General features: G+C 34.7%; 47 protein-coding genes, 2 pseudogenes and 1 riboswitch. Of the genes and pseudogenes, 2 read left to right on the top strand and 47 right to left on the bottom strand.

Features of this window, described 5'->3' with window-relative positions:
* Positions 1 to 247: 247 nt before the first annotated feature.
* The 15 genes from I4N53_RS00310 to I4N53_RS00240 all read right to left on the bottom strand — a co-directional run bounded on the left by I4N53_RS00310 (position 248) and on the right by I4N53_RS00240 (position 13,353).
* Positions 248 to 661 carry a HutP family protein gene (locus tag I4N53_RS00310; RefSeq protein ID WP_003866824.1) on the bottom strand — a complete coding sequence of 138 codons (414 nt, stop codon included), beginning with the start codon at positions 659 to 661 and terminating at the stop codon, positions 248 to 250.
* A gap of 11 nt (positions 662 to 672) precedes the next feature.
* Positions 673 to 1,368, bottom strand: coding sequence for a DUF554 domain-containing protein (locus I4N53_RS00305; RefSeq protein WP_214495307.1), 696 nt, complete (start codon positions 1,366 to 1,368; stop codon positions 673 to 675).
* Positions 1,369 to 2,262, bottom strand: coding sequence for a DNA-3-methyladenine glycosylase (locus I4N53_RS00300; protein ID WP_009051722.1), 894 nt, complete (start codon positions 2,260 to 2,262; stop codon positions 1,369 to 1,371). It abuts the gene before it with no gap.
* 223 nt (positions 2,263 to 2,485) lie between these two features.
* On the bottom strand, positions 2,486 to 4,126 hold the full coding sequence (locus tag I4N53_RS00295) for a glutamate synthase-related protein (protein WP_003866828.1): 1,641 nt from the start codon (positions 4,124 to 4,126) through the stop codon (positions 2,486 to 2,488).
* A 315-nt stretch (positions 4,127 to 4,441) separates the two neighbouring features.
* Positions 4,442 to 5,833 carry an NADPH-dependent glutamate synthase gene (gltA, locus tag I4N53_RS00290; RefSeq protein ID WP_214495306.1) on the bottom strand — a complete coding sequence of 464 codons (1,392 nt, stop codon included), beginning with the start codon at positions 5,831 to 5,833 and terminating at the stop codon, positions 4,442 to 4,444.
* Entirely contained in the window at positions 5,823 to 6,668 is an 846-nt protein-coding gene (locus I4N53_RS00285) for a sulfide/dihydroorotate dehydrogenase-like FAD/NAD-binding protein (protein ID WP_214495305.1), read from the bottom strand. Before I4N53_RS00285 ends, gltA begins: the two co-directional genes overlap by 11 nt.
* Before the next feature lies 1 nt (position 6,669).
* On the bottom strand, positions 6,670 to 7,500 hold the full coding sequence (locus tag I4N53_RS00280) for an Asp23/Gls24 family envelope stress response protein (RefSeq protein ID WP_029688699.1): 831 nt from the start codon (positions 7,498 to 7,500) through the stop codon (positions 6,670 to 6,672).
* Positions 7,501 to 7,891: 391 nt separating this feature from the next.
* Positions 7,892 to 8,023, bottom strand: coding sequence for a cyclic lactone autoinducer peptide (locus tag I4N53_RS00275; protein WP_003866832.1), 132 nt, complete (start codon positions 8,021 to 8,023; stop codon positions 7,892 to 7,894).
* Between the two features lie 252 nt (positions 8,024 to 8,275).
* Positions 8,276 to 8,860: an accessory gene regulator B family protein gene (locus tag I4N53_RS00270; RefSeq protein WP_012269572.1), complete on the bottom strand. Its 585-nt coding sequence runs from the start codon at positions 8,858 to 8,860 to the stop codon at positions 8,276 to 8,278.
* Positions 8,853 to 9,716, bottom strand: a complete 864-nt coding sequence (locus tag I4N53_RS00265; RefSeq protein ID WP_214495304.1) for a sensor histidine kinase — start codon at positions 9,714 to 9,716, stop codon at positions 8,853 to 8,855. The genes I4N53_RS00270 and I4N53_RS00265 overlap by 8 nt, the downstream gene beginning before the upstream one ends.
* A gap of 19 nt (positions 9,717 to 9,735) precedes the next feature.
* Entirely contained in the window at positions 9,736 to 10,446 is a 711-nt protein-coding gene (locus I4N53_RS00260) for a LytTR family DNA-binding domain-containing protein (protein WP_003866835.1), read from the bottom strand.
* Between the two features lie 21 nt (positions 10,447 to 10,467).
* Positions 10,468 to 10,926 carry a hypothetical protein gene (locus I4N53_RS00255; protein ID WP_214495303.1) on the bottom strand — a complete coding sequence of 153 codons (459 nt, stop codon included), beginning with the start codon at positions 10,924 to 10,926 and terminating at the stop codon, positions 10,468 to 10,470.
* A 126-nt stretch (positions 10,927 to 11,052) separates the two neighbouring features.
* Positions 11,053 to 11,727 (bottom strand): redox-sensing transcriptional repressor Rex, encoded by a 675-nt coding sequence (locus I4N53_RS00250; protein WP_003869324.1) that lies wholly within the window; start codon positions 11,725 to 11,727, stop codon positions 11,053 to 11,055.
* 107 nt (positions 11,728 to 11,834) lie between these two features.
* A complete protein-coding gene (locus I4N53_RS00245) occupies positions 11,835 to 12,551 on the bottom strand; it encodes a flagellar motor protein MotB (RefSeq protein WP_003866838.1) in 717 nt (238 codons plus the stop codon).
* Positions 12,529 to 13,353 carry a flagellar motor protein gene (locus tag I4N53_RS00240; protein WP_214495308.1) on the bottom strand — a complete coding sequence of 275 codons (825 nt, stop codon included), beginning with the start codon at positions 13,351 to 13,353 and terminating at the stop codon, positions 12,529 to 12,531. The genes I4N53_RS00245 and I4N53_RS00240 overlap by 23 nt, the downstream gene beginning before the upstream one ends.
* 125 nt (positions 13,354 to 13,478) lie before the next feature.
* Between I4N53_RS00240 and abc-f the strand changes: the two genes are divergently transcribed.
* Positions 13,479 to 15,374, top strand: a complete 1,896-nt coding sequence (gene abc-f, locus I4N53_RS00235) for a ribosomal protection-like ABC-F family protein (RefSeq protein ID WP_214495302.1) — start codon at positions 13,479 to 13,481, stop codon at positions 15,372 to 15,374.
* 9 nt (positions 15,375 to 15,383) lie between these two features.
* On the opposite strand, the gene I4N53_RS00230 is transcribed toward abc-f, so the two are convergent.
* The 31 genes and pseudogenes from I4N53_RS00230 to I4N53_RS00075 form a co-directional block, all read right to left on the bottom strand.
* Complete coding sequence (locus I4N53_RS00230) at positions 15,384 to 16,334, bottom strand: D-2-hydroxyacid dehydrogenase (RefSeq protein ID WP_214495301.1); 951 nt, start codon at positions 16,332 to 16,334, stop codon at positions 15,384 to 15,386.
* 162 nt (positions 16,335 to 16,496) lie between these two features.
* Positions 16,497 to 17,525: a tRNA (adenosine(37)-N6)-threonylcarbamoyltransferase complex transferase subunit TsaD gene (gene tsaD / locus I4N53_RS00225; protein ID WP_214495300.1), complete on the bottom strand. Its 1,029-nt coding sequence runs from the start codon at positions 17,523 to 17,525 to the stop codon at positions 16,497 to 16,499.
* Between the two features lie 13 nt (positions 17,526 to 17,538).
* Entirely contained in the window at positions 17,539 to 17,985 is a 447-nt protein-coding gene (rimI, locus tag I4N53_RS00220; RefSeq protein ID WP_012994663.1) for a ribosomal protein S18-alanine N-acetyltransferase, read from the bottom strand.
* Positions 17,985 to 18,680 carry a tRNA (adenosine(37)-N6)-threonylcarbamoyltransferase complex dimerization subunit type 1 TsaB gene (gene tsaB / locus I4N53_RS00215; RefSeq protein WP_013149926.1) on the bottom strand — a complete coding sequence of 232 codons (696 nt, stop codon included), beginning with the start codon at positions 18,678 to 18,680 and terminating at the stop codon, positions 17,985 to 17,987. Before tsaB ends, rimI begins: the two co-directional genes overlap by 1 nt.
* Entirely contained in the window at positions 18,677 to 19,138 is a 462-nt protein-coding gene (gene tsaE / locus I4N53_RS00210; protein ID WP_214495299.1) for a tRNA (adenosine(37)-N6)-threonylcarbamoyltransferase complex ATPase subunit type 1 TsaE, read from the bottom strand. Before tsaE ends, tsaB begins: the two co-directional genes overlap by 4 nt.
* A gap of 179 nt (positions 19,139 to 19,317) precedes the next feature.
* The gene (locus tag I4N53_RS00205) at positions 19,318 to 19,902 is read right to left on the bottom strand and encodes an ECF transporter S component (protein ID WP_013149924.1); all 585 of its coding nucleotides are present in this window, start codon (positions 19,900 to 19,902) and stop codon (positions 19,318 to 19,320) included.
* Positions 19,903 to 19,993: 91 nt separating this feature from the next.
* Positions 19,994 to 20,112, bottom strand: a riboswitch (FMN riboswitch).
* 127 nt (positions 20,113 to 20,239) lie between these two features.
* Positions 20,240 to 21,181: a carbamate kinase gene (gene arcC, locus I4N53_RS00200; protein WP_214495298.1), complete on the bottom strand. Its 942-nt coding sequence runs from the start codon at positions 21,179 to 21,181 to the stop codon at positions 20,240 to 20,242.
* A gap of 24 nt (positions 21,182 to 21,205) precedes the next feature.
* Positions 21,206 to 22,147: an ornithine carbamoyltransferase gene (argF, locus tag I4N53_RS00195; protein ID WP_012994657.1), complete on the bottom strand. Its 942-nt coding sequence runs from the start codon at positions 22,145 to 22,147 to the stop codon at positions 21,206 to 21,208.
* Between the two features lie 122 nt (positions 22,148 to 22,269).
* Positions 22,270 to 22,380: pseudogene (locus I4N53_RS12580) on the bottom strand (MerR family DNA-binding transcriptional regulator); the annotation flags it as partial.
* A 256-nt stretch (positions 22,381 to 22,636) separates the two neighbouring features.
* Positions 22,637 to 23,782 carry an MFS transporter gene (locus I4N53_RS00185; RefSeq protein ID WP_214495297.1) on the bottom strand — a complete coding sequence of 382 codons (1,146 nt, stop codon included), beginning with the start codon at positions 23,780 to 23,782 and terminating at the stop codon, positions 22,637 to 22,639.
* A 421-nt stretch (positions 23,783 to 24,203) separates the two neighbouring features.
* Positions 24,204 to 25,355: an amidohydrolase gene (locus tag I4N53_RS00175; RefSeq protein ID WP_214495296.1), complete on the bottom strand. Its 1,152-nt coding sequence runs from the start codon at positions 25,353 to 25,355 to the stop codon at positions 24,204 to 24,206.
* Between the two features lie 125 nt (positions 25,356 to 25,480).
* Complete coding sequence (locus tag I4N53_RS00170; RefSeq protein WP_009051734.1) at positions 25,481 to 26,161, bottom strand: TVP38/TMEM64 family protein; 681 nt, start codon at positions 26,159 to 26,161, stop codon at positions 25,481 to 25,483.
* Positions 26,162 to 26,366: 205 nt separating this feature from the next.
* The gene (locus tag I4N53_RS00165; protein WP_003866856.1) at positions 26,367 to 27,098 is read right to left on the bottom strand and encodes a copper amine oxidase N-terminal domain-containing protein; all 732 of its coding nucleotides are present in this window, start codon (positions 27,096 to 27,098) and stop codon (positions 26,367 to 26,369) included.
* 85 nt (positions 27,099 to 27,183) lie between these two features.
* Entirely contained in the window at positions 27,184 to 29,322 is a 2,139-nt protein-coding gene (locus I4N53_RS00160; RefSeq protein WP_012269579.1) for a Tex family protein, read from the bottom strand.
* A 54-nt stretch (positions 29,323 to 29,376) separates the two neighbouring features.
* A protein-coding gene (gene prfB / locus I4N53_RS00155; protein WP_013337636.1) for a peptide chain release factor 2 occupies positions 29,377 to 30,484 on the bottom strand; the annotation gives its coding sequence in 2 pieces (ribosomal slippage) (positions 29,377 to 30,414 and positions 30,416 to 30,484; 1,107 coding nt in all).
* 16 nt (positions 30,485 to 30,500) lie between these two features.
* A complete protein-coding gene (gene secA, locus I4N53_RS00150; protein ID WP_214495295.1) occupies positions 30,501 to 33,194 on the bottom strand; it encodes a preprotein translocase subunit SecA in 2,694 nt (897 codons plus the stop codon).
* 446 nt (positions 33,195 to 33,640) lie between these two features.
* The gene (locus I4N53_RS00145) at positions 33,641 to 34,141 is read right to left on the bottom strand and encodes an ECF transporter S component (protein WP_214495294.1); all 501 of its coding nucleotides are present in this window, start codon (positions 34,139 to 34,141) and stop codon (positions 33,641 to 33,643) included.
* Positions 34,142 to 34,250: 109 nt separating this feature from the next.
* Positions 34,251 to 34,763: a transcription repressor NadR gene (locus I4N53_RS00140; RefSeq protein WP_214495293.1), complete on the bottom strand. Its 513-nt coding sequence runs from the start codon at positions 34,761 to 34,763 to the stop codon at positions 34,251 to 34,253.
* Complete coding sequence (locus I4N53_RS00135; protein WP_214495292.1) at positions 34,738 to 35,313, bottom strand: DUF5317 domain-containing protein; 576 nt, start codon at positions 35,311 to 35,313, stop codon at positions 34,738 to 34,740. The genes I4N53_RS00140 and I4N53_RS00135 overlap by 26 nt, the downstream gene beginning before the upstream one ends.
* Positions 35,303 to 36,577 (bottom strand): HD-GYP domain-containing protein, encoded by a 1,275-nt coding sequence (locus I4N53_RS00130; protein WP_214495291.1) that lies wholly within the window; start codon positions 36,575 to 36,577, stop codon positions 35,303 to 35,305. Before I4N53_RS00130 ends, I4N53_RS00135 begins: the two co-directional genes overlap by 11 nt.
* Positions 36,578 to 36,797: 220 nt before the next feature.
* Positions 36,798 to 37,439 carry a hypothetical protein gene (locus I4N53_RS00125; protein WP_009051739.1) on the bottom strand — a complete coding sequence of 214 codons (642 nt, stop codon included), beginning with the start codon at positions 37,437 to 37,439 and terminating at the stop codon, positions 36,798 to 36,800.
* 129 nt (positions 37,440 to 37,568) lie between these two features.
* A complete protein-coding gene (hpf, locus tag I4N53_RS00120) occupies positions 37,569 to 38,114 on the bottom strand; it encodes a ribosome hibernation-promoting factor, HPF/YfiA family (protein WP_214495290.1) in 546 nt (181 codons plus the stop codon).
* A 103-nt stretch (positions 38,115 to 38,217) separates the two neighbouring features.
* Entirely contained in the window at positions 38,218 to 38,940 is a 723-nt protein-coding gene (locus I4N53_RS00115; protein ID WP_003866866.1) for an amino acid ABC transporter ATP-binding protein, read from the bottom strand.
* The gene (locus I4N53_RS00110; RefSeq protein WP_214495289.1) at positions 38,927 to 39,589 is read right to left on the bottom strand and encodes an amino acid ABC transporter permease; all 663 of its coding nucleotides are present in this window, start codon (positions 39,587 to 39,589) and stop codon (positions 38,927 to 38,929) included. The genes I4N53_RS00115 and I4N53_RS00110 overlap by 14 nt, the downstream gene beginning before the upstream one ends.
* A gap of 67 nt (positions 39,590 to 39,656) precedes the next feature.
* Positions 39,657 to 40,439: a basic amino acid ABC transporter substrate-binding protein gene (locus I4N53_RS00105; RefSeq protein ID WP_009051742.1), complete on the bottom strand. Its 783-nt coding sequence runs from the start codon at positions 40,437 to 40,439 to the stop codon at positions 39,657 to 39,659.
* Between the two features lie 340 nt (positions 40,440 to 40,779).
* Positions 40,780 to 40,977: a zinc-ribbon domain-containing protein gene (locus I4N53_RS00100; RefSeq protein WP_003866869.1), complete on the bottom strand. Its 198-nt coding sequence runs from the start codon at positions 40,975 to 40,977 to the stop codon at positions 40,780 to 40,782.
* A 602-nt stretch (positions 40,978 to 41,579) separates the two neighbouring features.
* Positions 41,580 to 42,068: a flagellar export chaperone FlgN gene (gene flgN / locus I4N53_RS00095; protein WP_009051743.1), complete on the bottom strand. Its 489-nt coding sequence runs from the start codon at positions 42,066 to 42,068 to the stop codon at positions 41,580 to 41,582.
* Entirely contained in the window at positions 42,055 to 42,441 is a 387-nt protein-coding gene (fliS, locus tag I4N53_RS00090) for a flagellar export chaperone FliS (RefSeq protein ID WP_009051744.1), read from the bottom strand. Before fliS ends, flgN begins: the two co-directional genes overlap by 14 nt.
* Positions 42,442 to 42,455: 14 nt before the next feature.
* On the bottom strand, positions 42,456 to 44,015 hold the full coding sequence (fliD, locus tag I4N53_RS00085; protein ID WP_214495288.1) for a flagellar filament capping protein FliD: 1,560 nt from the start codon (positions 44,013 to 44,015) through the stop codon (positions 42,456 to 42,458).
* A gap of 14 nt (positions 44,016 to 44,029) precedes the next feature.
* Positions 44,030 to 44,371: a flagellar protein FlaG gene (locus I4N53_RS00080; protein WP_038016358.1), complete on the bottom strand. Its 342-nt coding sequence runs from the start codon at positions 44,369 to 44,371 to the stop codon at positions 44,030 to 44,032.
* A gap of 139 nt (positions 44,372 to 44,510) precedes the next feature.
* Positions 44,511 to 44,696: a Spo0E family sporulation regulatory protein-aspartic acid phosphatase gene (locus tag I4N53_RS00075; protein WP_012269594.1), complete on the bottom strand. Its 186-nt coding sequence runs from the start codon at positions 44,694 to 44,696 to the stop codon at positions 44,511 to 44,513.
* A 140-nt stretch (positions 44,697 to 44,836) separates the two neighbouring features.
* Here I4N53_RS00075 and asnB point away from each other — a divergent pair, with 140 nt between their 5' ends.
* A complete protein-coding gene (asnB, locus tag I4N53_RS00070; RefSeq protein WP_214495287.1) occupies positions 44,837 to 46,678 on the top strand; it encodes an asparagine synthase (glutamine-hydrolyzing) in 1,842 nt (613 codons plus the stop codon).
* Between the two features lie 40 nt (positions 46,679 to 46,718).
* Here asnB and I4N53_RS12575 read toward each other — a convergent pair.
* Positions 46,719 to 47,021, bottom strand: a pseudogene (locus tag I4N53_RS12575) (DNA methyltransferase); the annotation flags it as partial.
* Positions 47,022 to 47,073: the final 52 nt, after the last annotated feature.

Genomic DNA, 47,073 nt, shown 5'->3' with positions numbered 1-47,073 from the left:
GATATTTTGCATCGTCACTCCGATGTTCCAAAGCGACAAAACTAAACTCGACCTTCGGGTTCCGGCAGGGTACCGGGCACATTCGACATCCTTGTCTTAGTGCCCGCCTCCGCCATCCGTGGCTACGGCCCTGCCTCCACCCTCGGTCTTGCTAAGTTTTGTTGCCGCTTTGTAACAAGTCACTCCTTATGCAAAATATCTCCTTTGCGAAAGTTTGTCAACAGTCTGAGTATGAGAGGTTAACCCCTTATTTTAATGACCTATGTCCTAGTCCAATTGCCACTTCATTTAAGTTTAGCATCCCTACAGCAAAAAACACACAAACACAAAGATGCTCATCAGCATAGGCAATGCCTATTTTTCCACCTACATTAAGTCCCATAGCTTTGTTCATGACTTGTATAGCAGCCTCATGCGCAGCTCCTGCTACAGCTCCTTCTGCAGCGTGTGTGTCTTCTATAATTCCTTCTCTTTTAGCCGCTACTACCGCTCTTTCAATAATTTTAGATATAGAATTTACGTATTCTCCACCATAGTCAACAGCTGCAACTTTTACTCCTTGTTTCCAATATTTGTTTTTTAGTATTTCTTCCTCTTCTCTTGTAGACATGGCCATTTTTACAGCAATTCTGGCTACATCGATGCTTTTTAGTAGTTTCATATCCGCACCGCCTAAAATCCTTTTATAATGTTTAGTAAAATCTGATAAAAAATGGGTATAAAAATAGTCGGTAATAAATTCCCTACTTTTATATTTTTAATCTCTAACATATTCAAAGAAATCGCAAATATCAATACTCCTCCTACAGCTGTCATGTCGTCAATCACTGGTTTTGTCAAAAGCCCTTGCAAAAAAGATGCACCTAATGAAATAGAACCTTGATACAAAAATACCGAAATAGCTGAAAAAACAACACCTAATCCAAAAGTGGAAGCAAAAATTATTGAGGAAATTCCATCTAGAACAGATTTAGCAAATAGTATACTGTGATCTCCAGAAAGTCCATCTTTTAAAGCACCTACAATTGCCATAGCACCAATGCAGTATACCAAACTTGCTGTCACAAAACCTTTGCTAATTGTAGAACTGTTATCTTTACTTAATTTTTTTTGAAATGTATCTCCTAACTTATTTAAATATTCTTCAATATTTAAGGCTTCTCCTATAATACCACCTATTACAAGGCTCACGATCACTACCATTAAATTATTAAATTGAAGGCCACTAGAAATCCCTATTATCATCACACTTAAGGCGACACCCTGCATGACTATATTTTTAAACCTTTCTGGAATTCCTACTTTAAGAAGGGTACCAATAGTACCACCCACAATTATTGCAATTGAATTTACAATAGTTCCTAGCATCTATTTCTTCCTTTCGTTAAAGATTTTTTTCCCCATCTCCCTACCATAATAGAATAAATACTGTTGCGCAAAACCAGACAAATCTCCAAATTTATCTATTGCAAATAGTTGAATCTCCAAAGGGGTTCCCTCTCTTTTTAAATACAAATATTCAACAATTCTTTTTATCCATACATCTGTAGGAAAAGTGTCATATCTCCCTATTGAATACAAAATGACACAATCTGCAACTTTAGGACCCACTCCGTTTATATTCATAAGAATATCTCTTATGTCATTAGTGCTGTATTCAAACAATTTTAAAAGATCTATTTCTCCAGAAAAAACTTTAGAAGCCGCGTCCAGTATATATTTCGCTCTAAAACCGCATTTTGTCTTGGCAATCGTCTCAACATCAAACATAACTAATTCTTCTGCTTTAGGAAAAGTGTAATAGATTTTTCCTTTGTACTCAATTGGCTCTCCAAAGGAACTAGCAAGATTTTCTATAACTTTTTTTATTTGGGGTATTCTATTATTTTGTGAGATTATAAAAGAGACTAGAGTTTCCCATGTATCTTGGCGCAAAATCCTTATACCTTGCCCATATTGAATTGCTTCTTTTAATATGGGATCTCTTGAAAGATTTTCTTTTATTTGCTTATAATCCCTTCCCAAATCAAAATAGTCAAACCAAATGTCATAAAAGTCATTTAAATCTGTATTGTCAATTATCAACATGTCTTCTTCCAATTTCACGTTTATGACTCTATCGTAAGCAACTCCTGTATAGCTCCCATCCTCTTCTTCATTCCATCTAAAACACTGTCCGCATTCAAAAGTCTCCTTAAGATTAAAGTCTTCAATCCCCCTTACAATTACCTTTGTCCCCTTTTCTTCCACACTATATTTCATCTTCCTCACCCACATTGAGTTTATTTACTTACTAACTATCATATTTCTCTATCCTGTTAATTATTATTATATAATTTTTTCTGTACAAAAAAAAGCCGAAAATCGGCTTTTTTTCTCAAATAAGTGTAGAGATATTTACCACTTAGAAAATAATTGTAAGAGTATTGAAGAAAAAAACACCATAAAAAGAATAGAGTCTGCCCCTATAGAGAGACCTATTATTTTAAGAATTTAAAATATCTCTCGCAACATCATTCCTTATATCTGTGATAAATGGTATCCCAGTTTCCCTTTCAGTTTCCCTGTTGGCCGAAGCAATATCTTCTCTTGAAATTGCTTTGAGAGAAAACTTTCTTGCTCCCGCCATCAGCTGTTGCAAACCTGCAGCCAATTTATCCGCTAAAGTCCATACGGCTATAGCTCCATAAGGTATATTTTTCATTTCATTTTCTCCCACTTTCTTTTTCACCTCATAGTAACCTGCGAAAATTTCCTCTGCTTTGAGGCCAAGCTGAGAAACCGTCGGCGGCAAGCTGTCCCAATTTCCATTTACCTTGCCTTTCCTTTCCGGATGCAGTACCCCTTCTATATTCGAACCTACAAAGGCTGGTATCATTAATGCTCTTCCCATGCAAACTAACTTTGTAAATGGTGCTCCCAGCGCAAGGGCTTTAAAAACATGGTCTTCTCTTGCAAAACCACCGGCAAAGGCCATATCAACCACTTTCTGCCCTTTATTTGCGAGGATTGATGCGTACTCATATGCTTTCGAATGCAGAAGTATAGACGGTACACCCCATGTCTGCATCATATTCCACGGACTCATGCCAGTTCCGCCGCCTGAACCATCGATTGTGAGCAAATCAAGTTTTGCTTCGGTAGCAAATTTTATAGCCATAGCTAAACTATCCATACTATAAGAGCCGGTTTTTAATGTGATTTTTTTATACCCGATTTTTCGTAAATACTCTACGGTTTTCATAAATTCTTCCCTCACTTCTTCAGGGGAAGATAGATGAGTATATCCGAGTCTACTGTGCCTTGCAAAAGATTTTACAGCACCGTTTTTAAATCCTTCAACAATTTCAGGCTTTTCTGGATCAGGATCGACAATGTAACCCCTCTTTTTTAAGAAAGTAGCATATTCAATATCCTTAACTTGAATTTCGCCACCAATACTTTTTGCACCCTGTCCCCATTTAAGCTCTATTATTACCTTATCAGCGTACTTTTCAATAACATATTCTGCCACACCGTTCCTTAAGTCTTCTACATTCACCTGGACAATAATAGCACCATATCCATCAAAATAACGAAGATAAGTATTTATTCTTCTGTCTAGTTCCGGTGCCTTTTTAATTCTGCCATTTTCTATTACTGCCTCCTTATCAATACCTGCCACATTTTCGCCTATTACTATCGGAAAGCCTACAAGAGCCGCACCTATAGCTAATGGGTCCCAGTACTTTGCTGCAATAAAAGTCGACCCGAGAGCACCAGTCATAATAGGAATTCTTGATTTTGTTTTTTCTTCACTACCAAATTCAGTTTCAATATTTACATTTGGGAATATGCAGTCATCAGAAGAATTGGAAATATTTTGACCTAACCCATAAGCACCGTAATTATATCCCATTATCCTCAATGAATTGTAAGATACGCCAATGGACGTTGTGTTGCTGCTTCCAGCTGTTACCATACCAAAATCTCTAGGGTACAACATTTTTCTGCCCAGAAGACTAGAAAGCCAGGTTTCGCACTTTCCCTGGCAATCCGCCATGCAAAGTGTGCACAAGCCGGATTCCGCTGGATTTCCTCTGTTTACTGTTCCTAGTACATCATTTGATTTTGACCATATGGTCATTGCAATTACCTCCTGTTCAATATTTTGTGATTAGTTTTAAAATCTAATTTTTTCGCTAAATTAAGTTGTTTTAATGTTATTTCTAAATAAAGGTTCGTATAATAATGCATTTAAATGCATTTTATCACATTTTTTTCTTTTGTGAAAGTTTTTTTATTGTAAGTTTTCTATTTTTTTTAATCATTTTAAAAAATATACCCGTTTATGGGTATATTTTACATAATATTCTAATTGTTATACCATTTCTTATATCATTTGTAAATGTTACAAGATATTTTCTGCATAATAATTCATATTTTTGATACATTATACTAATTACTTTTTATTTCTCAAATATTCATCTATAGATTTTGCCGCCTGTTTACCTGCTCCCATCGCAAGTATTACAGTAGCAGCTCCAGTTACCGCATCTCCTCCAGCAAAAACGCCAGGCTTTGAAGTTTTACCTGTCTCATCGGCTATAATTCCACCCCACCTCTGTACATCAATATCCTTTGTGGTGGAAGGAATCAAATTATTAGGACTTGTGCCTAATGCCATAATCACTGTATCTACTTCTATGGTAAATTCAGACCCCGGTATTTCAATAGGTCTCCTTCTTCCTGAGCTATCAGGCTCACCTAATTCCATTCTTATTACATCCATGCTTTTTACCCATCCATCTTCTGTTCCATTTATCCTTATTGGATTAGCTAAAAACTCAAATTTTATCCCTTCTTCAATGGCATGCTCTATTTCTTCCAGCCTTGCTGGCATCTCTTCCTTTGAACGCCTGTACACTACTATTACCTCTTCTACTCCTTCAAGCCTTAATGCAGAACGAGCAGCATCCATTGCAACGTTTCCTCCACCTATTACAGCTACTCTTTTACCTACTGCAATAGGTGTATCATATTCAGGGAATTTATACGCCTTCATGAGATTTATTCTTGTCAAAAATTCATTAGCAGAATAAACGCCGTTCAAATTCTTGCCCGGAATATCCATTAACTTAGGAAGTCCAGCACCTGTGCCAACAAATACTGCTTCAAAGCCTTCTTCCTCCATTAATTGGTCAATCGTAACTGTCCTTCCTACAACCACGTTTGTCTCAAACTTTGCTCCTAATTTCTTTACTCTTTCTATTTCTGCTTCCACAATTCTCTTTGGCAACCTAAACTCAGGAATACCATAAGTTAAAACTCCTCCCAGAGCATGCAAAGCTTCAAAAATCGTGACATCATAACCCATTTTCAAAAGGTCCCCTGCACAGGTAAGCCCTGCAGGACCGCCACCTATTATAGCTACTTTTTTGTTCTTTTTCTCCGGTTTTACTTCTTCTTCAACATTATTTTCAAGGGCGTAATCAGCTGCAAATCTCTCTAACCTTCCAATAGCGATAGGCTTGCCAATCTTATTTAACACACAATTCTTCTCGCACTGCTCCTCTTGAGGACACACTCTTCCGCAAACAGCAGGTAAACTATTTGTGCTCTTTATTATTTTATAAGCTTCCTCAAATTCTTTTTTTGTAATAGCCTTTATAAACTCTGGTATTCTAACATGGACAGGGCACCCGGCCACACAAGTAGGTTTCGGGCATTGAATACACCTGGAAGCCTCTAGAATTGCTTCCTCCTCTGTATAACCCAGTGCTACTTCATTAAAATTCTTTATCCTTTCTTTTGGATCTTGCTCTTTCATAGGAACTCTATCTTTAACGGCCATGGTGACCACCTCCATGTTCATAAAGTTCTAATGATAGTTTTTCTTGTTGTTTAAACATATTAAGCCTTGTCATGGCTAAGTCAAAATTCACAAGATGACCATCAAAAATTGGACCATCCATACATACAAACTTTGTCTCTCCTCCAACTTCAATCCTACAAGCGCCGCACATACCTGTCCCATCTACCATCAATGGGTTCATACTTACTATAGTTGGTATATTGTATTCTTTAGTCATTTTGCAAACATTCTTCATCATTATAACAGGTCCTACAGTAATCACATAATCTACTTCTTTGTCATTTTCTAAAACCTCTTTTAAAACATCCGTGACAAATCCTTTTTTGCCAAGAGTACCGTCATCTGTAGCATAATGTACTTTATCACACACAGCTTCCATTTCTTTTTTGAAAATTACATATTCCTCACTTCGTCCACCTAAAATTGCCTCTACTTTATAACCTTCTTGATGTAACATTTTTAATTTTGGATAAAGAGCAGGTATACCTACACCACCGCCAACACCTAATATCTTTTTTGCATCTTTGGGAACTTCCATCGTATTACCCAAAGGCCCCACAAAATCTAAAATATAATCTCCTTCATTGAGAGTACCCAATAGCTTCGTCGATTTACCAACCTCTTGAAATACAATTGTAACTGTTCCCTTTTCCGGGTCATAATCTGCAATAGTAAGAGGAATTCTTTCCCCTTTATCATAAATTCTAATAATGACAAACTGGCCAGGCTTTGCACTCTTTGCAACTCTTGGCGCTTCAATATCCATGAGTTTGACTACAGGATTTAATACCTCTCTTCTCACGATTTTGTACATATCACACACCCTTTTCTCTAATATTTGTTTTTTCTATATGCAGATTTTTTACATAAATGTCCATTTGTAGGACATTTATGGCCGTCATATACTCCAATTGTTTTTTTATATTTTTCATAGCTTCTTTTAATACAGGGATAATTTTGTACCCATACCTCATTGTAACGTCTACTTTTAAAATTATACCTTCAGGCCTTTTTTCTGTCAAAACTTTATTAACTTTGTAAACTTCATTAAATAAAATAAGTTCATGAGCCACTATTGAATTTATAACGCTTTCAGAAATGGTATATTTACCTAAATAACTATAATTAGGCCTTACAATGGTTTTTTCAAAATACCCTTTGTTATTCCTCCTAAAAATCCTGAGAGGGTCTAAAAAATAGCCTGAGAACTGCTTTTTAACTTCGAAAGTTGGAACAGGGATAACATGTTTTCCTTCTAACAAGCGTTTTTCACGGGCTATTTCAATCTGTTTAGGTGGGACTACATCTTCAATATATATCCTTACACTCACTGGCGGAAGCCCTAACTTTTCAGCTATAGCATCCACCATTTTATCAGAAGTGCCTATTATAAGGATTTTATCAGGTTTCGCTTCTTCAATAGCTTTTTTTACTTCCTCTACATGCGTAGGATCAGTAAATAATGCTCTTTTTATCGCTCCAATTTTTGTAGCCTCTTTTTTAGCAGAAACCCCAGCAATAATGTTATTACCTTTTATTAAAATTCCATCATCAATGATATACCTAATGCCATACTTGCCAGCAATAAAAGAAGCATGATGGCTTTTACCCGTCCCACTTTCTCCAACTAAAGAATAAACCTTCAACAGAGTAACCCCCTAAAAATGCAATATAAAAACCAACCAATAATCTTTTGAATTGTTTTACAATATTAATTATACGGTTTTATATAAATTTTTCAATCACAAAAAATAGTATTGCTTCAACATGTTATCGAAAAAATTAGCAATATATACCCCCCTATCCTATACCCCTACAAAGCTTATTATAACTTTCTTACTATTTTAAAGTCAAGACTATCCCCTTAAATCTCTTTCATCAATTCTATTATTTAAGCAAAAATTATACCAATAATTTCTTAAAATACTAAAATAAAAAGTGCCGAAAACTCGGCACAAAATCAATTTAAATCTATGTAAAAACTCAGGAAAATGTTGAAACCCACGAGGGAAGGGTAGAAAAGATCTTTGAGATGTATTACTTTTTCAACAAAACATCAGGAACTTGCGGCTTATAAAACCAGCCGATGCAAGCAGAAGTTACAAGTCCCAATGTGCCTATAAATGTAAGCAGCGTTCCTAATAGTGATAGTGGGTTAATTTTTTTCATTCACTTCACCTCCCACTCATCTTTATCTAATTATACAACATTTAAAACGCTTTGTGTGGATTTCGGAACGAAAGTGTCATTTTTGGGAACGAAAATGCATTTTTCACCTAAATATATCCAAATATTTACGCAAAATCCCATTTTTTTATGTAATAAATACAATATATTCCTTTAAAAACCATTAATTTTTTGTATAAAAATATATTCTTTGCTTAGATTTACATAAAAAGGCTGAAAAAAATAAAAAAATTTTTATATCCCTGCTTTTTTAAACAACGTATCTGCAATGTTTACTATAGTTTCTCCTAATGTAGTCCTCATAACAGCTTGTAGTGTAAAACCTATAGATACTAAAAACAATATTTTAATATAGAGTATTGAATTGACGAAAAATAAAAAAATATTTATACCAACTAAACTCAGAATTATAACCCTGTAAAATTTATTATCCTTCACTATCGCTAAAACTATAAAATATAACAATAGGCTTGTAAAAACTTTAAGTGTTAAAGGAAAATGTGTGTCTATCAACTTTGCTAAAGCAGCAAAAGGTATGAAATAAACTGCCGTAAAAGTTACACATCTATTATAAGTTGAACAATGAGCTCCTCCTGTATTTATTCTCAAAAAAAGAGCTGAAAGCATTATTACTACAGTGTAAAAGCCAAACCCCAATATTAAAGAAATAGCATAAACTAAGGTAAATTCAATTATTACCCCTAAAATTAAGCTTATACCATATTGTATTTTTGCCATTTCAATATCCGTCAAATTTTGAGTTTTAAACAGTCTTTGTGTCAACTTCTCAGCTAACTTTTCGATATTAATTTTAATCACCCTCCAAAGAAAATTTGGGAATTTCTACAATAACGTCAAAATAACCTCCATCGGTTTGTACTTCTATTTCACCGCTATACTTTTCTACTATATTTCTGACAATATACAATCCTTCTCCTCTTCCTCTACCCTCTTTTGTAGAAAAGCCTTCTTCAAAATAGGTAGATGGTTCTATATCTTTCTGAAAATTATACCTATTCTTTACATGAAATATGTAATCTATTGGATCTTCTTTCAATTCTATAATTATGTATTTATCTTTTTCCATTTCATCACAAGCCTCTATTGCATTGTCTATTAAATTTCCTAAAACCGAAACTAAATTAAGCACGTGTTTTTTGCTGCACTGGATTTGTGTATCACATTTAAAATCCACTTCAATATCTTTACTCTTAGCATTACTTATTTTCGAATAAAGCAATATATCAATTTCATTTACACCTGTGTTTATTGTCACTAAATTTTTATCAATTTCTTCCATATATGAAGACAAATAATTCTCCAGTTCACTATATCTTTTTTCCTTGACTAATTCAGAAATAATTATCAAGTGATTTTTAATATCATGGTGATTTTGCCTATAGATGCGATTTTGCTCCTCTATGTATTTAAATCTAATACTATTTATCAAAAATTGGCGTTCTTCTTTATTTTTAGCATACAGCTCTCTTAACACAAAAATAGAAAACCCATTCAATATAAAAATTAAAATTCCTATGAAAATCCTAAACAACTCTTGATTTTTGGGCTGAAATACATCAAGACTTTTCATAAAATTGTTGTTTACCAGTATTACTATCAATACCATTTGCACTACATAAATCATCATCGCATTTTTGTAACTATCCTTAAACATAAAACCTCTTCCAATCTAACTATGATTTGTAAATAGCTTTTACTCTCCTCCTAAATTCTTCATACAATTCTTTAGAGAGATAAGCCTTATAATTTGAACCTTTAAGACGTATCTCAAAGGAAGTCCTATTGTTATCTTTCAACAGCTCAACTTTAAAGAGGTTCACTAGAAAAGATCGATTTGTTCTAAAAAACATGCTACTATCTAACAATTCCTCTATTTCTTTTAAAGAATAATCACATATAAATTTTTCTTTTTGGGTATAAACTATGCTCCTTTTTTTACTGGCTTGAACACAATAAATTTCCTTTGGATTGATAAGCTTTACTCCATCTTCCGTCTTAAAAGGGATGACATTTTCTACTTCCAAAAGTTTTTTCTTTATCCTATCCAAAGTTTCTCTCAGCCTCTTCTCATCAAGAGGCTTCTCAATATAATCAGAAGCATAAAGTCTCACAGCATCTTTTATGTATTCCTCAAAGGACGTAATAAAAATTATTTCCAAAAAAGGCATGTATTCTCTAATCTTTTTCGCCACCTCAATGCCCGATATTCCTGGTAATCCTATATCTAAAATAGCAACGTCCGGTTTAATTTTAATTAATGCTTCTAATGCGTCATTTCCGTCTCCTGTAGAATATTCAACACTTACGCCTTCCATTGTTAAAAGAATTTTTATGAGTTCTTTTTTAAAATTTATATCGTCTTCTGCAATAACTATTCTTAACATATAAATTCATCTCCCAATGCATTACTCTGTAAATAAATAAAGTTTATATTTGCGTATAGCAAAAGAAATCAAAATTGCTGTTAATAATTGGGGTAAAAAACACACAAATCGTAAGACATAGTCCTTCAATAAAATTACAGGATCTATATCAAATAAAAATTGAATTGCCGTAACATTTAGATATTCTATTATTAAGTAAATGGAGACGGCTAAAATGACGCTCATCATCCCTTTAAAAAAGTCCATAACTTTAAATACCAAAAACAAAATCATTAATACCCCGATATAAAGTATAACATTTACAATATAACTACTGACCAATGGCCTTATAAAGTACAATATGATTCCAGTAAGTAAGCTTATATACAAAATCTCTTTTGGCTTAAACTTTACTCCCCCTAAACCAAAAGCAATACTTATTATAACTGCTGCCTCTGGCACTGAAAACAAAAATACTTCCCAAATCGCCAACTTATCCATTCTTCTCGCCTTTCTACTTTACATAATCTCAAATATAATTGTAATTTTTATTAGTTAGAATGTCAATTAAAATAAAATCAATCAAAATTCATGCCAAAATTAAAATAGATGGATAGAAAATTTACACTACCCATCTATTTTAGCAGTTTCTCCTTTTAACTTTTTAAAGAGCTCTTCTTCATTTAATCTATATGATACAGTAAATAAACTATCACTTAAATGAACATTTTCTAAAATTACATCATCAGGCACCTTTAAATCTATTGGCGAGAAATTCCAAATCGCCTTAATTCCCGCTCTCACCAGTCTGTCAGCAGTATATTGAGCATTATCCTTGGGAATACATAAAATACCTATGTCGATTTTATTACGGGCTATAAAATCTTCTACTGTTTCTACGTCCATCACTTCAACATCTCTAATTTTAAGCCCAAATAAACGAGGATTAATATCAAAAATCCCCTTTAAATTAAAGCCAGATTTTTCAAAGCTAGTATAATTGGCAATCGCTTGACCAAGATTTCCTGCTCCTATGATGATAGTATTATAAGTTTTATCAAGGCCTAAAATCTTAGTCAAATTATTATAAAGCTCTTCTACATTATAGCCATATCCCTGCTGTCCAAAACCGCCAAAATTATTTAAATCCTGTCTAATTTGAGAAGCAGTAACTCCCATTTTTTCGCTTAATTCCCTTGAAGAAATACGCTTTACATCGTTTTTAAGAAGTTCTTCAAGATATCTATGATATCTTGGGAGCCTTCTTATTACAGCCATTGATACTATAGTCTTTTTGCTCACTGTCCTCACCTCATTCTACTATGTAATTGAATTATATAATATTGTAAATTTTTTGTCAACGTAATAAAAACATAGTAGAATATGAGGAATTCTAAAATTTTTTAATTTTACTGGCTTTTAGGCTCCCATTTATTATATTCTGTATTCATAATGACAATGTCTACTCTTCTATTAAGTCTTCTATTTTCTTCTGAGTTATTTGGAACAACAGGCCTGTATTCCCCATATCCTACTGCAGAAATTCTGGCAGGTTCTATACCTACTTCATTTACTAATATTTTCACTACATTAGTTGCTCTTATAACAGACAGTTCCCAGTTTGAATCAAATTTATTATTGTGTATTGGGAGGTCATCAGTAAAACCTTCCACTCTAATATGATTTGGAAGACTTTTTAACATATCACCTATTTTTATTAAAACCTCTTTCTCTTCAGGACGTACATCAGCAGAACCTAAATCAAACAAAAGAGAATCCTGTAAACTTATTACAAGTCCTCTTTCATCTATATAACTGGTTACTGCACCTTGAAGATTGTTTTCTTTTATAAAACCCTTCAATTGCTTTTCAATTTCTCCCAAACTACTTTTGTCTCCACTGTTACCATCCATAAAACTACTCCCATTATATTGAAATAACACGTAATCGGTCCCTGTAAAAGTTTTGCTTAAAGAACTGGCAATTTGAGCAAATTTGGTAGCATTAACAGTACTTATTGAGTACAGTACAATAAAAAATACTAAAAGCAAACTCATCATATCAGAGTAAGTAAGCACCCATCTATCGTGATTTGGTTTTGATTCATCTTCCTCCAACCTCTTCATTTAATTCTACACCGCCTTTCTGAGGTGTATTTTTAAGCTGTGCCTGCGCGACAAATGTCATTAACTTTCTCTCTAATATCCTTGGATTTTCCCCAGCTTGCAGTGAAAGACTTCCTTCTAATATTAATTCTCTTTCAGTTGTTTTTACTTTAGCCCTATTTTTTAATTTTTGAGCAATAGGAAGGAAAAACACGTTTGCTAAAATGGCACCATACAGTGTAGTTATAAATGCTACCGCTACGGCAGGGCCTAATTTGTCCGGTTCAGTTAAATTACCCAACGCTTGAACAAGTCCCATAACTGTTCCTATAAGACCCATTGTAGGAGCATAACCACCCGCCGACTCAAAAATACCCGCTTCTTTTTTAGCTTCCATATCCTCTACGTATATCTTATTCTCCATAGTCGTTTTAATAAGTTCCATATCAGATCCGTCAACGACTAGCTCTAAGCACTCTTTCAAAATAGGATCAAATTTCTTTATCTCCTCAGATTCTATTTCGGATTCAAGGCTTAAAAGCCCTTCGCTTCTGGCTTTTTGAGCCAAATAAGTAAAATACTTTATTATCTCAAGATAATTATCCTTTTCATTTTTAAAAGCCCTTGCCAAAAGTCTCGGCACTTTTTTAATGTTATCCATAGAATAAGTAATTATAGTAGCCCCTATAGTACCCCCCAAAACTATTATAGCAGAAGGTACATCTATTAAAGAAGCAACAGTACCTCCCCCTAATATAAATCCATAAATTATAGCCCCTACTGCAACAACTATACCTACTACTGTAGCTATATCCAAGTCCATCACCTTCCATTTATAAATACACTCATTAATTTTTATCGACACATATTAAAAAAAAGTTATAGTTTACTACACTTTTACAAAATAAATTTTTTTGATATATTTAATATGAACAGGAGGTTATATTTATGGCAATCATAACAGTAAGCAATGTGACAAAAAGTTACGGTATCGATATAATTCTACAAAATATTTCTTTTATAGTCAATGAAGGAGACAAAATAGGAGTAATTGGCGAAAATGGTGCTGGAAAATCCACTCTTTTTAACCTTTTAGCCGGTTTTACTGAAGCTGACAGTGGAACAATTTCAATTTCTACAAATAAAATTGGATATCTACAACAAAACACTGTAATTGATTCTGAAAAAAGTATATATGAGGAAGTAAAAACAGTTTTTGATGAAATATTCCAATTAGAAAAACAAATTAAATCTCTAGAGGAAAAAATCTCACAAACAAAAGATTCACATCTACTTGATAAACTTTTTTTAGAATATTCCTTTTTAACAGATAAGTATAAGGAATTAGATGGTTATTCTGTAGAAAGTAAAATAAGAGGTGTACTAAATGGATTAGGGTTTGATGTGTCGCAATTTGCTACAACTGTATCAACTTTAAGCGGCGGTCAAAAAACCCGTCTTATGCTGGCAAAAACTTTACTTTTAAGTCCAGATGTCCTATTATTAGACGAACCTACCAATCACTTAGACATAAACTCAATAGAATGGCTAGAGCAATATTTAAAATTTTATAATGGTACAATTTTAATTATATCCCATGATAGGTATTTCTTGGATAAAATTGTCACTCGAATATTTGAAATTGAAAATACTCATTTAAGTGTTTACGAAGGCAATTACACAGAATATTTAAAAAGAAAAAAATTGGAAATGGAAGCAAAGTTAAAAGCTTATGAAGAACAGCAAAAAGAAATAAAAAGAATTAAATCAATTATACAGATTCAAAAAAACCGTAGAACAGAAAAGTCAGTAAAAATGGCAGAAAGCAAGCAAAAACTATTAGAAAAAATGGAAATAATAGAAAAGCCAGTGATAAATAATAAATCTATCAACTTGCGTTTTGATTTCGATTTAGAAAGCGGAAATGATGTATTGACAGTCAAAAATTTGTCTTTACGCTTTGACAGACAAATTTTCTCCAATGTATCTTTTGAAATAAAAAAAGGGGAAAAAATTGCCCTTTTAGGGCCAAACGGAATAGGAAAAAGCTCTCTTTTAAAAATATTAGTGGGGGAAATTGACAATTTTGAAGGGGAAATTAAATTTGGCACAAACGTAATAACAGGTTATTACGAACAAGAATTTAAAAGTTTAAATGCTGAAAAAACAGTCATTGATGAAATATGGGATGAAAATCCATATCTTACTCAAACAGAAGTGAGGACACTATTAGCTTCTTTCCTTTTCAAAGAAGAAGATGTCTTTAAAACTATCTCTACACTAAGTGGTGGTGAAAAGGCAAGGCTTTCATTGCTAAAGCTCATCCTTTCAAAAGCGAATTTTCTACTTATGGATGAACCAACTAACCATTTAGATTTAAAAGCAAAAGAAGTATTAGAAGAAGCTTTGTTAGATTATACTGGAACTTTATTATTTGTCTCCCATGACAGATATTTTATAGACAAAATTGCTACAAAAGTGATGATTTTGACACCTCAAGGTGTAGAAGTATACTTAGGTAATTACAGCTATTATATAGAAAAGAAAAACCAGCTTAACGAAAAAAAAGAAGAAAAAATACTCAAAAAGACGAAAACCCAGATAAAAAACGAAAGGTATAAAGAAAGATTGGCTAAACTTAAGTTAAAGCAGCAAAAAGAATATCTAAAAAACCTTGAAAATTCAATTTATCAAGCTGAAGAAAGAATAAAATATTTGGAAGAAAAAATGTGTGATGCTAAAATTTATAAAACAGGAGAAATTGTAGAAATACAAAAAGAATACAATGCCCTTAAAAGTAAATTAGAAGAAATGTATGAAGAATGGGAAAATTTAAGCGGGTAAAAACCCGCTTTAGTATCCTTTATCTAAATTCACAATATTTCTTAAAGTTCTTCCTTCTTTATAAGCATCCAAATTTTCTCTCAATATTTCCATCGCTCTTTGCATGTATAGAGGCGTAACCCCTGCAATGTGAGGAGTGATTATCACATTTTCCATATCCCACAAAGGGCTGTCTTCCCTTAAAGGCTCTTCTTCAAAAACATCTAATGCAGCCCCTTTTATAACCTTATTCTTAAGGGCATTTATAAGAGCTCTCTCATCCACTACTTTCCCTCTTCCAACATTTATAAAGTAACTGCTATTTTTCATCCTATTAAATACGTTTTCTCCTATCGAGTGATAAGTATCTTTAGTCAATGGAAGTATAGATATCACATAATCGGCAAGCGACAATACATCACAGTCTTCAATAGAAGTATACATTTTTTCAACATATAAAGAAGGCTTGCCCGAATTTCTTATACCATAGACCTTCATGCCAAATTCTTTTAAAAGTCTTGCAATTTCCTCTCCTATGCTTCCTACTCCTATTATCAAAGCCGTCTTACCTGTAAGCTCTGAAACCCTAACAGACCTATCCCACACCTTTTTTATCTGATTTCTTAAAAAAGTATTTAAGCTTCTTTCAAACATAAGCATATAACCTATAACCTGTTGTGAAATTTGATACTTGTGTACGTCTCTAGAATTAGTAACTAATACCTTCATTTTTTTGAGTTTTTCAAAAGGAAGAGTATCTGCACCTGCACTCAAAAGATGAATCCATTTTAAGTTTGAAGCCTTGTCCACAATATTGGAATAAAATTCAAAGTCAAAGCTTATGATAATCTCTGTATCTTTTACATACTTTTCAGCCTCTTCCTCATTTTGAACGTAAAGAACGTCATATCCCTCCATTTGCTCTTTAATTTCTTTTATGTAATTGTCATTTAATTTTGTGAAAAGCAAAATATTTCTCATAATAACCCCCCTAAGCTTTAAAATTTTGATTTATTTTTAATATATTTTCATTCTATTTTATTACAGTAAATACAATGAAATATATTTAAGCACAATATCCACAAAGTTATCCACAGCCACAATAATACAATGCATCTTAAATTTCGACATATTTCCACATTTTCAACAGCAAAATTTTTCCCCAATCTTTAAATAAGGAATGGCATTTAAATCCAACTCAGAAGTTTTCCCTTTTATAAAGTCATAATAGGCGGCAGCAGCTATCATTGCCCCATTGTCTGTACAATAAATTTTATCAGGATAATGGACTCTTATTCCAATTTTCTTCGCTTCTTCTCCTAATTTTTCCCTCAAAAAACTATTAGAAGCTACCCCTCCTGCTATAGAAATTTTGCCAATATTTTTCCTCTTTGCAGCATCAATTAATTTTTTTACCAACACCTCCACTACATTTCTTTGGAAACTAGCCGCCACATCATAAACATTTATCTCTTCTCTTTTTTGCTTTTGTCTATTTAAATAGTTTAAAACCGCTGTTTTAAGCCCACTAAAACTAAAGTCAAAATTCCCTTCCTCCATAAAAGATTTAGGAAACTCAATAGCTTCCATATTCCCCAGCTTTGCAGCCTTTTCAATAGCAGGCCCTCCAGGATACCCCAACCCTAAAGCTCTTGCTACTTTGTCAAAGGCTTCTCCTGCCGCATCATCCATTGTTTGTCCCATTACTTCGTATTCTCCATAATCTTTTACAAAAACAATGTGACTATGTCCCCCGGAAGCCACAAGGCAAATAAAAGGAGGAGCAAATTCACCTCCTAAGTAATTTGCAGCTATATGACCTTCTATGTGATTTACTCCTATAAAAGGCTTGTTTTTTGCATAAGCTAAAGCTTTACCATAAGACAAACCAACTAAAAGAGCACCTACTAATCCTGGCCCATAGGTAGCAGCAATTACATCTACTTCATCAAGAGTTAGTCTAGCTTTTTCTAACGCCTCTTCCACTACAAAAGATATTACTTCAATATGCTTTCTTGAAGCTATTTCTGGCACTACGCCACCATATTTTTTGTGAACCTCTATTTGAGAATATATTACATTTGACAATACTTCTTTGCCGTTTTTAACAACTCCTGCGGCAGTTTCATCGCAGGAAGATTCTATTCCCAAAATTATTACATCTTTATCCATTATTTCACCACCATCACAAGTCGTATTTCCACATTATAATTGCATCCTCATTATTATCTTGATAATAGCCTTTTCTTCTACCTAATGGTCTAAATCCAAACTTTGCATACAAATGCTGTGCAACAATGTTTGATTCTCTCACCTCTAGTGTCATGGAAATTATTCCATTTTTTTTAGCAAGCTCAATTAGACCCTCCATAATCTTACTTCCAATTCCTTTAGATCTGTATTCAGGATGAACTGCTATATTGGTTATATGACCTTCATCTACAACCACCCAAAATCCTCCATAACCCACAATTTTGTTGTCAACTTCCGCTACTATATACTTAGCACAGCTGTTCTTTGTAACTTCACTTATAAAAGCTTCTTTAGACCAAGGAGTGCTAAAGCTCAACTTTTCAATTTCCAAGACCTCCTCCACATCTTCTTTCCTCATAAGCCTTATAATAACATCCATTAATTAACTCCCCTGTCACCTAAACGAATTTCAGCAGCCGATTTCCTTATATACACCGGCTTAAAATCAAAGAAACTGAACACTTCCCCTTTTTTTATCATCTGAATAGCAATCTCTCCTATAGAAGCTGCCCTCGCTATGTTATCCTTATCCTTTGCAAATAAAGCTTTGTCCCTTATCATCTCTCGTAATTTATCTTTATAGGAATAAACCCCCTCTCCTACGAACAACACCTTGTCAGAGTAACCCTCTACCAATTCGGCAATTTCCTCCAAGGAATATACTTTAGCATCCATTAAAATTTCAAGACTCCCACCTCTTATCAACATTCCATAAACATTTTCATTTAAAGCATCTATGAGAGGGCATATAAGTCCTTCAAATTCACTGACATTATATGCAAGAGCTAGAAGAGAAGATACTCCTACAATAGGGATGTTAAGAGCATGAGCCAAACCCTTTGCGGTGGCAGCACCGATTCTAAGCCCCGTAAAAGAGCCTGGTCCTTCCGAAACAGCTACATGAGTTATTTGATTTATTGGTACTTCACACTTTTTAAGCAGTTCATCTATCATGGGCATTAAAATTACTGAATGCCTGAGATAATTTATAGAGTATTCTCCTATTATCCCCTTTTCATCTACTAATGCAACAGTAGCAGTTTTAGAAGAAGAATCTATTGCCAAAATTTTCATTGACTCATCTCCTTTAAAAGCTCTTCATATCGTTTCCCAAAATCTTTAAATAAAATAACTCTTTCATCTTCTTTTTCTCCTTTTTGAATTATTACTTCTAGCCTTTCTTTCGGAAGTAAAGGTCCTAACCTTTCAGGCCATTCAATTGCGCAAACTCCTTCGTCATAAAAATATTCCTCATAACCTATGTCATAAAGGGCTGTGTAATCATCTAACCTATATAAATCAAAATGATAAAGAGGAATCCTTCCTTTATGTTCATTGACTAAAGTAAAAGTCGGGCTGGTAACTGGCTCATTTATTCCTAACCCCTTCGCAATTCCCTTTGTAAAAACAGTTTTGCCACTTCCTAAATCCCCATACAATAAAATTATATCTCTACTCTTTAACAGCCTTCCTAATTTTTCTCCTAAAGAAATGGTCTCGTCTCTATTTTTGCAAATATAGGTCTTTTCCATTAAGTCTCACCCCACTTATTATAACTTTATTATATATTATCTTTTAACAAATTAAAAATAAAAATAACCCCCAGCATGTGCTAGGGATCAGACTGTATGCGACGATGCAAAATATCTCCTTTGAAAATTTTTTAACTTTGTTAACAAACTAATCCCCAGCACCTGCCAGGGATTTAAAATTAATGTTTGAAAAAAGGTGATAGCTTCTTATATACCAGGAAGGTAATTACTGACACTACAATTCCTTTTAATATATTAAAAGGAAATATTCCGTATGATATAAGAGTTTTTACATCCACTATATTTTTATTTGCTGCTTTGCCCATATTAATGATGGCATCCATAGGCCAGCCCATGACCCTTTGGTACAAAGGAAGAAAAACATAGTAATTTAAAAGTGAAGCAGTTACAGCCATCACTACTGTAGCAATTGCCATAGATATAAGAGCCGTTTTTCGCGTCTTATTAAACTGATATATAACCCCTGCAGCATAAACAAATATAGAACCTACAGTGAAGTTGGCAATTTCGCCAATAGCTCCCGACTGAGTCACAGTGGCATGGAGTATGTTTTTAATAAGCTCCACCATTACCCCATACAAAGGCCCTATAGCAAAAGATGCAACTAGCGCGGGTACATCACTAAAATCAAGTTTTAAAAATCCAGGAAACAGTGGTACCTGAAATTCTAAATACATAAGTATAAAAGCTGTTGCTGAAAGAAAACCCACCTTTACTATAGTTTGTGTTTTAGTTTTTTCCACAATTCATCCCTCCAATTTCACTTATCAAAAAAATCCTGAAGATAATCTTCAGGATTTTTTGGGATTTATTTCGCAAAAACAGGCACAAAAACAAAATCTTCTCCCCTCCAGACTTTCACTGTCGGCTGTGGAATTTCACCACATCAACCGCCTAAGCGGCTCGCGGGCTATACCGCCGGTCGGGAATTTCACCCTGCCCCGAAGATTTATCTTCTTTACTATTCAATTTTAATTTTATTCTCTCACTTTTATCTATCTTTGTCAATAGTTTTAGTAAAAATTTGTACGTGCCAAGGATTAAGAAAGTACATGAGACAGTAAAAATTTTTAACTTGATTTATAAAGTAATAACTGTTCCCGCTTCCCCTTTGAGGGCTTCTAAAGCTTTATCTAAAGAAGTAATTATTGCTCGCCTTCCTACTTTTGACTTTGCAAATCTTACTGCTGCTTTAACTTTAGGAAACATACTGCCAGGCGCAAAATGGCCTTCTTCCATGTATTTTATTGCTTCTTCCACTGTCATTTTGTCAAGAAATTTTTGATTTGGCTTGTTGTAATTTATTGCTACCTTTTCAACGGCTGTAAGAATTAGCAAAACATCTGCATCAATATCTTCTGCCAACTTTTCAGAAGCTAAATCTTTGTCTATTACGGCAGCTACCCCTCTTAAATTGCCATTTTCCCTAATTACAGGAATTCCTCCTCCCCCAACCGTTATTACTATCACCCCATTTTTTTCAAGTAACTTTATTGTATTAAGTTCTACTATTTCTTTGGGGTCAGGAGAAGGAACAACTCTTCTATATCCTCTCCCACTGTCTTCTACCATTTCATACCCTTTTTCTTTTATTAAAACTTCAGCTTCCTCTTTTGTATAAAAAGGTCCTATTGGCTTTGTAGGTTTTTTAAAAGCAGGGTCATTTTTATCCACCACAACTTGTGTTATAATAGTTGCTACTTCTTTTTTAATATTTCTCTCTTTCAAAACTTCTCTTAAAGCTTGTTGAATCATATATCCTATCATGCCTTGGCTCTCTGCTCCACACACGTCAAAAGGCATTGCAGGAACAATCTTTGATGCAGTTTCATTTTGTATGACTATATTCCCCACTTGCGGACCATTGCCATGGGTAATCACAACAGAATAACCTTTTTCAATTATGTCCGCCAAATACCCCGCTGTCCTCTTTACTACTTCCATTTGCGCCTCTGCAGTAGGAGGCGTATTTACGTCCTGCAGGGCGTTCCCTCCTAAAGCAACAACAATTTTGTCTTTCATAACGTCCTCCCTTGTAAAGTAATATTAAAGCAGAGTAGCAATCATCACAGCTTTAATTGTATGTTTTCTATTTTCTGCTTGGTCCCATACTCTTGATTGTTTACCTTCTATAACATCAAAAGTAACTTCTTGCCCTTTAACTGCAGGTAAGCAATGCAAAAATATGGTATCTTCTCTTCCTGTCTTTTTCATCATTTCCTCATTAACTTGAAAAGGTCTCAATAAAGCTTCTCTTTCCTCAGCTTTTGCTTCTTCTCCCATCGAAGCCCACACATCAGTGTAAATTGCATCTGCTCCTTCAAGACCCTCTCCTGGCACACTCGTAAGTTCAAAAGTTCCCCCATTTTCAGCTGCCATTTGCCTGATTTCATCTATAAATTCTTGTGAAGGCCACAATTCTTTTGGAGAATTAATCACATAATGCATCCCCATCTTAGCGCAGCCTACCGCTAAAGTATTAGCCATGTTATTCCTTCCGTCCCCTACAAATACAAGCTTTCTTCCTGTTAAGCTTCCAAACTCTTCTTCTATTGTCATAAGGTCAGCCAAAACTTGAGTTGGATGATATTCGTCAGTTAAGCCATTGTACACAGGAACACCTGCATATTTTGCTAAAATTTCCACGGTTTCTTGTTTGAAGCCTCTGAACTCTATTGCATCAAACATCCTTCCTAAAACTCTGGCAGTATCCTCTATAGATTCTTTGGCTCCCAACTGAATGTCATCTGTTGATAAAAATACTGGATGTCCTCCTTCTTCACCAAAGGCAGTTTCAAAAGCGCATCTCGTTCTTGTGGACCTCTTTTCAAAAATGAGAGCAATAGTCTTACCTAAAAATCTTTGATGCACAACCCCTGCTTTTCTCTCTGCTTTTACTTGTTTAGCAATGTCTAAAATATATCTTATTTCCTGAGGGGTATAATCTTTTAAAGTTAATAGGCTCCTACCCTTTAAATTAAATGCCATAGTCATCCTCCTTTTAGCAATTTCACTTTATTAATTTTATATTATCTTATCCTTTTAGTCAAAAGGTTTATAATAAAGTCTTCTGTTTTCACTTTAATTGTACCCTTTTCACTTCTTGTAATCCTATAAATCCCTTTCGTTACGATGTAGCCTGGGGATCGCCCGATACGCTCATAGTAGCGGAGTGTATCCGGTGAAAGGCCAAATTTTTTGCTTACTTCTGCAATTGTCATGCAGTTTCACCTCCGCTGTTCGATATTATATAACACTTGGAGTTAACTCCAAGTCAAGAGTTTTTAAATAGGAGCACTATTCATGGTTTACATAATAACTTGCATTACTGCACATCTCAAGCAACGAGGATAAATTTGAGACCAACTGCACATATCCCATTACGCAATAACAGTCTCTCTAACTATCTTACAAAAGATATAATGGCCAAATCTTCTCAGGAAAATACCTCCTCTATTGAATAAGGAGAAGAGCTGTTTAGCGAAGCCCTTTGCTTTTCAACAAATGTTTCACAAAAAAAACAAACACTAACAAAGAAAATATAACCGAAACAGCACTAATTGTGAATAATATCTGATAGCTTGTGTATTTCGAAATCCAACCTAATATAATCGCACCCAATCCAATGCCAATATCAGTAGCAGTTGAAAAAGAAGCATTGGCTACTCCTCGACGATCTGGAGGAACAAGACGTACTATCGTCGCTTGGAGAACTGGTTGTGCAGAACCAAAACCAATACCGTACAGAACCGCTGAAACAAGCATACCGAACAATCCAGTCGAGACGCTCAGAACAATCAAAGCCAAAATAGAAATCAAAAGAGCAGGCACGACCACAAACATCTCACCATACTGGTCTGAAAGTTTTCCTGCAATGGGACGGCTTAAGAAAAGAGTTGCGGAATAAACCAGAAAAAATAAACCAGAATTGACTTTAAGCAAGTCAGCAAACAGCGGAACAAAAGTGGTAATACTGGCATAGGAGATAAACAGAAATAAGACCGATACCGCAACAGACAAGACTGGTTTCTCAAAAAATTCGATTCTTTTTGCATCCGATTGTGGTTGGAAAAGCATTTTCACACCAAACTTTAAAAGTAATGCTGTGATAGAAAGAGCAACAGCAAATAGAAACAGAGCATGATATGAAAGGTTTTGTACAACCCACATACCCAGCATTGGACCAATAGCCATGGCCAAGGTCATGGCTGTGCCAAACCATCCCATACCCTCCCCATAGCGAGTAGTGGGGACTATATCTGCGATCACTGTGAGAATGGCAGTCGTAGAAATAGCCCAACTTACTCCATGCAACATTCTAAGCCATATCAAAGCAGTAATTCCGTTCACCCAATTATACATATACATTGCCAAAGTGAAGAGAGATAGTCCCAGTATAATAAACGGACGCCTACCAAACCAATCCAGAAGTCCTCCGATAACTGGTCGGAGAATAACAGCAGACAACATAAAGATACCCATTGAGAGGCCTACATGGGTTTCATTACCGCCTATATGTTTTATAAACAGTGGTAGAGTTGGATACAGCATATAAAATGCGGTAAACAGAAAAAATGTTCCCAGGATCATGAAAATAAAAGACCTTGTCCACAAGCGTTCCATGTTTCGTACCTCCTTAGAATAAAATATCACTTTCACAACCAGAGTATACATGCTGAAGTTAGCTCCAAGTCAATATCCCTTTTGAAATTTGGTCCGTGTCAAGTTTTCTTAGGTAAATTTTTTGTGCTAGACCCTTGGCTCCGTTATCTCTTTTAAAACATATGTTATCCAGGGCCTTCCTGCAAATCTCCCTTCCAAAATCGGTAGCAAAACTTCCAGTACTTGACTCATCCTGTCTCCACCTTCTATTGTCCATCTGCAACTATGGCGTTTCATTACTCTAGCTATGTTTACTGTATTTGCCCCTCAAGGAATAAATAAAAATAAATCATATAATTTCAGAATGCATAAAATTATTTAAATTACAAAATTTATGAGGCTATTTATTTAGACTCCTCTAAATAAACAGCCTCATGGCAACTTAAACTTTATGCACTAATTTCCCATTAATAAATACATATTTCGTCCTTGTCTTTACTTCCAACGGATTTCCATCAAAGACTACAATATCAGCATCTTTTCCCTTTTCAATACTTCCTACTCTATCATCAACTCCTAAAATTTTCGCAGGATTTATAGTAATGGCTTTTAAAGCCTCCATTTCATCCATACCATCCTTTACAGCTAAAGCAGCACATAAAGACAAGTAATTGAGAGGTATTACAGGATGGTCTGTCATTATCGCAACTGTAAGTCCTGCTTTTGAAAGAATACCTGCTGTCTTAAAGCTTAGATTTACAAGCTCAATCTTTGACCTTTCAGACAATGAAGGCCCCACAATAACTTTAGCATTTTCTTTCACCAATTCATCAACAATCAAATGGCCATCAGTACAATGGTCAATGGTTATATCTACATTAAATTCTTTTGCAATCCTTAAAGCGGTAAAAATATCATCTGCTCTATGAGCATGAGCTTTCAGCGGAATTTCTCTCTTTAATACTTTTACCAATGCTTCAAGGCCTAAGTCCCTTTCAGGCTTTTTGTCTTCCTCTGCATGCTCCATCTTTTCCATGTACTCCTGAGCTTTTATAAGCTCTTGCCTTAAAAGAGCCGCAACTGCCATTCTAGTTGAAGGCATTTTATGCTGCTCATGGTAAACGGATTTAGGATTTTCACCAAAAGCAACTTTTATCGCTGCTGGTTCTTTTACTATCATATCATCTATTCTTTTACCATAAGTTTTTATAATTGCAAACTGTCCTCCTATAACATTAGCACTGCCAGGACCTGTCGCAACTGTCGTAACCCCTGCTTGATAAGCCTCTTCAAAATATTTATCCATTGGATTTATTCCATCAATTGCCCTAAGTTGCGGAGTTATAGGGTCTGTCGCTTCATTTCCATCTGCTCCTTCAAATCCCATAGCATTTTCCCACATTCCAAGATGGCAATGAGCATCAATCAAACCAGGCATAACAGTTAAGCCTTGTACATCAATCACTTCTGCATCTAAAGGAGCAATTAAATCTTCTCCAACATCAACAATTTTTCCATTGTCAATGAGTACATCTCCTTTTTCATAAATTTTGCCGGCCATTGTCAGGATTTTCCCACCTTTTAATAAGTACATATAATTCCCCCCTGAATTCATTATATATTAACATTATAGCACAAAGAAACAATTTTATGAAATCATTAGCTTTACAAAACAAATTCGCTAAAATTTTCTGTCCAGCTACTCCAAATTTTACTTTTTTAAAGTTTTTTTAACTTTTCCATAATAATGTCTTTTTTATTAACTCCTATTAAAAATAATAATACTGCGATAATTGCGACAATTCCTGCCATAAAGTAATTTTTATTCCCCAAATTTGCCCCTATATAGGCAGAAAAAAATATGCCTGGAAGTCTCGCAAAAAGAGTAATGATAAAAAAATTGTAAAACTTAACCGGTGTAATTCCTGCAATGTAGGAAAGGGCATCTTTAGGCATTCCAGGTATAAAAAACAACAAAAAAAGAATAGTTTCTCCTTTAGGATTGTTTATAATATAATCAAACTTTTTAAGCTTTTCTTCTGAAACAATGCTTCTCACAAAATTATAGCCTAAAACCCTGGCAATCAGAAAACAAATTAGAGAACCTATTGTAATGCCTATTACAGAGTACAAAGTGCCTAAAAAAGCCCCGTAGAGGTATCCTCCTGCAATTTGCACTACTTCTCCTGGTATGACAAATACGATCACTTGAAGTATTTGAACTCCTATAAATACAATAATACCAAGTTTCCCAAAACTGTGTATCCACTCCCTAAATTTATCGGGACTGTTAATTAGTATAGTTAAATTCTTCCCAAAAGTCACCATAGCCACTATTAATGCAATGACAAAAATGACTATTAAAATTAAATTTAGTATGTTAGTTTTGTTAATTTTCATCCACCCACACCTCGGGCCAAAAGCACCAAAGATAAATCCAGCTTTACCTTTATTACCTCCAAACCACTTGACTTTTGGCATTTTTCTCCCCCCGTTTTATTCAAAAATTACGGTCCTATGTTTATAATCCATTATAGAGTTAATATTTTGTTATGTCAATTACCCAGAAATTTTTAAAAGCCGGTAAATACCGGCTTATGTATAGTTAATCATTATTTTCGTTATCGCTTTGGCCTTGATTATCATTATTTGTATTAATATCCTGGTTTTCTTGAGAATTTTTCTTTTGTTCTTTTTTCTCTATTTTATTCTGATTTTTTTCTCTTTCTCTATCCTCATTTTTCACTTTTTCTACTTTCTTATCATGTTTTTCTCCTAACACTTCTGAGAAAAACTTAATAGGCACAAAAGTTGCATTCTCATTCATTTTCTTATCTATTGTAACTTCTACCCCATTTACTAAAGCTTTAGAGTCTCCTAAAGTATACTGTATTGTCTTATCACCTTTTATAACTGTGAGAGTTTTTGTATCAGGGTCCCAAGCTACTTTTGCATCCAATCCCCTTGCAATAGCCTTTACGGGAATTAGGGTATTATTTTCTTTTATCACTGGTTGCAAGTCAACTTTCTTGCCATCTTCAACATTTGGAGTTTCTTCTGAGTTTTCATCAACATTTTTATCTTCTTCTACAGCTTCTTCTTTACCTTCCTGTGATTGTTCCTTTACCGGTTCCTGAGCTTGTACCTGTTCTTGAGCCTCAAGTGTCGTCTGAATCTGGGCTTCTACTTTATTTTCTGTAGTTCCTTGTGCTGCAAGTTGAGTTTCTGCCTTTACTGCTACTTCACGCATCCACTTGACACCAGATTTAGCATACCCCGTTAAAATAGAGGAAAAAGCAAAAGCACCAATCACAGCAAAAATTAATATTTTTTTCATATGCACTCTCCCTCCTTTGTTCAACTTTCACTATATATTTCGGAAGGAAATATAAATTTTTAGAGAGTAGCAGTAAAAAATTTTTTTATTTCATTGAAAGAGAAATTCTATTTCTCTCAATATCAACACTTAAAACTCTAACTTTTACAATGTCTCCCACTGAAACCACATCAAGAGGATGTTTTATGTAATTTTGAGACATCTCAGAAATGTGAACAAGCCCATCAGTGTGAACACCTATATCTACAAAGCAGCCAAAATCAGTGACATTCCTAACTGTTCCCATAAGTTCCATGCCTGGTTTTAGCTCATTTATAGTCATTACATCAGACCTTAAAATGGGCTTGGGTAAGTCTTCTCTTGGGTCTCTTCCAGGTTTTTTAAGCTCTGAAACTATGTCATAAAGTGTAGGAAGTCCTATATCGTATTCCTCTGAAATCTTCTCTAATCCGTATTCTTCTAAAGAATTAGCAAAGTCTTTTAACTTTTTTCTATCTAGTTTTTCTTTCTCATATCTAAATTTTCTCAAAAGCTTTTCTAAGGTTTCGTAACGCTCTGGGTGAACTGCTGTTGAGTCAAAGATATTGTCACCGTCCAAAATTCTCAAAAAACCCGCACATTGTGTAAAAGTAGTATCTCCTAATCTTTTTACATTTTTAAGCTGCTCCCTATTTGTAAACTTGCCTATTTGGTTTCGATATTCAACAATATTCTTGGCAATAGCAGCATTTATCCCTGAAACGTATTTTAAAAGAGATACTGATGCAGTGTTTAAATCAACACCTACGCTGTTTACACAATCTTCTACAACACCGTTTAAAGCATCTCCCAGTTTTTTCTGGTCTACATCGTGTTGATACTGTCCTACCCCGATGGACTTTGGATCAATTTTTACAAGCTCTGCCAATGGGTCTTGAAGCCTTCGCGCCAGTGAGATAGCTCCTCTTAAACTTACGTTTATATCAGGAAATTCCTCTGTACCTATTTGAGAAGCAGAATAGACTGATGCCCCTGCTTCATTCACTATCACATACTTTACCTCTCTTGAAAGTTCTTTTATAAGCTCTGCTATAAACATTTCACTCTCTCTTGAAGCAGTTCCATTTCCCAAAGCAATTAAAGTGACATTGTATTTTTCTATTAGCTCTTTTAAAACCTTTTTAGAATTTTCAAAATCATTTTGAGGAGGAGTAGGATATACTGTAGCAGTGTCCAAAAGTTTTCCCGTTTCATCTACAACAGCAATTTTACATCCTGTCCTATAGGCTGGGTCAAATCCCATGACAACATGTCCTTTTATTGGGGGTTGAAGTAAAAGGCTTTTTAGATTTTCTTTAAAAACTATTATTGCCTTTTCTTCTGCTTTTTCCGTAAGAGTATTCCTTATTTCCCTCTCTATTGAAGGAGCAATAAGCCTTTTATAGGAATCTTCAATTGCTTTCTTGTAATACTCTGCAAATATTGAAGCTTTATTTACTTTTGATTCTATAAGCCTATTTATTATCCTTTCACTATCTATCTCAATTTTTACAGATATGTATTTTTCCCTTTCTGCCCTATTTATCGCCAGTATTCTATGAGGCGGTATTGTCTTTACAGCTTCTTTATAGTCATAATACATCTCATAGGGAGACCTTTCTTGTTTTAACGCTTGTGTCACTATAATTCCGTTATTCCATGTAAAACTTCTTATGTATTTTCTTATATCAGCGTCATCAGATATATCCTCTGCAATTATATCCATTGCTCCTTGGTATGCTTCTTCAACTGTTGGAACATTTTCATTAAGATAAGGCTTTGCGTATTCCTTTACATCCCCATCTATTACTTCATTTGAAGAAATAACCTTTGCAAGAGGCTCCAAGCCTTTTTCTTTCGCAATGGTCGCCCTTGTCCTTCTTTTTGGCCTAAAAGGCCTGTATATGTCCTCCACCTCTTGTAAAGTTGTAGCATTTTCTATTTTTGCTTTTATCTCCTCTGTCAGTTTTCCCTGTTCATCAATTAACCTTATAGTATCCTGTTTCTTCTCTTCAAGGTTTCTCAAATATGTAAGTCGGTCATAAAAATTTCTTAAAACCTCATCTGACAAGCTTCCTGTTGCTTCTTTCCTGTACCTTGCAATAAAAGGAATTGTATTCCCTTCATCAATAAGCTTTATTGTATTTTCCACTTGAAAGTCTTTTAATCCAAATTCTTTCTTTAATATATCTTTTATCCTATTCATGACTTACTCCTTTCTCTTAGGAAATACATAGATTAAATTTAAAGGGATACCTTTTTAAGATATCCCTTGTGATTTTTGCTTTAGATAAGCGTTTATAAATCCATCTATTTCCCCATCCATCACTGCCTGAACATTCCCCACTTCATAATTTGTCCTGTGGTCTTTAACAAGGGTATAAGGCTGGAAGACATAAGACCTTATTTGGTTGCCCCATGCTGCCTCTCTATGCTCTCCTTTTAAGTCTTCGATTTTTTCTTTCTTCTCTTTCATCATGAGGTCCAAAAGTTTAGCTTTAAGCATTTTCATGGCAGTTTCTCTGTTTTGAATCTGAGACCTTTCACTTTGACAGGAAACCACTATGCCTGTTGGAAGGTGAGTAATCCTTACAGCAGACTCCGTCTTATTTACATACTGTCCTCCCGCACCCGAAGCCCTATAAGTGTCAATTTTTAAATCCTCAGGCCTTATTTCCACTTCAATATCATTTTCTAATTCAGGAAGTACTTCCACAAGGGCAAATGAAGTATGCCTTCTACCGGCGGCATCAAAAGGAGATATCCTCACAAGGCGGTGAACACCTGCCTCTGATTTAAGATACCCATAGGCAAAAGGCCCTTTTATCATTAGAGTGACACTTTTTATTCCTGCTTCTTCTCCTTGCAAATAGTCAAGGGTTTCTACTTCAAAACCTTTGTCATTAGCCCATCTTGTATACATGCGAAGTAGCATTTCAGCCCAATCTTGAGCCTCTGTACCACCTGAGCCTGCATGAATAGAAAGTATGGCATTGTTTTTATCATATAGGCCATTTAATAGTGTTTTTATCTTTAAGTCTTCTAACTTTTTCTTTAACTCTTTGTACTCTTTGTCTACTTCGTCAGTTATTGATTCATCCCCTTCTTCTAATCCCAATTCAATAAGAGTACTCAAGTCTTCCCATTTTGACACAAGAGAATTGTACTCTTCTAAAAGTTCTTTTAAGGCTTTTTGTTTTTTAGCTAATTCCTGTGACTTTTTTATATCGCTCCAAAAAGCAGGATCAGACATCTTTTTGTCTATTTCTTCTATTTCTCTTTTGACACTTTCTATGTCAAAGAGAAACCCCCATTTCTTTTATTTCTTCAATCATGTTTGAAACTTCTGCTTTGTAATCCTGCAACAAACTGCATCTCTCCTTTTTAGTATTTTATATTGGCACCACAACATTTTTTATACTTTTTACCACTGCCACAAGGACAGGGGTCATTTCTGCCCACCTTTTTGCCCTTAACAACAGGCTGTTTCTTTTCTTCTGCATCTACATTTGTAGAAACAGGCTTTGCTACTTGTTCTCTTTGAATCATATTGTCTTTATTGATTTGAATGTGATATAAAAATTTAACAGTATCTTCTTGTATGCTTTGTATCAAATCTTCAAACATGTCAAAAGCTATTTTCTTGTATTCAATAAGAGGGTCCACCTGTCCATAAGCTCTTAAGCCTATTCCTTGCCGCAATTGGTCCATTTCGTCTATGTGGTCCATCCACTTAGTATCCACCACTCTTAAAAGAACTATTCTTTCGATTTCCCTCATTTGTTCTGGACCAATTTCTGCCTCTTTTTTCTCATACTGTCTTACTGCCTCTTCATATATTATGTCAGTTAAAACCTCTTTGTCAAGCCTATCTATATCAACATCAATAACCACGCTGTCTTTTTCAAGGAACATGTCGTAAAGATGGTCTAAAAGCCCTTTTATATCCCATTCCTCAGGATACTTACTTCCTGCAGTATATATCTCAACATTTCTCTCTATTATGCTTTTTACCATCTCAAGAATAGACTCTTTTAAGTTTTCACCTTCAAGTACCTTTCTCCTTTGGGCATATATTATCTCTCTTTGTTTGTTCATTACATCGTCATACTGCAAAACGTGTTTTCTAGTGTCAAAGTTTATACCCTCTACCTTTTTCTGGGCCTGCTCTATTTGTTTTGTCAAAATCTTATGCTCTATGGGCTGGTCATCATCAATTCCCAGACTGTCCATCATGTTCTTTACTCTTTCTGAGCCAAAAAGTCTCATAAGGTCGTCTTCTAAAGATATATAAAATCTTGATTCTCCTGGGTCACCTTGACGGCCTGCACGTCCTCTCAACTGATTGTCTATTCTCCTAGCTTCGTGCCTTTCAGTACCTATAATGTAAAGCCCACCCAGCTTTACAACCTCATCGTGTTCTTTTTCAGTCTCTTTTTTCGCCTCTTCAAGAAGCTCAAAATATCTCTCGCGGGCTTTTTTAACTTCCTCGCCTGAAACAGGGCCATATCCTGCAGCTTCGTTAATAATTTCTTTTGAGTAGCCCTCCTCATGCATCTTTTTCTTAGCTATAAATTCAGGATTACCTCCTAAAAGGATATCAGTACCACGGCCTGCCATGTTTGTAGCAATTGTAACTGCTCCTTTTCTTCCTGCCTGTGCTATTATCTCTGCTTCTTTTTCATGGTACTTTGCATTTAATACTTGATGAGGTATCCCTCTTTTCTTTAACATGGCGCTTAATTTTTCAGATTTTTCAATAGAAATTGTACCAACTAGAACAGGCTGACCTTTTTTATGATGTTCTACAATGTCCTCAACAACAGCTTTAAACTTGGCTTCTTCTGTTTTGTATATCACATCAGGATGGTCTATTCTTATCATCGGCTTATTAGTCGGTATTACTACAACATCTAATCCATAAATAGCCCTAAATTCTTGCTCTTCTGTTTGAGCTGTACCTGTCATACCAGCTAATTTTTTATACATTCTAAAGTAATTCTGGAAAGTTATAGTAGCTAAAGTTTTGCTTTCTCTTTCTACCTTAACTCCTTCCTTTGCCTCAATAGCCTGATGGAGGCCTTCACTGTACCTTCTCCCAAACATAAGCCTTCCTGTAAATTCGTCCACTATGATGACTTGACCATCTTTTACCACATAGTCTATATCTCTTTTCATTATAGCATGGGCCTTTAAGGCTTGGTTAATGTGGTGAGAAATTTCCATATTTTCAATATCAGCAAGGTTTTTAATTCCAAAAAATTTTTCTGCCTTAACTACACCTTTTTCAGTCAAACTTACAGCCTTTGCTTTTTCATCAACTACATAATCTTCATCTTTTCTCAAAGTCCTCACAAATCTGTCGGCTAACTTATACATGTCTGTGGATTTTTCGCCTACACCTGATATGATAAGAGGAGTCCTTGCCTCGTCTATCAGTATGCTATCTACCTCGTCTACTATAGCATAATTAAGTTCTCTTTGCACCATGTCTTCTTTGTATATAACCATGTTGTCTCTTAAGTAATCAAAACCAAATTCGTTGTTGGTTCCATAAGTTATATCTGCGGCATAGGCCTTTTTTCTTTCTTCAGGGTCCATATCATGCAATATTACGCCCACGCTTAGACCTAAAAATTCGTATATCTTGCCCATCCAATCGCGGTCTCTTTTTGCCAAGTAATCATTGACAGTTACAATGTGAACTCCCTTGCCTTCTAAAGCATTAAGATATGCAGGTAATGTCGCGACAAGGGTTTTACCTTCACCAGTTTTCATCTCAGCGATGCGCCCTTGGTGAAGAACAATGCCGCCTATCACCTGCACTCTAAAATGTTTCATTTTAAGAGTTCTCCAAGCGGCCTCTCTTACCACCGCAAAAGCCTCGGGAAGTATATCATCAAGAGTTTCACCATTTTTCAATCTATTTTTAAATTCATCTGTTTTCGCCCTAAGCTCTGCATCCGTAAGTCTTGCCATTTGATCTTCATATGACAAAACCTTATCGGCAATTGGTTCCAATCTCTTAACTTCTCTTTCACTGTAGCTGCCAAATATTTTTTCAACTAAGCCTAACATTTTTATCACCTTCTAAGGTTATTAATCAACTATATATTATATCACTATGCAGTCTTTATGGCAATAAAAAGCAGTTTTTTTTAAGAATATTTTACACTCTCTTCATACAATTTTCACAAAAAAGAACGTCTCAAAATGATGCATTCTCTGTCTTAGACAAAGTTCCATTTTTATTGGCATTTTGCATCGTTCGCTCCAGGTGACATCACAGACTAAACTAAAGCTCGACCTCTGACTCAGGCGGGGTTCCGGGCACATTCGACATCCCTGTCTCAGGTGCCCGCCTCCGCCCTCCTTGGCTTCGGCCCCGCCTTCGTCTGTCGGTCTCGCTAAGTTTAGTTGCTGCTCTGTCAAGTCGCTTCACTTATGCAAAATGCCAATACATCATAAAGAGTTTGTCTACAGACTGAGAACATCTCAAAATGAGACGTTTCCTTTTTAAAAGGTTAATTTTTTATGTCCACAGCTTTAAACTTCAAAATAGGATTTAATACGTAAAATAGTGCCAATGCAATTGCAGAATCTATTGTGTGGTGAATCATTGTCCCTACTCCTACAACCACAAAAGCCTTGTAAAAATCAAATCCAAAAGGCATCACCACAATTGCTTCTAAACCAGCATGTATTGGAAGTGTAACAGCTAACGCCACGGGAAAAGAATATCCTCTTTGTATCATTTTAGCTCCAACATAGCCAAACACTGCGTGAACCGCTGCTCTTGCTGCTATTACAGGTCCCAATTTTATTAAAAATCCTATCGCAGATACAACACCTACAAATACTGCTGTTGCAGGACTTATAAGCATTGCCAGCATTACAGGTACATGAGATGCCAGTGTGGCTGAGAAAGGCGGAATAACTATCCCTAATACTCCTCCAAAAGCCAATGGTATAACAAGTGCCAATGCTGCTAAAAGCCCTCCAATAGTAATTTCTCTTGTCTTCACATTAAAACCCCCATTCTTTAACTTTCATAATTATAGTATACACAGATGTATATACACCTGTCAATAATAAAATAACCACTTTCTAAAAATTTTTAAAGTGGTTAAATCCTTATTCTATTAAAAAGCCTTTTTCCTTTAAGACCTTTTGTATTCTATCTAGTACCTCTTTATTTTCCCCTTCAACAGTGTGAAGATGAACTCCATCTGTCAAAGAAGATAAAAGGGTCGCTTTCCCTTCTTTTACAAATCCCATGAATTTACTTACATCATACCTTGAAGAAAGCATTAAAAGCCCTTTTATCTCCCCATAGAAGGGATGCTCTACAATTACATCTAGCACTTTTCCGCCATTGTCAACTATTAAATTTAACTCCTCCTCTGTTCTGTCGTATCCGTGTTTGACAGCAAAAACCCTTTTTACAGTGTTTTCCTTTACAATGTCTATTATATAACCTTGAGGGGTAGACAATATTTTAATCCCTTTAGCCCTTAAAATAGCTATGTCCTGCACAATAATCTGCCTTGTAACACCAAATCTTTTAGCAAGGTCAGAGCCGGATATAGGCTCTTTAGCATTTTTTAGAATTTTAACTATTTTATTCCTTCTTTCTTGCGCTATCATGACTCTTCACCTTTTTAAGCATTGCATTTGTAACAAGTAAAAAGGTGCCTGTTGCCATTATAAAATCTCCTATGCTAAAGGTTTTTGGCAGTGGATAAGGTTTCGGCAACACTAAGACATCTGCTAAAAATTTTAACCGTGTAGAACTTGTCAAAACCTGATGTGTAGCAATTTTATTTGCCTGAAGGTCAGGGATGAGATTATTAAGTCCCGCTGCCTTTAAAGCATCAATGGAGACAGGCATTCTTCCTCCGTTGGCAAATATAACGATAAAATTTAAAAGCACTCCAATGCTTATTATTCTAAAATACTTGTTATCTCTATTGTACCACAATCCTATGAAAAGCAAAAGATAAACAAAGAAGTGGATATAAGACCGGTATTCCATAATGACGTGAAACTTATTAGCAAGGTTTAACATGCCAAACTCCAAAACAAAAGCAGCTATAAAAAGGCTGGGTTTTTTTATGTCAATATCAGCAATTCCGCTGATTTTTCCTCTTCTTAAAGTTCCGTAAATTAGAGAAGCACCAAGTGAATCAAATATCATGCTTAAACTCCTCCCTATTCTTTTCAAAAGCTTTTTTAAAGGCGTTTATTATTTTAGGGCTAAACTGCGTCCTTTCATGTTCTAAAATTATTTTATAAGCTTCCTCTTGTGAAAAAGCCTTTCGGTAGGGCCTGTCTGAAACTAAAGCATCGAAAACGTCTGCGAGGGAAAGTATCTGCGCTTCCAATGGTATTTCGTCACCTTTTATGCCATCGGGATATCCACTTCCATCGTACCACTCGTGATGGTATTTCACCCATAGAGAGGCCTCCTTTAAAGCCGGAACATCTCTTAAAATTTCATAGCCTTTTTGGGGATGTTCTTTTATTATGCTTAATTCTTCATCAGTTAACTTCCCTGGCTTATTTAAAACCTCTTCTTTTACTCCAATCTTTCCTATGTCATGTAAAAGGGCTGCAATCCTCACCATTTCAGTGTGAGACTCACTAAAACCAAATTCTCTACAAAGTAAAGCCGCAATTTTTTCTACATTTTTTGAATGACCCGCTGTATATTTATCCTTTGCATCAAGAGCCTTTACAAGCACATTTATTGTGTCGTAATAAGACTGCTTTGAATCCATGTAAAGCTTAAACATATAGCGTATCATAAAAAGGGGTATGAAGAGTAAAATGAGACTTATATACCCTATTCTTACAAAAGCTTCTGACATAACTATACCTAAAAAGGCAAGAAAAAGAAAGTTTGGAACTGCCCATTTAAAGTCCTTTGTGAGAATGTAGATGAAGGATTTATTCATCAAAAGAGACAATAATATTGCTATAATAGACGTATTTAAAATATAATATACAATTGCTGCCAATATTGCAGATAAAAGGTGTTGAGGATATATGTAATTACCTGGAATACCTCCAGTATATTCATATATTAAACCAGCAATGCCAACACTTAAAGCTAATTGAGAAATATTAAATAATGTTTTATAATAAGGAAAATTAAATATATGTCTTACTCTACCATCCATATATTTTCCAATTTGAAAACCAATACCTATAGCAGCAATCAAAGCACCTTCATATGGGCCAAAAATAAGTACAGCCATTAAATCAACTGCAAATGCAACAGATACTGTAATTTCTTTTGTTACATATATTGGCATTGATTCAGCTAAAATAGCAAATAACCCAAATAAAATTATATCTATAATTCTATTTATAGGTGTGTTTAGTATAGAATAAATAATAAAAGACAAACCCAATACTGTTATTGTAGAAATATATATTTTTACTCTTTTGTTAAGCATAATAAACCTCCTATTTTTACTTTAAAAAATACACCTCAAACCGCTTAACCCCATGCATAATTTGCACCTCCTGCTAATGCAAGTGCCATTAAAGCCAGCAACATCTTTATAAGTGTCGTTTTGTTCATCCTGAAACCCTCCTTTGCTGTTAAACTTTCTGCCCTTAGGCTTCAGGTAACGCTACGCTAAGCAACTTTTAAGCGGTTTGGGTGTTAAAAAACTAACGGGACGTAATTGACATTACACGCCTGTTGACGGCGTCTAATGTGGCTTTTACCACAGCTTCCCCTTCATCTTTTTTTATAAGACAAGACCCGGTAAGGAGTTCCTCCTGGTTATTTGTCACATGAGTAACCCCTACAACTATTATCCTGTTTTTTGCTATATTAAATATATCGACATCTTCCAATAAAAATAAATGGTTTTTGGGAATCAACTTAGAAATAGAGTCCAGTGTAGCATTGGCAATTATTTTATATTTATTGCTTGCAGTATTAGGTCCTTCAGCATATCCTTCAAAAACCTCATCGCCTCTTGTGAGGATAACTCTTGCTTCACTGGTAAGTCCATTATTTATAAATGAATAGCTTGAAAAAACAAGCCTCTGTTCTCCTTGGAGATTTTCTCCAGTATCAATTTGCGCTACACTGACAATCTTGTGATTTATATCAATTCCAAACTGCGCCATTATGACAGATTGCACATCTCTTGCAATCTGCTTTGCATTCCTTGTACTGTCAGCCAACACGTGAATTTCTGTTATCTCACCATTCTCTACAACTACCCTACTGGATAGTACTCCTTGAATTTTATTTATATACTCTTCCATCGAATTTACTGTATCTTTTGTTATTTCACCCATTATCTTCACACCCTATTAAAATTTGTCCACACTAAAAATATATTCTATACAAAATTTAAAATTCCTTCTTTTTAGACAAAAAAATTGGGGATAGAGCCTATCCCCAATTTTTTAGCTTCTTATGTAGTTTTATTCTATTGGCTCTATTAAGCCATATTTCCCATCTTTTCTTTTGTATACGACATTTATAGTGTCAGTGTCGGCATTTGTAAATACAAAGAAGTTATGTCCCAAAAGGTTCATCTGAAGAATTGCTTCCTCAGGTGACATAGGCTTTATGGGGAACCTCTTTGTCTTAACTATTTCAAAGGAACCCTCTTCCTCTTCTCCCTTAGCTTCTTCATAAACAAGTGGAATTTCAAACCTTATTGACTCATTAGCACCAAATCTATTTTTAAGCTTTGCCTTGTGTTTAAGTATTTGTTTTTCTATTTTGTCTACAACCCTATCAATTGACACATACATGTCATCGCTGACTTCTTCAGCTCTAAATATAATACCCTTAAAAGGTATCGTGATTTCCGCAATGTGATTGTTTTTCTGTACACTTAAAACAGTCCTCACTTCAGTATCTTCTGGAAAGTATTTGCTTAACTTGCTCACATTTTTTATAACCGCATCCCTTAGTCCATCCGTAACTGTCATGCCATTTTTACCGCTTACTGTGATATTCATAGTATCAAACCCCTCTCATTATCCTTCTATTTAATATAATTCTACATAAAAAACAATATTCCTGCAATATGTGGAAACAAAAAACACTCCTTTTGGAGTGCCTTTACAAAATCTTACTTATAAATTCTTTTGTCCTTTCATTTTTTGTATTGTAGAAAATATCTTCTGGAGTCCCTTCTTCAATTATCATTCCATCGTCCATAAAAATGACTCTATCTCCTACTTCCCTCGCAAACCCCATCTCATGGGTGACAACTACCATAGTCATCCCTTCATTTGCCAGGCCTTTCATGACGTTTAAAACTTCTTTTACCATTTCAGGGTCAAGGGCTGATGTGGGCTCATCAAAAAGCATAATATCTGGCTGCATAGCTAATGCCCTTGCGATTGCAAGTCTCTGCTTTTGACCGCCTGATAGCTTAATAGGGTACTCGTCCTTTTTGTCTAAAAGACCTACTTTTTCAAGTAAGCCCAAAGCTATATCTTCAGCAGTTTTTTTGTCCATCTTCTTCACTTTAATAGGAGCTAACGTTACATTTTCAAGAGCCGTCAAGTGAGGAAATAAATTAAAGTGCTGAAAAACCATCCCTACTTTTTGCCTTATCTTATTGATGTTTACTTTTTTGTCGTTTATTTTGATCCCTTCAATATAGATTTCTCCTTTAGTAGGCACCTCTAAAAGGTTTATACACCTTAAAAGGGTACTTTTCCCTGAACCGCTTGGTCCTATTATTACAACAACTTCTCCTTTATTTACATTTAAACTTACACCTTTTAATACTTCTAAATCCCCAAAGGTTTTATACACCTCATTAACGCGTATCACCAGCCCTAAGCCTCCTTTCAAAGATTCCAAGGAGTCTTGAAAAGATGAAGGTCATTATAAAATATATAGCTGCAATGATGATGTAAGGCTCGAAATACTTATAAGTAATGCTTTGTATAATATCTGCTTGCCTTGTAAGGTCTGCAAAACCTATTACTGATATAATAGCTGATTCTTTGAGCATCACGATAAATTCATTTCCCAAAGCAGGAAGGATATTTTTTATTGCCTGAGGAATTATAACGTACCTCATCGCCATAGCATGAGTCATGCCAAGAGAGCGAGCTGCTTCGTTTTGACCAGGGTCTACCGCTTGTATACCTGCCCTTATAATCTCTGCAACATAGGCAGCGCTATTTATGGCAAGAGCAGAAACGCCTGCTGTAAAAGCGGGTATATCTATTCCAAATTGCATAAGGCCATTGTATATCAATAAAAGTTGTACCAAAAGAGGAGTACCTCTTATAATTTCAACATAGCTTGCGCCTATAAAGCTTATAGGTTTTATAGAAGACATTTTAATAAGAGCAACAATCAGACCTAATATAACTCCTATAGTCACTGCTAAAAAGGTGAGTTTTAAAGTCATAAGAAGGCCACTTACAAATAAATGACTGTATTTTACCATGCTCAAAAAATCTACACTCATAAAAATCTTCCTTTCTGCAAAATTTTAGTGGAGAACTATTTTGAAAATTCTCCACTAAATTTCATCATTACTTAAACCATTTATCTACAAGTTTGTCATATTCGCCACTTGTTTTTAACTCTTTTATCACTTCGTTTATTATATTCACTAATTCTTTATTTCCTTTAGCCACTGCAACAGCCATACCACCTTCCTCGGTGTTGATTTCTTTCATGGAAAGTATCTTCATGTCTTTGTATTCTTTTAAATATGCATTTGCCACAGTATCCTCCAATACTATTGCATCACATCTGCCATTTTTTAAATCCATGAAGGCGTCTCCAACACGATTTAGCTGCTTCAAATTTACATCTGGTATTTTTTTAGCAGCTTCTTCAGAAGTGGTACCTATTTGTACCGCCACAGTTTTACCTTTTAAGTCATCAAACTTCAAAATCGGACTATCATTTTTTACAACCACAACTTGTTGGCTGTTGTAATAAAGGTCTGAAAAGTCAACATTTTCGGCTCTATCCGGGGTTGGAGTCATACCAGCAACTATCATATCTATACGCCCTGCTTGAAGAGCTGGAATCAACCCTTTAAAGTCCATGTCTTTTATCTCTAGCTTTACACCTAATTTTTTCGCAATGGCATTTGCTATATCAATGTCAAAACCTACTATTGTATCTTTATTTCCTTCTACCTTATGAAACTCAAAAGGTGGAAAATCTGCACTTGTACCCATTACGATAACGCCTTTTTGTTTGATTTTGTCCAAAGTATTAGCAGGCTCGTTACCACAAGCTGATAAAAATAAGCTCAAAACAATGGTCATTGTTAAAAGAAGCAATAATGGTTTTTTATTCATTTTCCTTCTCCTCTCCTGTTTGTAAAATTTTTGTAAATTTATAAAAAGTGTCAATTATAAATGACTGGGATATATAGTTTCTCGACATTTTGCTTTCATAATTATAATATCATATGAATAAAATTTCAATAATTTTTTTGTTTAAAGGATAAAGGAAATTTTTATAGAAAGTATAAAAATATGTTGTGAAATAAAAACCTGTGGATAATGGGGATAAGTCTGTTAATAACTTTTAAATTCGGTTTTAACAATGTGGAAAAAGTTTTGAAATGTAAAAAAGACACCAAAATGGTGTCTTTTTTATAATCCTCTTTACTTTTCTTGCGAAAAAGTAAGGGGATTATCTACTCATGCCAAAAGCTTTCTTGTCTCTTCTGGCACCATATTGATGGTTTCTTCTTTTCTTTGCTTCTCTGCACTCTTTGCATCTTACAGGCTCATTTTGGAAGCCCTTTTCTGCATAAAACTGTTGTTCTCCCGCTGTCCACACAAACTCCTTTCCACAATCTTTGCACACTAACACTTTGTCTTGATACATAACTAATAATCCCCTCACTTTGAAATTTTGGTTCAATATAATCTTTCGATTATATTATAGGTGTATTATATCACCTTCGACCTTAAATAGCAATAAAATTTTTGCGATATCAAAATACAAATTCCGACATATTATTGTAAAATTTATACCAAGTTACTGCTTCTACCCAAGAAATATCTTCTGCAACAGAGGAACAAAAAACTGCAATAGAAGAAATATCAAAATCCGCACAAGATTCGAGCAATATTGCAAATACATTGATGAGTACAATAAATAAATTTAAAATTTAAAGAAGCGGCGATTTGCCGCTTCTCAGTTTATTGACAAAGTTAAAAAATTTTAAAGGAGATATTTTGCATCGTCGCTCCGATGTTCCAAAGCGACAAAACTAAAGCTCGACCTTCGGGCTCCGGCAGGGTACCGGGCACAATCGGCATCCATGCCTTAAGGTGCCCGCCTTCGCCATCCATGGCTTCGGCCCTGACTCCACCCTCGGTCTTGCTAAGTTTTGTTACCGCTTTGTAACAAGTCGCTCCTTATGCAAAATATCTCCTTTACGAAAGTTTGTCTACAGTCTGAGAAGCGGCGATTTGCCGCTTCTTTTAACGTTTTTTATCTAAAAAATAACTGTCAGGTGTATAGTATTTAAGATATTCTATGTACCCTTCTTTATTCTTTGACAATTCCTCTAATTTGTTCCCCGTTCTTTCAAAAACATCAGTTATCTCTTTGAGGTTTTTGTCATCTTTTTCTTTTATTTTTTCCAATAAGGCTTTTGCCTCTATGAATAAAGCTTTCAATTTACTTATTTCCCCTGTTATTTTATTTTCTAAAGCAAATATACTTTCCACTTTATTTTCTTTTTTGAAATTATTGTACAGAGGAATAAAATCGGTATCTAGTTCGTTAATCTCTTCAATAATCTGTTGCTTCGTAATAAGAAGATTTTTTAATTCTTCTAAATTGTTTGAAGCTATGGCAATACCTATTTTTTCAGTAACCTCACAAAGCTCTTTCAATTTCTGAATTTTATCCTGCACAAGTTGAGTAAGCTTTTCTACAGCATTATTCATCCCATCAACCTTTCGCATAGACTTTTTCTCTAACTTTATTAAGAGCTACACTCCAAGTATCCCTTAATTCTATTGCAAATCCTTTTACTTCTTCTAAAATTGTCACGTCTTTTTTTACGTTAGCATCAATTAATCTTCTTAGCATATAGTCATATAAACTGTACAAGTTTTTAGAAATATCATAATTCATATCCAAAGTAAGCATAAGCTCTGTAATAATGTCTTGTGCCCTTTGTATACTATTATTTGCTGCCATATAATCTTTTTTTTCTATCGTCCCTTTTGCTTCTTCTATAAACCTTATTATGCCATTGTAAAGCATCAGTACCAGCTCTTCAGGACTGGCTGTCAAAATCGCGTTTTCTTTGTACTGCTGATACGGATTTACCATCACCGCACCCCCTTTTATTTCATCATAACCCCAATTTGTTGGCTCAACCACGCACTTTGAGAATTCATTTGTCCTACATACATTTCTAGCTGCGTAAATTGCGCGTAATACCTCTTTTCAAGGTCGTTTAAATATCTTTGCATTTGAGCAATCCTATCATCTATTTCTCTTATCCTGTTTCCTATAAAGCTTGTATCGTAAAGCTGAGTGGTACTCCCTGCTTTTCTTGTTATGGCATCTATGCCTTGTTTTAAAGTATCATATAAATTTTGTGCAATGCCTGAAGTTTTCAAAGTAGTATTTCCATTAGAATCTGTCTCATAAACACCAGCAAATATCTTCATTACTTTGTCCAGATCATTTGCAATAGCATCTTTTAACTTCGTTTCGTCGATATAAAGTTTTCCACCTTCATACCATTGTCCTGTAGTAATGCCAATTGAACTTAAAGAACCTACACCGGATACTGTCGATGAAACAACATTTCTCATGGAGTAATATACTCGCATTAAAGTTTCGTCATTGTTTAAATTCCCTGACCTTGCCTTTTCTTCCCATAGTTTTATATCACTGTCTTTCATAGCTTGTTTTTGTTCAGAAGTCAAAGGTGGATAATCGTAATACCTTTTTTCTGTAAGCTTTGCATTAATCTTTGTAATTATATCATTGTAACTGTCAACAAAGCTTTTTATTGTGTTATATATTTTGTCAACATCTGTTAAAACAGTAAGGGTTGTTGTGCTATTACTTGTTCCTGTAAGGGTAATATTTATTCCTGCTACTGTGACATTGTTAGTTGAACTTGTCATTTGAACACCGTTAAAAGTAAATAGTGCATCTTGGCCTGTTATACCTCCAGTGTCCAAAACTTTTGAATCTAACTTTAACGTAGTTGTTAAAAAATTTTGAGCAGTTGGATCTGTAGTACCACTGAAATCAATCTTTGAATTTGTTCCAGTAAAATTTGATACCAAAAATAGCCTATCTAAGCCTGGGTCATATGTAGCACTTACACCTGTCTCATTAGTTTTGGCATTTATTGCAGCAACTACGTCTTTTATTGTCGCACCATTTTTTATTATTATTTCTTTGTCATTTCCATCTAATCCTTTTAAATAAAGAGTTATATCGCTTCCCGTATTATTAAGTGCATTATACGTATATGTTCCATCAGAATTTTTAGTTGCAGCACCAATTTTATCTGTACTTGCAGTTGTAGCGGCTTGAGCCAATTGCGATACTGATATGGTATACGATCCATTCACCGCATTTGCCCCTGCTGTAGCGGTAGCAACTGAAGGATTTGACGATGTAACAGTTTTTGCCATAAAAGTTCCCTGCAATTTGAGCTTAAAAACATTGTCATTTCGGAGTGACATAAGCTGACTGTTTATATCCCTTAAATCCTCTTGTTGCCATTGATACCATTGCTTTTGTTGTTCTAATCTATCAAGAGGAATACTGGCAGCTCTTATTAACTGTTGTACAATAGAATCAGTATCGAGTCCTGTCGCAAGACCACTTATTCTTAATAAATTGCTCATATTGTAGCTATTCATACTTATTGGATCCATCTTAATACCCCCAACTATATTTTTCTATCCACAAAAAGTCCAGCTATTTTCCATAATCCTGCCACAAGGTCAAGTATTTTTTCAGGAGGAATCTCGTCAATAACTTCATTCGTATCGCTATCAACAATTTTGACCATTATTGTATTTGTAGGCTTGTGTACAGAAAATTCAAAATATGTATGATCGTTAATGCTTATTTTTCTATTTTCTTTATTAAGTGCACTGTTAAGTTTGTCATCATCCACAGGTTTACTAAGTATATCTTTTACTACTTTTATTTCCTCTAATAGCCCACTATCCTTTCTAAACTGCGAATTCACATGTCCTGTTCTCGCAGTATTAATCCCCTGCAACATTGCCATTACTACCTCCTAGAATAAAAATTTATTATTTGTAACAACTTTCCTTGTTTGCTATTATAAATATCGACATATATTTTAAAAAGTTTAAATTTTTTTATGTAAACGCAAAAAGAAAAACAAGTAAAACAGCACTTTATTTTACCTGTTTTACTTGTTTTTCTTTTTGCATATACATCACAATTAATTCGTCTAATTCACGGCTTAACTCCAAAGATTTAGGAAGTTCTAAATTAGATTCATTTAATTTCTTTTTTAGAAACTTTATCCTTTCAGCAATATCATTTTCTTCATAATAATGCTCTTTTATCACTTTCTCCATATAAGCCGCATCCTCCTACAACATTTATGTTTTTATTATATCATGTAGAAATTAAAAATTCATTAGAAAATTATAACATGTATCAATGGCAAAAAAAGAGAATATATTTACTTATAGATTTAAATTTTAGGAGGATTTTTATGTGTGGAATAACAGGATGGGTTAACTTCGATATGGACTTGTCACTTCAAAATGAAGTAATCGAAAAAATGACAAATACCCTTAAAGAAAGAGGACCTGACGGTTCTGGAATATGGTTGTCAAAACATTGTGCTTTAGGCCATCGTCGATTAATTGTAATAGATCCACAAGGCGGAAGTCAACCAATGATAAAAAAATACGGTGAAAAAAATTTTGTCATTATCCATAATGGAGAACTCTACAATATGGATGAATTAAAAAACGAACTCATATCCTTGGGATATATTTTTAAAACCCGTTCAGATACTGAAATTATCTTGACATCTTATATAGAATGGGGTCCTTTATGTGTTAAAAAATTTAATGGAATATTTGCTTTTGCAATATGGGATGAAGTGCAAAACAGGCTTTTTATTGCCAGGGACCATCTCGGAATAAAGCCATTATTTTATACCATTAAAAATGGGTCTTTGATATTTGGCTCAGAAATCAAAGCAATATTAGCGCATCCTCATGTAAAACCAGAGATAGACTCTCAAGGTCTTGCAGAAATATTTGTAATGGGACCTTCAAGAACTCCCGGATGCGGTGTCTTTAAAGACATTAAAGAATTAAAAGCCGGGCATTATCTCATATTTACCAAAAATGGAGTAAACATAAACAAATACTGGTCATTACAAAGTATTCCCCATGAAGATAGCCTTGAGAAAACGGCGGAAAAAATAAGGTATCTCCTTAAAGACTCATCAGTAAGACAACTTGTTTCAGACGTACCTTTATGTTCATTGCTATCAGGTGGACTTGATTCAACTGCTGTATCTGCCTTTGCAAATGAAGAATTAAAACAAAAAGGTCAAAAACTTATAACATATTCTGTAGATTATGTGGGTAATGATAAATATTTTACGCCAAACAAGTTTCAGCCAAACTCTGATGCAGATTGGGTAAAATTTGTCGCAAAGAAACTTGACACAAACCATAACTATGTATTTATAGATAATGAAGAACTTGCATATGCTCTAAAACCAGCCTTGTACGCTCGAGACCTGCCTGGTATGGCAGATATAGATTCATCTTTATATCTATTTTTAAAAGAAGTAAAAAAAGGAGCCACAGTCGCTCTATCAGGAGAAGGTGCTGATGAAGTTTTTGGAGGTTATCCCTGGTTTAGAAACAAAGAAGCAATTGAGGCTAATACCTTCCCATGGATAAGAATGATCAATGAACGCATGAAATTACTTTTGCCAGAAGTTGTAAAATACATAAGACCTATAGAGTATTTAAATGATAGATATAACGAGGCTTTAAATGAAGTGCCAAAGCTCACTGGAGAAGACCCCAAAAATACCAGAATGAGGGAAATGTTTTACCTTAACCTAACAAGATTTATGCCCATGCTTCTTGACAGAATGGATAGAATGAGTATGGCAGTAGGTTTTGAAGCAAGAGTACCTTATTTAGACTACAGGCTTGTAGAATATGTATGGAATATACCGTGGGAAATGAAAAATTTAAATAACAGAGAAAAGGGAATATTGCGATATGCTCTAAAAGGTTACATCCCAAATGAAGTAATTGAAAGAAAAAAGAGTCCCTACCCTAAAACACACAATCCAGTATTTAAAAACATCGTTAAAAAATGGCTAAAACAAATAGTTGATGACAGTACATCGCCTTTATTACAACTTGTAGATAAAAAAGCGATAATAACACTTATAGAAACAGATGCAAAAGCCTATGACCCTGCTTGGTTTTCTCAGCTTATGGGCTCCGCCCAACTCTTCGCTTACCTCGTACAAATAAATATGTGGCTAAAAGATTATAAAATTTCTATAGTGTAATAAAATAAAGATACGTTAAATGGCGGGAAATCCCCGCCATTTAGTATAATCCCGTGCTATATTTTATTTTGTTTAAATTTTCATCTTTTTTAGGCTTTCTAAATATAAATAAATGTTCATGCATAATCATATAAAAATTATATTTTTCAACTTGTTTTTCCCAATAAGGTGTAGACTTACAATTATGTTGAACTTTTATAATGTCCTCCTTTAATACAAAGCCATTCTTAAGGAAAAGTCTCATTACATAATATGAAAGAGGTATATAATGCCCGCTTTTTCTTGTATCTCCTATTAAAATAGCACAATATCTGTCTTCTTTCAAAACTCTATAAAGTTCGAGTCTGTGTCAAGATTTTGTAGGAAAAAAATTTTTATAACTGACCTCACCGTTA

It is taken from the genome of Thermoanaerobacter sp. CM-CNRG TB177 (assembly GCF_018588165.1).
Taxonomy (GTDB): Bacteria; Bacillota; Thermoanaerobacteria; order Thermoanaerobacterales; family Thermoanaerobacteraceae; genus Thermoanaerobacter; species Thermoanaerobacter thermocopriae.
Note: the sequence above shows the minus strand (reverse complement) of the source record. Positions and strands in the feature narration are given on the sequence as shown.

Excerpts from the sequence above, each read along its gene's own strand:
- I4N53_RS00310 (WP_003866824.1), bottom strand. The coding sequence starts at position 661 with ATGAAACTACTAAAAAGCATCGATGTAGCCAGAATTGCTGTAAAAATG.
- I4N53_RS00305 (WP_214495307.1), bottom strand. The coding sequence starts at position 1,368 with ATGCTAGGAACTATTGTAAATTCAATTGCAATAATTGTGGGTGGTACT.
- I4N53_RS00300 (WP_009051722.1), bottom strand. The coding sequence starts at position 2,262 with ATGAAATATAGTGTGGAAGAAAAGGGGACAAAGGTAATTGTAAGGGGG.
- I4N53_RS00295 (WP_003866828.1), bottom strand. The coding sequence starts at position 4,126 with ATGACCATATGGTCAAAATCAAATGATGTACTAGGAACAGTAAACAGA.
- gltA (WP_214495306.1), bottom strand. The coding sequence starts at position 5,833 with ATGGCCGTTAAAGATAGAGTTCCTATGAAAGAGCAAGATCCAAAAGAA.
- I4N53_RS00285 (WP_214495305.1), bottom strand. The coding sequence starts at position 6,668 with ATGTACAAAATCGTGAGAAGAGAGGTATTAAATCCTGTAGTCAAACTC.
- I4N53_RS00275 (WP_003866832.1), bottom strand. The coding sequence starts at position 8,023 with ATGAAAAAAATTAACCCACTATCACTATTAGGAACGCTGCTTACATTT.
- I4N53_RS00265 (WP_214495304.1), bottom strand. The coding sequence starts at position 9,716 with ATGTTTAAGGATAGTTACAAAAATGCGATGATGATTTATGTAGTGCAA.
- I4N53_RS00260 (WP_003866835.1), bottom strand. The coding sequence starts at position 10,446 with ATGTTAAGAATAGTTATTGCAGAAGACGATATAAATTTTAAAAAAGAA.
- I4N53_RS00255 (WP_214495303.1), bottom strand. The coding sequence starts at position 10,926 with ATGGATAAGTTGGCGATTTGGGAAGTATTTTTGTTTTCAGTGCCAGAG.
- I4N53_RS00245 (WP_003866838.1), bottom strand. The coding sequence starts at position 12,551 with ATGAAGAGGTTGGAGGAAGATGAATCAAAACCAAATCACGATAGATGG.
- I4N53_RS00240 (WP_214495308.1), bottom strand. The coding sequence starts at position 13,353 with ATGGACTTGGATATAGCTACAGTAGTAGGTATAGTTGTTGCAGTAGGG.
- abc-f (WP_214495302.1), top strand. The coding sequence starts at position 13,479 with ATGGCAATCATAACAGTAAGCAATGTGACAAAAAGTTACGGTATCGAT.
- I4N53_RS00230 (WP_214495301.1), bottom strand. The coding sequence starts at position 16,334 with ATGAGAAATATTTTGCTTTTCACAAAATTAAATGACAATTACATAAAA.
- tsaD (WP_214495300.1), bottom strand. The coding sequence starts at position 17,525 with ATGGATAAAGATGTAATAATTTTGGGAATAGAATCTTCCTGCGATGAA.
- rimI (WP_012994663.1), bottom strand. The coding sequence starts at position 17,985 with ATGGATGTTATTATAAGGCTTATGAGGAAAGAAGATGTGGAGGAGGTC.
- tsaB (WP_013149926.1), bottom strand. The coding sequence starts at position 18,680 with ATGAAAATTTTGGCAATAGATTCTTCTTCTAAAACTGCTACTGTTGCA.
- tsaE (WP_214495299.1), bottom strand. The coding sequence starts at position 19,138 with ATGGAAAAGACCTATATTTGCAAAAATAGAGACGAGACCATTTCTTTA.
- arcC (WP_214495298.1), bottom strand. The coding sequence starts at position 21,181 with ATGAAAGACAAAATTGTTGTTGCTTTAGGAGGGAACGCCCTGCAGGAC.
- argF (WP_012994657.1), bottom strand. The coding sequence starts at position 22,147 with ATGGCATTTAATTTAAAGGGTAGGAGCCTATTAACTTTAAAAGATTAT.
- I4N53_RS00185 (WP_214495297.1), bottom strand. The coding sequence starts at position 23,782 with ATGGAACGCTTGTGGACAAGGTCTTTTATTTTCATGATCCTGGGAACA.
- I4N53_RS00175 (WP_214495296.1), bottom strand. The coding sequence starts at position 25,355 with ATGTACTTATTAAAAGGTGGGAAAATCCTGACAATGGCCGGCAAAATT.
- I4N53_RS00170 (WP_009051734.1), bottom strand. The coding sequence starts at position 26,161 with ATGAAAATTAACAAAACTAACATACTAAATTTAATTTTAATAGTCATT.
- I4N53_RS00165 (WP_003866856.1), bottom strand. The coding sequence starts at position 27,098 with ATGAAAAAAATATTAATTTTTGCTGTGATTGGTGCTTTTGCTTTTTCC.
- I4N53_RS00160 (WP_012269579.1), bottom strand. The coding sequence starts at position 29,322 with ATGAATAGGATAAAAGATATATTAAAGAAAGAATTTGGATTAAAAGAC.
- secA (WP_214495295.1), bottom strand. The coding sequence starts at position 33,194 with ATGTTAGGCTTAGTTGAAAAAATATTTGGCAGCTACAGTGAAAGAGAA.
- I4N53_RS00140 (WP_214495293.1), bottom strand. The coding sequence starts at position 34,763 with ATGATAGCGCAAGAAAGAAGGAATAAAATAGTTAAAATTCTAAAAAAT.
- I4N53_RS00135 (WP_214495292.1), bottom strand. The coding sequence starts at position 35,313 with ATGATATTTGATTCACTTGGTGCTTCTCTAATTTACGGAACTTTAAGA.
- I4N53_RS00130 (WP_214495291.1), bottom strand. The coding sequence starts at position 36,577 with ATGCTTAACAAAAGAGTAAAAATATATATTTCTACAATAACAGTATTG.
- I4N53_RS00125 (WP_009051739.1), bottom strand. The coding sequence starts at position 37,439 with ATGGGTGAAATAACAAAAGATACAGTAAATTCGATGGAAGAGTATATA.
- hpf (WP_214495290.1), bottom strand. The coding sequence starts at position 38,114 with ATGAATATCACAGTAAGCGGTAAAAATGGCATGACAGTTACGGATGGA.
- I4N53_RS00110 (WP_214495289.1), bottom strand. The coding sequence starts at position 39,589 with ATGAGTGTAGATTTTTTGAGCATGGTAAAATACAGTCATTTATTTGTA.
- I4N53_RS00105 (WP_009051742.1), bottom strand. The coding sequence starts at position 40,439 with ATGAATAAAAAACCATTATTGCTTCTTTTAACAATGACCATTGTTTTG.
- I4N53_RS00100 (WP_003866869.1), bottom strand. The coding sequence starts at position 40,977 with ATGTATCAAGACAAAGTGTTAGTGTGCAAAGATTGTGGAAAGGAGTTT.
- flgN (WP_009051743.1), bottom strand. The coding sequence starts at position 42,068 with ATGCGAAAGGTTGATGGGATGAATAATGCTGTAGAAAAGCTTACTCAA.
- fliS (WP_009051744.1), bottom strand. The coding sequence starts at position 42,441 with ATGGTAAATCCGTATCAGCAGTACAAAGAAAACGCGATTTTGACAGCC.
- fliD (WP_214495288.1), bottom strand. The coding sequence starts at position 44,015 with ATGGATCCAATAAGTATGAATAGCTACAATATGAGCAATTTATTAAGA.
- I4N53_RS00080 (WP_038016358.1), bottom strand. The coding sequence starts at position 44,371 with ATGTTGCAGGGGATTAATACTGCGAGAACAGGACATGTGAATTCGCAG.
- I4N53_RS00075 (WP_012269594.1), bottom strand. The coding sequence starts at position 44,696 with ATGGAGAAAGTGATAAAAGAGCATTATTATGAAGAAAATGATATTGCT.
- asnB (WP_214495287.1), top strand. The coding sequence starts at position 44,837 with ATGTGTGGAATAACAGGATGGGTTAACTTCGATATGGACTTGTCACTT.